The sequence below is a fragment of the Burkholderia sp. Ac-20344 genome, assembly GCF_017104975.1.
GTDB lineage: Bacteria > Pseudomonadota > Gammaproteobacteria > Burkholderiales > Burkholderiaceae > Burkholderia.
Window position 1 is genome coordinate 1 of record NZ_JAAGPP010000070.1, and the last position, 44750, is coordinate 44750.

General features: G+C 67.1%; 44 protein-coding genes and 1 pseudogene. 29 read left to right on the forward strand and 16 right to left on the reverse strand.

All coding sequences use genetic code 11. The features are described 5' to 3' along the window. Positions 1-21: 21 nt before the first annotated feature. The 4 genes from G3N64_RS21350 to G3N64_RS21365 form a co-directional block, all read right to left on the reverse strand. Complete coding sequence (locus tag G3N64_RS21350) at positions 22-2106, reverse strand: FUSC family protein (protein ID WP_205785696.1); 2085 nt, start codon at positions 2104-2106, stop codon at positions 22-24. After that, positions 2087-3136, reverse strand: coding sequence for a multidrug transporter subunit MdtN (gene mdtN, locus G3N64_RS21355; protein ID WP_205785697.1), 1050 nt, complete (start codon positions 3134-3136; stop codon positions 2087-2089). The genes G3N64_RS21350 and mdtN overlap by 20 nt, the downstream gene beginning before the upstream one ends. After that, positions 3133-3426 carry a hypothetical protein gene (locus G3N64_RS21360; RefSeq protein WP_205785698.1) on the reverse strand — a complete coding sequence of 98 codons (294 nt, stop codon included), beginning with the start codon at positions 3424-3426 and terminating at the stop codon, positions 3133-3135. Before G3N64_RS21360 ends, mdtN begins: the two co-directional genes overlap by 4 nt. Positions 3427-3692: 266 nt before the next feature. Further along, on the reverse strand, positions 3693-3995 hold the full coding sequence (locus tag G3N64_RS21365) for a hypothetical protein (protein ID WP_205785699.1): 303 nt from the start codon (positions 3993-3995) through the stop codon (positions 3693-3695). Positions 3996-4286: 291 nt separating this feature from the next. Between G3N64_RS21365 and G3N64_RS21370 the strand changes: the two genes are divergently transcribed. After that, on the forward strand, positions 4287-5435 hold the full coding sequence (locus G3N64_RS21370; protein WP_205785700.1) for a metallophosphoesterase: 1149 nt from the start codon (positions 4287-4289) through the stop codon (positions 5433-5435). Between the two features lie 84 nt (positions 5436-5519). Here G3N64_RS21370 and G3N64_RS21375 read toward each other — a convergent pair whose 3' ends face one another. Continuing rightward, positions 5520-6107: a malonic semialdehyde reductase gene (locus G3N64_RS21375; RefSeq protein WP_205785701.1), complete on the reverse strand. Its 588-nt coding sequence runs from the start codon at positions 6105-6107 to the stop codon at positions 5520-5522. 248 nt (positions 6108-6355) lie between these two features. Here G3N64_RS21375 and G3N64_RS21380 point away from each other — a divergent pair, with 248 nt between their 5' ends. The 4 genes from G3N64_RS21380 to G3N64_RS21400 all read left to right on the forward strand — a co-directional run bounded on the left by G3N64_RS21380 (position 6356) and on the right by G3N64_RS21400 (position 9560). Further along, positions 6356-6961, forward strand: a complete 606-nt coding sequence (locus G3N64_RS21380) for an alpha-ketoglutarate-dependent dioxygenase AlkB (RefSeq protein WP_205785702.1) — start codon at positions 6356-6358, stop codon at positions 6959-6961. 340 nt (positions 6962-7301) lie between these two features. Next, complete coding sequence (locus tag G3N64_RS21385) at positions 7302-7508, forward strand: hypothetical protein (RefSeq protein ID WP_174911594.1); 207 nt, start codon at positions 7302-7304, stop codon at positions 7506-7508. Between the two features lie 399 nt (positions 7509-7907). Further along, positions 7908-8387 (forward strand): type 6 secretion system effector deamidase TecA, encoded by a 480-nt coding sequence (gene tecA / locus G3N64_RS21395; protein WP_205785703.1) that lies wholly within the window; start codon positions 7908-7910, stop codon positions 8385-8387. 279 nt (positions 8388-8666) lie between these two features. Further along, positions 8667-9560, forward strand: coding sequence for an IclR family transcriptional regulator (locus G3N64_RS21400; RefSeq protein WP_205785704.1), 894 nt, complete (start codon positions 8667-8669; stop codon positions 9558-9560). 105 nt (positions 9561-9665) lie between these two features. Here G3N64_RS21400 and G3N64_RS21405 read toward each other — a convergent pair whose 3' ends face one another. Further along, positions 9666-10745, reverse strand: coding sequence for a porin (locus G3N64_RS21405; protein ID WP_205785705.1), 1080 nt, complete (start codon positions 10743-10745; stop codon positions 9666-9668). A 444-nt stretch (positions 10746-11189) separates the two neighbouring features. On the opposite strand from G3N64_RS21405, the gene G3N64_RS21410 reads away from it, so the two are divergent. From G3N64_RS21410 to G3N64_RS21485, 16 genes are all read left to right on the forward strand, one after another. Then, a complete protein-coding gene (locus G3N64_RS21410; RefSeq protein ID WP_021161517.1) occupies positions 11190-11507 on the forward strand; it encodes a non-heme iron oxygenase ferredoxin subunit in 318 nt (105 codons plus the stop codon). Position 11508: 1 nt separating this feature from the next. Then, the gene (locus tag G3N64_RS21415; RefSeq protein WP_047849728.1) at positions 11509-11820 is read left to right on the forward strand and encodes a recombinase-like helix-turn-helix domain-containing protein; all 312 of its coding nucleotides are present in this window, start codon (positions 11509-11511) and stop codon (positions 11818-11820) included. 52 nt (positions 11821-11872) lie between these two features. After that, positions 11873-12943 (forward strand): aromatic ring-hydroxylating dioxygenase subunit alpha, encoded by a 1071-nt coding sequence (locus tag G3N64_RS21420; protein WP_205785706.1) that lies wholly within the window; start codon positions 11873-11875, stop codon positions 12941-12943. Continuing rightward, complete coding sequence (locus G3N64_RS21425; protein WP_205785707.1) at positions 12936-13706, forward strand: SDR family oxidoreductase; 771 nt, start codon at positions 12936-12938, stop codon at positions 13704-13706. Before G3N64_RS21420 ends, G3N64_RS21425 begins: the two co-directional genes overlap by 8 nt. Positions 13707-13735: 29 nt before the next feature. After that, on the forward strand, positions 13736-14263 hold the full coding sequence (locus G3N64_RS21430) for a cupin domain-containing protein (protein WP_205785708.1): 528 nt from the start codon (positions 13736-13738) through the stop codon (positions 14261-14263). An 18-nt stretch (positions 14264-14281) separates the two neighbouring features. After that, positions 14282-15193, forward strand: a complete 912-nt coding sequence (locus G3N64_RS21435) for an alpha/beta fold hydrolase (protein WP_205785709.1) — start codon at positions 14282-14284, stop codon at positions 15191-15193. Further along, the gene (locus G3N64_RS21440) at positions 15190-16047 is read left to right on the forward strand and encodes an IclR family transcriptional regulator (protein WP_205785710.1); all 858 of its coding nucleotides are present in this window, start codon (positions 15190-15192) and stop codon (positions 16045-16047) included. Before G3N64_RS21435 ends, G3N64_RS21440 begins: the two co-directional genes overlap by 4 nt. Before the next feature lie 76 nt (positions 16048-16123). Continuing rightward, positions 16124-16921, forward strand: a complete 798-nt coding sequence (locus G3N64_RS21445; protein WP_205785711.1) for an SDR family oxidoreductase — start codon at positions 16124-16126, stop codon at positions 16919-16921. Beyond that, complete coding sequence (locus G3N64_RS21450) at positions 16914-18581, forward strand: thiamine pyrophosphate-binding protein (RefSeq protein ID WP_205785712.1); 1668 nt, start codon at positions 16914-16916, stop codon at positions 18579-18581. Before G3N64_RS21445 ends, G3N64_RS21450 begins: the two co-directional genes overlap by 8 nt. Then, complete coding sequence (locus G3N64_RS21455; RefSeq protein ID WP_205785713.1) at positions 18574-19401, forward strand: aspartate dehydrogenase; 828 nt, start codon at positions 18574-18576, stop codon at positions 19399-19401. The genes G3N64_RS21450 and G3N64_RS21455 overlap by 8 nt, the downstream gene beginning before the upstream one ends. A 72-nt stretch (positions 19402-19473) precedes the next feature. Further along, positions 19474-20964 carry an aldehyde dehydrogenase gene (locus G3N64_RS21460; protein WP_205785714.1) on the forward strand — a complete coding sequence of 497 codons (1491 nt, stop codon included), beginning with the start codon at positions 19474-19476 and terminating at the stop codon, positions 20962-20964. Between the two features lie 18 nt (positions 20965-20982). Then, positions 20983-21945: a VOC family protein gene (locus G3N64_RS21465; RefSeq protein ID WP_205785715.1), complete on the forward strand. Its 963-nt coding sequence runs from the start codon at positions 20983-20985 to the stop codon at positions 21943-21945. Beyond that, positions 21942-23186: an FAD-dependent oxidoreductase gene (locus G3N64_RS21470; RefSeq protein ID WP_205785716.1), complete on the forward strand. Its 1245-nt coding sequence runs from the start codon at positions 21942-21944 to the stop codon at positions 23184-23186. Before G3N64_RS21465 ends, G3N64_RS21470 begins: the two co-directional genes overlap by 4 nt. A 38-nt stretch (positions 23187-23224) precedes the next feature. Continuing rightward, on the forward strand, positions 23225-24625 hold the full coding sequence (locus G3N64_RS21475; RefSeq protein ID WP_205785717.1) for an MFS transporter: 1401 nt from the start codon (positions 23225-23227) through the stop codon (positions 24623-24625). A gap of 160 nt (positions 24626-24785) precedes the next feature. After that, positions 24786-25337 carry a GNAT family N-acetyltransferase gene (locus G3N64_RS21480; RefSeq protein WP_205785718.1) on the forward strand — a complete coding sequence of 184 codons (552 nt, stop codon included), beginning with the start codon at positions 24786-24788 and terminating at the stop codon, positions 25335-25337. 73 nt (positions 25338-25410) lie between these two features. Next, the gene (locus tag G3N64_RS21485) at positions 25411-25866 is read left to right on the forward strand and encodes a PPC domain-containing DNA-binding protein (protein ID WP_241021134.1); all 456 of its coding nucleotides are present in this window, start codon (positions 25411-25413) and stop codon (positions 25864-25866) included. Here G3N64_RS21485 and acnB read toward each other — a convergent pair. After that, complete coding sequence (gene acnB / locus G3N64_RS21490; RefSeq protein ID WP_205785719.1) at positions 25800-28385, reverse strand: bifunctional aconitate hydratase 2/2-methylisocitrate dehydratase; 2586 nt, start codon at positions 28383-28385, stop codon at positions 25800-25802. The genes G3N64_RS21485 and acnB overlap by 67 nt on opposite strands. Positions 28386-28900: 515 nt before the next feature. Here acnB and G3N64_RS21495 point away from each other — a divergent pair. Then, the gene (locus G3N64_RS21495) at positions 28901-29641 is read left to right on the forward strand and encodes a BPL-N domain-containing protein (protein WP_346778831.1); all 741 of its coding nucleotides are present in this window, start codon (positions 28901-28903) and stop codon (positions 29639-29641) included. A 10-nt stretch (positions 29642-29651) separates the two neighbouring features. On the opposite strand, the gene G3N64_RS21500 is transcribed toward G3N64_RS21495, so the two are convergent. The 3 genes from G3N64_RS21500 to G3N64_RS21510 form a co-directional block, all read right to left on the reverse strand. Further along, complete coding sequence (locus G3N64_RS21500) at positions 29652-30125, reverse strand: nuclear transport factor 2 family protein (protein WP_205785721.1); 474 nt, start codon at positions 30123-30125, stop codon at positions 29652-29654. A 277-nt stretch (positions 30126-30402) separates the two neighbouring features. Continuing rightward, entirely contained in the window at positions 30403-30651 is a 249-nt protein-coding gene (locus tag G3N64_RS21505; protein ID WP_205785722.1) for an adhesin, read from the reverse strand. 663 nt (positions 30652-31314) lie between these two features. Further along, a complete protein-coding gene (locus G3N64_RS21510; protein WP_205785723.1) occupies positions 31315-31749 on the reverse strand; it encodes a universal stress protein in 435 nt (144 codons plus the stop codon). A 370-nt stretch (positions 31750-32119) separates the two neighbouring features. Between G3N64_RS21510 and G3N64_RS21515 the strand changes: the two genes are divergently transcribed. The 7 genes from G3N64_RS21515 to G3N64_RS21545 all read left to right on the forward strand — a co-directional run bounded on the left by G3N64_RS21515 (position 32120) and on the right by G3N64_RS21545 (position 37174). Then, positions 32120-33604, forward strand: coding sequence for an amidase (locus G3N64_RS21515; protein WP_205785724.1), 1485 nt, complete (start codon positions 32120-32122; stop codon positions 33602-33604). A 76-nt stretch (positions 33605-33680) separates the two neighbouring features. Further along, positions 33681-33950 (forward strand): hypothetical protein, encoded by a 270-nt coding sequence (locus G3N64_RS21520; RefSeq protein ID WP_205785725.1) that lies wholly within the window; start codon positions 33681-33683, stop codon positions 33948-33950. 111 nt (positions 33951-34061) lie between these two features. Next, complete coding sequence (locus G3N64_RS21525; RefSeq protein WP_205785726.1) at positions 34062-34748, forward strand: hypothetical protein; 687 nt, start codon at positions 34062-34064, stop codon at positions 34746-34748. Positions 34749-34871: 123 nt separating this feature from the next. Continuing rightward, positions 34872-35702, forward strand: a complete 831-nt coding sequence (locus G3N64_RS21530; RefSeq protein ID WP_205785727.1) for an arylamine N-acetyltransferase — start codon at positions 34872-34874, stop codon at positions 35700-35702. A gap of 87 nt (positions 35703-35789) precedes the next feature. Further along, a complete protein-coding gene (locus tag G3N64_RS21535; RefSeq protein ID WP_205785728.1) occupies positions 35790-35966 on the forward strand; it encodes a ribbon-helix-helix domain-containing protein in 177 nt (58 codons plus the stop codon). Between the two features lies 1 nt (position 35967). Next, a complete protein-coding gene (locus tag G3N64_RS21540; RefSeq protein WP_205785729.1) occupies positions 35968-36306 on the forward strand; it encodes a VOC family protein in 339 nt (112 codons plus the stop codon). 7 nt (positions 36307-36313) lie between these two features. Continuing rightward, entirely contained in the window at positions 36314-37174 is an 861-nt protein-coding gene (locus G3N64_RS21545) for a class I SAM-dependent methyltransferase (RefSeq protein WP_205785730.1), read from the forward strand. Positions 37175-37187: 13 nt separating this feature from the next. Here G3N64_RS21545 and G3N64_RS21550 read toward each other — a convergent pair whose 3' ends face one another. From G3N64_RS21550 to G3N64_RS39840, 6 genes and pseudogenes are all read right to left on the reverse strand, one after another. Next, on the reverse strand, positions 37188-42029 hold the full coding sequence (locus G3N64_RS21550; RefSeq protein WP_205785731.1) for an NAD-glutamate dehydrogenase: 4842 nt from the start codon (positions 42027-42029) through the stop codon (positions 37188-37190). Between the two features lie 149 nt (positions 42030-42178). After that, positions 42179-42400, reverse strand: coding sequence for a hypothetical protein (locus G3N64_RS21555; protein ID WP_089496659.1), 222 nt, complete (start codon positions 42398-42400; stop codon positions 42179-42181). Positions 42401-42412: 12 nt separating this feature from the next. After that, positions 42413-43297: a hypothetical protein gene (locus G3N64_RS21560; protein WP_205785732.1), complete on the reverse strand. Its 885-nt coding sequence runs from the start codon at positions 43295-43297 to the stop codon at positions 42413-42415. 346 nt (positions 43298-43643) lie between these two features. Then, on the reverse strand, positions 43644-43832 hold the full coding sequence (locus tag G3N64_RS21565; RefSeq protein WP_039344138.1) for a 4-oxalocrotonate tautomerase: 189 nt from the start codon (positions 43830-43832) through the stop codon (positions 43644-43646). A 51-nt stretch (positions 43833-43883) separates the two neighbouring features. Further along, the gene (locus G3N64_RS21570; RefSeq protein WP_205785733.1) at positions 43884-44660 is read right to left on the reverse strand and encodes a class II aldolase/adducin family protein; all 777 of its coding nucleotides are present in this window, start codon (positions 44658-44660) and stop codon (positions 43884-43886) included. Beyond that, positions 44635-44750: pseudogene (locus G3N64_RS39840) on the reverse strand (urea transporter); the annotation flags it as partial. The pseudogene G3N64_RS39840 and the gene G3N64_RS21570, both read right to left, overlap by 26 nt.

A 44750-nucleotide genomic window follows, 5' to 3' on the forward strand; every position in this document is an offset into this window, starting at 1 on the left:
TGCCCGCCTCTCTTGCGATGTTCAGGTCGGCGCATGGGGGGCAGGCTCCTTCGGGTTGGCTTGCCGTGCGGCGTGGGCGATGTGCGCGAGCCGCGTGTCGATCAGGTTCAGCCGCGCGTCGCGCGCGGGGTCGGTGGGGGCGGCGCCCGGCGGGGTGGCTGGCGGTGCGGGAGTATTTGCCTGGCGCGCGGCTTCGTCGTCGCGCGGTTCGGTCACGCGAGCGAGCTGCGCGCCGATCGCCGCGTCGCCGGGCTTGCGTTCGGCGAGCAGGAACAGCGGGCCTTCGAGCGCGCCGAGTTCCGCGAGCGCGCGCCGCCGTGTGGCGAGCCATGTGGCGGCCGGGCGCACCCACGACGGTTCGTAGTGGACCAGCCCGAGTTCCTGCGCGATCGCGCCGTGGCGCGCGAACGCCTCGGCGGCCAGCGTGCGCCGCTCGGCCGGCTGCGCGACCTGGACGAGGCGCCGCCACTGGTCGATCAGCGCCGCGAGCCCGACGTCGATCTGCTTGCCGATGCTGACGGGCCAGATGCGCGTGAACACTAGATACACGACGACGTTGCCGAGCAGGATGCCGATCGTGCGATCGCGCGCGATCGTCAGGTCGAAGCCGGGGCCGGCGCCCTGGATCACGCACAGGAAAAACGCGAATGCGATCTGGAAGCCGGCATACGCGATACGCGGCGAGCCGAACGCGACCCATGCGGCGAGCCATCCGCCGGCGAACACCAGTGCCATCAGGTGGCCGACCGACGACAGCGATGGCACGACGAATACGAGTGCCGCAGTGCCGAGCAGCGCGCCGACGATGCAGCCGAGGATCCGCAGCGTGAGCTTCTCGACCGTCTCGGCCGTCGAGCCGAGCGACACGATGTAGCAGGTGACGACGCACGTATGGATGCCCGACCAGTCGAGCTGCGAATACAGCAGGTAGCAGAAGATCGCCGCGGCGGTCGTCTTCAGCGCGTAGCGGATGTGGTCGGGATTGGTGCGGGAGTCGGGCAGGAAGAAGCCGCCGCGCGGGGCGGGTGGCGGGGCGGTTTCGGGGGCAGCCGCCGAAGCCGCCGAAGCCGCCGAAGCCGCCGAAGCCGCCGAAGCCGCCGAAGCCGCCGAAGCCGACCCGACATTGGCCGTTGCGGCAGGTTCCGCGAAGTGCGTGATCGCCGCATGGAGATCCGTCGCGGCGACACGCGCGAGCGGCGGCAGCGTGTCGGTCGGCGGCAGCGCGAGTGTCACTTCGACCGGGTAGCCGCCCTGTTCGAGGATGTCGGCCATCTCGTCGAGCGTTGCGGCGATCGGGGTGGCGTACGCGTCGGGCAGCCGCGCGTCCGGTTCGCGATCGGCCAGCGCGACGCCAACGAGCAGCGCGGTGCTCGACGCCACGGCCTGCCGCAAGGCCGCGAAGTCGGCGGCGGACGACGAGCCTTCGAGTTTCGACAGCTTGAGCCACGTGAGCAGCTGCTTGTCGCCTTCGTGCAGGCAGGCATCGAATGCGTCGCGCGCCGCATCGTCGCCGCGCAGCCGCTGCGCGGCGAGCCGCAGGCGCTTCGCGAGCTGCGCGTGCGCGAGCTTGCGCGGCGACGGCGCGATCAGCAGGTTGACGACGATCGCGACGCCGACCGGAATCGCGATCGTCAGCCAGATGTACAGCAGCGCACGTGTCGCGGCTTCGCCGAACGGCGCGAGGCCGAGCTGGTCGAGCCCGAAGCCGACGATCATCGCGAGGATCGCGCCGACGGGGCGCAGCTTGCTGGCCGATGTCAGATACAGGAGGGCGACCGACAGCACGGCCATGCACGCGACCCGCAGGATCGAATAGTCGATGCTGAAGATCGCGATGCCGAGCACGAGCCCGATCACGATCGTGACGATCAGCAGCAGCGCGGCCGCGAGCACGACGCTCGTCACGCGGTCGGCACGGATCATGAAGAACACGACGTATGCGGACAGCGCGGCTTCGGGCGTGCCGTAGGCGGCCGTCACGAGCGCGGTCAGCGCGCAGATCAGCGCGACCCGCACGGCAATCGACGCGCGCCCCGGAAACGGCGCGAGCAGTCGCAGGACTTCGCGCGGGCCCGGCGAGCGAACCTCAGCGGCAGGCAGTGCCATGCCGGACCTCGACGATCGCGCTGGCGCCGACGCGCACGAGCTTGCCGTCGGGTTCGTCGAGCTTCACGCGGACGGGGAAGCGCTGCGCGACGTGCACCCAGTTCACCGAGTTCTGCACGATCGGCAGCGAGCGCGGCAGGTTGATGCGGGCACTGTCGGCGATGCCTGCGCCGATGCCGACGACCTTGCCCGTCAGCGGGCGGCTGCGGTCGATCATCGAATAGACGGTCGCGCAGTCGCCGACTGCGATGCGGCTCAGCGCCGTCTCGCGGAAGTTGCCGACGGCGAACCATTCGCTCGCGTCGATCAGCGTGAAGATCGACTGGTTCGGCGCAAGGGTTTCGCCGGTGAGCACGCTCAGGCCCGTGACGAGGCCGTCGTGCGGCGCACGTACGACGGTGTCGTCGAGCGCATGCTGCGCACGGGCCAGCGCGGCCTCGCGCGCATGCAGCGTCGCGATCGCGTCGGCCTCGTCGCCGATCGTCTGCGCGGACGCGCGCTGTTGTTCCTGTGCCTGCGTGAGCGACACGGCCGCGTCGCGCTGGCGGACCTTCGCCTGATCGAACTGCTGCGCGCTGACGTAGCCCTGTGCGGCGAGCGGTGCAAGCCGGTTCACGTCGCGCGTCGCAAGGTCGTGGTTCTGCGTCGCGCGCTTGACCTGCTCGGCGGCCACGGCCGCGTTCGAGTGCTCGCCGATCAGCGAGCGGCGGCGCGTGTCGAGCGATGCACGCGCGAGCTCGAGGTCGGCCTGCGCCTGCGCAACCGTCAGCCGGTACGGCACGGGATCGATGACATACAGCAGGTCGCCCTTCGCGACGCGCTGGTTTTCATGCACCGCGAGCTGCACGATGCGGCCGCCGACCGGTGACGCGACATGCACGACGTCCGCGTCGATCGACGCGTCGTCGGTGGACGGGTACGCGGTCGTGCGGTAGTACGCGTACACGAGTGCCGCGATGCCGAGCGCGACGATCGCCAGTGCGATCACGCGGCCTTTGACGGAGGGGCGGGCGGTGCCGGCGGCCTTCATGCGAACGGCCCCGTGCCGGTGAGCCACACGATCACGGCGACCACGAGCCCGATCGCCGTGCAGACGGCAAGCTGGTAGGGCACCGTGGCGGCCCAGCCGGTTGAGACGAATACGCGGTGCGCGACGATCGCGCCGACGACACCGACGATCGCGCTGACGAGCCAAAGCGGGAAATACGCGCCGAACAGGACGTACGACGGTGCGCCGCGCGATGCGCAGCCTGCAAGCGGCAGAGCTGGCGCCAGGACGGCGGCGACGCGCAAGGGCGCGCGCGGCGTTGTTTTTCTCATGGTGTGACGAGCTCGACGTTGGGGGTGGATGCCGGGCGCGGCGCAATGCGGATCGTCGCCGCGACGACGATTCCGGGATACGGAGCCGATAATAAATCAGTGCGATGCGGATCGCCAGCCACCCGCCTTGCGCACCGTGGGGGGGCGTTGCCGGTCGGGGGGGCACGTCCACACGTCCGGCAGCGTGTATCGGCAACCGGGGGCGGGCCGGCGCGATTCTGCCAGTGCAAGCTCGCGTAGGGTCGCTCACGGACTGTAAAGGATCGTCAGACGAACGAAGGGGGCTGAATTTGCCGCATCGACAGGGCGGAATCGGCGCGGAAACGGCTGATTGCCGCTCGAACGCACGGGAATTCGATGGAGCCGGCAGGCCGGGGGAGTTGCCGAGCCGGTCGACGCGGATTGCGTACGAAGCGCGCCAGCGCGTCGCAATCGGCGACGCAGATCCGCAGCGGGCGTTCGGCCCGGGTCGTCTGCTCGTCTGTGAGGGCAGCGACGCGCAGTGCCATCGGCTTTGCACGGCGGCGCGCGGTGCTTTCGGGCAACACGCGGACGTTCGCGTCGATCATCGCGCAGGCCGTTTCGACGTGGCTGACCTGAACGGGTAACCGCGGCGGGCGCGCATGTCGGTAACGGGGCGCTTCAGGACCGCATCGACCGCGCTCGCTTCGGGCCGGCGATGAGGCCACGGTCGGGCGTCGTGACGCGCGGCGTCGAAGCCAGGCCGGCGACCGGTCGTCGCAGCCGCGATCTGTGTACCATCGTGCGTATGGCGCGACGCGCCGCACGGAGCCTCACGGCCTCGTGCGACACGTGTCGCGGAAGCGGTAAAGCGGTATCGCAACGAGGGTGAGCGTTCCATGCGAAGTTTCTTTGTCCGGTTCATTGCAATCGGCGTGCTGTTCCATCTGTACGTCGGGATACGGATCATTCCCGATGCGTTCGCGTCGCCGGTCGCGCGCACGATCGCGGCGCTCGTGCTGGCGAGCTTCGTCGTGCTGATCCCGGTCGGCATGTTCTCGCGACGCTTCGACGAAGGCTGGGCCGCGACGCTGGCCGGCTGGGCCGGCTCGCTCGTCATGGGCTTCTTTTCGTCGCTGCTCCTGCTGACGTTCCTGCGCGAATTCGTGCTGCTTGGTGTAGTCGGATGGCGGCATCTCGGGCACGACGGCGCGTGGCTTGCCGCGGCGACCGACACGGCGATTGGTGTGGTGGCCGGTGCGGTGTTCGTCACCGTGATCGGGTTCGTCGGTGCGCGCCGCACGGCAGCGGTCAAGCGCGTGTCGATCCCGGTTGCAGGGCTGCCGGCCGGGCTCGACGGGCTGTCGATCGTGCAACTGTCCGACATCCACGTCGGGCCGACGATCAAGCGGCCCTATGTCGAACGGATCGTGCGCGCGGTCAACGCGCTCGATGCCGATCTCGTCGTCGTGACGGGCGACGTGGTCGACGGCTCGGTCAAGCGCCTGCGCGAGCACACGGCGCCGCTCGGCCGCATGCAGTCGCGGCACGGCAGCTTCCTGGTGACGGGCAACCACGAGTATTACGCCGGCGCGCATGCGTGGATCGACGAATTCCGGCGCATCGGGCTGACGGTGCTGCTCAACGAGCACGTGCTGATCGAACACGACGGCGCGCATGCGGTGCTCGCGGGCGTCACCGATTTCACGGCGGGCGGGTTCGATCCCGCCCATCGCAGCGACCCCGTGCAGGCGCTGGCGGGCGCGCCGCGCGACGTCGGCACGAAGATCCTGCTCGCGCACCAGCCGCGCAGCGCGGAAGCGGCGAATCGCGCCGGTTTTACCGTGCAGTTGTCGGGGCATACGCACGGCGGCCAGTTCCTGCCGTGGCCGCCGTTCGTGCGGCTGCAGCAGCCGGTGATCGGCGGGCTGAGCCGCTTCGGCGATCTGTGGCTCTATACGAGCCGCGGCACCGGATACTGGGGGCCGCCGAACCGCTTCGGCGTGCCGTCCGAGATCACGCTGATCCGGCTGACGCGCGGCGGGTAGGTCGCGTTCCCCCGTTTTGAAAAATGCATTCGTGGGGCCGGTGCAAGCCCGTCATCGGCGGGAGCCGGCCCTGGCCAGCGGCCGTCACTCGATGCGGGCGATGTCGTCGAAGTCGAAGCGCGGGCTGCGCGGGAACAGGCCGGCCGGATCGCCGTAGCCGAGATTCACGAGGAAGTTGCTCCTGACCGCGGTGCCCGCGAAGAACGCGGCATCGACCTTTGCGCCGTCGAAGCCGGACATCGGGCCCGCGTCGAGGCCGAGTGCGCGCGCGGCCAGGATCAGGTACGCGCCCTGCAGCGACGAATTGCGGAACGCGGTGGCCTCGATCAGCGCATCGTTGCCGGCGAACCAGCTGCGTGCGTCGGCGTGCGGGAACAGGCGCGGCAGGTGTTCGTGGAATGCCAGGTCCATGCCGACGATCACGGTGACGGGCGCGGCCATCGTCTTCGCACGATTGCCTTCGGACAGCGCGGGCTTCAGGCGCGCCTTCGCTTCGGGCGACTTGACGAACACGAAGCGCGCGGGGCTCGCGTTCGCCGACGTCGGGCCGAATTTCGTCAGGTCGATCAGCCGGTGCAGCAGCGCGTCGTCGACGGGTTTGTCCTGCCACGCGTTGTGCGTGCGCGCGGTGAGAAACAGTTGATCGAGGGCGGAGTCGGACAGCGTCGTCATGATGGGATCCGGAAGGAAAGCGGCCGCATCGCGCCGGCCGGCAGGGCGGAAGAGGGAAAGCGGCACCGCTCGGCAGGGCAGGCCGCGACACGCCGCGATGATAGCGTGATGCGCGAACGCGCATCGCGGGGCGTGGGGCACGGCGGTTTCCTTGCATCCGCGAATGACAGCGCATGGCGGTGCGCGACGCCGTTGGCTAGTATGCAGGCATGCACTGTTCGCACCGTTCATCGCCCGTTCCTTTCGACATGTCGACGCCCGATCTCTTTGCTGACACGCCCGCGCCCGACGTGGACTGGTACCCGGACTGGCTGGCGCCGCCCGATGCCGATCGCGCGCTGGCCGCGCTGATCGACGAGGTTGCGTGGCGGCAGGACACGATCCGCACGCCGCGCGGACGCATTCCGTTGCCGCGGCTCACCGCATGGCAGGGCGAGCCGGATGCCGTCTACGTGTATTCGGGGATCCGCAACGTGCCGGCGCCGTGGACGCCAGCCGTGCTCGACCTGAAGCGCGCGGTCGAGGCGACGTGCGGCGCGCGTTTCAACAGCGTGCTGCTCAATCGCTACCGCAACGGGCTGGACAGCCTCGGCTGGCACGCGGACAACGAGCCCGAGCTTGGCGATGCGCCGGTGATCGCGTCGGTGAGCCTCGGCGCGATGCGCGTGTTCGACCTTCGCCATCGTGCAACCGGCGTCACGCATGTGTATCGACTCTTGCATGGCAGCCTGCTCGTGATGCGCGGGCGCACACAGGCCGAATGGCAGCATCGCGTGCCGAAGGCGCCGGGCGTGCAGGGCGAGCGCGTGAACCTGACGTTCCGGCGCGTGATGCCGGACGGCATGGGCCGGTAACGACCCTCGTCATCGAGGTGCCCGGATCGCCGAGGGATTCGCGCCCCGTTTTTGCGATTCACGGGCGACCGATGCAGGCAAGCGATCGCGTATGCGGCACGTTGCCGCACGAGCGCTGAACCGTGCGGGCCGAAACGGCGCGGAGGCCCGTGCCATATGGGTTTCAGGAAAATTTGATCGACCGCCCGGTTCCGATAGATGAGTGAAACCTCTGATGGTGCGTCGCAACAATCCTTGACTAGACTGTCGAATGGCAGAAACGCGTCGCATCCCGGCGCGATCCTTTCGACATGCCCCAAGCGTTGCCGACGCGGTGCGCAAGGGGGCAGGAGCAAAACGCGTGACCGTATTCGACCCTTCCTTCGAACCCTCGCTGCACGTCTTTGAACAAGACGGTGGATGGCAATGGGCGCTGACGGTGAAGCGGGCGACCGGCGTCGGCGTGAAAGTCGTCGCGTTCAGCCGGGAAGGCTTTCGCGGCGAAGCCGAGGCTTACGCCGCCGGCCAGCTTGCCCGCGCCGAGTATGACGACGCCGTGACGGCCTGACGCCGTCGCGGCGATCCCGCCCGAGGATCGTCTTCACTGTTCACCCACCGTCCGCCGCTGGGTGGTTTTCCCGATCGTCTTCAATTTTTCCGTGTTCCGCCGGCGGCACCGCGCGCTTCGCGCAACAACGCATGCACCGGGCCGGCGTGGCTGTCCGTCAGCGCCAGCCACGCCCGACGTGCCGCAGGCATGGATCCGCTATGGGCAGCTCGCCGGGCAGCAGTTCCAGACGTGGCTCGAAACCGACGGCGACGCGGCCGACCGTCTGCCCCGCTATCTCGAGGCGCGCGTGCCGTGACGCTGGAGGCCGGATGCCGATGTGGCCGGATATCGTAATACCATATGAGGTTATTGCGTTGGCAGGACGATGATGTCCTGCTTCTTCACAAGGAGCCTCCCATGCAACTCTCCCAGTTAGGCGGGCATGTCGCCCAGTCCGGTTTCGCCGAACGGCAGAAGCACGCCCAGGCGCTGATGTTCGGCATGGCCGACATCAACGAATATGTATCCGGGGGCGTCTGCTACGACGCCGCGGCCTATGTCCGGTATCTGCTGCGCGGTGACGCGATGATCGCGCCCGGTGCGCTGCTCGACACGATCGGCCAGCACTGGCGGACGCGGTTCAACTTCGAGACCGGCGGTGAATGGGACGGGCGCGCGAGCATTCCGGCGGGAACCGCGGTCGGCTTCTCGCGCGGTGGTACGGTCTTTCATGCCGCGATCGCCGTCGGCGGCAGCCGGATCCGGGCGATCAACGGGGGCCGTCTGGGCAGCGGATGGATGTATGCGGTCGACCTGGCGCGGGTGCTCGAGCCGGACGCGGCCGGCGGCTTTACGTATGACCGCGCGAATATCCGGGTTTACTTGTCGCGCCTGTAGGCGGCCCGGCGCCGCCTGCCACGCCGGCCGCCATGCGTCGGCCACGCGTCGCGCACACGGCCGGCTTCCGGCCGTCCGGCGATTTCCGCATGGTGTCGCGCCGTCCATCGCTGCTATCCTCTCGACCGTGAATGACTATTCGTGGGGCCGTGGATGCGCATGCTGCGCTGCGGCGATGCACGCGGGTGCGAACCTGCGTGCGCGCTGAGGTAGCATGGCCACCCGTCCACGCCGATCCATGACCTGTTTCGTGATTGATTTCCTTCCGTCCGTGTCCACATGGCCAAGACAACGATGAGCGGCGCGCCTGAATCCGCGGCGCCCGGCGACGACGAATCGTCCGGCGGCGCGTCGTCCTATCTGGTGCCGGGGCTCGAACGCGGGCTGCGGATCCTCGCCGAATTCTCCGCGCGCGAGCCGGTGCTCGGCGCGCCCGAGTTGTCGAAGCGCATCGGCATTCCGCGCACGACCACGTTCCGCCTGCTGCAGACACTCGAAGCGCTCGGTTTCCTCGAGCGCGTGAACGGCGACCGTTATTTCCGGCTCGGCGTCGGCGTGCTGCGGCTCGGCTTCGAATACCTGAATTCGCTCGAATTGACCGATCTCGGCACCCCCGTGCTCGAACGGCTGCGCGATGCAACGGGCCTGTCGACGCATCTGCTGATCCGCGACCAGCGTGACGTCGTGTTCGTCGCGAAGGCGCAGAGCAACGCATCGATGTTCGGATCGGTGAAGGTGCACGTCGGCACGCGCCTGCCCGCGCATGCGACCGTGCACGGCCACGTATTGATGGGCGACCTGACGCGCGACGCGTTGCGCCAGCTCTATCCGGAAAAAAAGCTCGAGCAGTTCACCGAGCGCACGCCGGGCACCGTCGACGAGCTGTACGAACGCGTGCGCCATTACGCGCGGCTCGGCTATGCAGTCAGCGAGGCGGCATTCGAGAGCGGCATTTCGGCAGTGACTGCGCCCGTACGCGATCATTCGGGCTCGATCGTCGCGGCGATCACCGCGACGGTACCGCGCTCGGAGATCGGCGAGGCCGGCGAGAAGGAGCGGCTCGTCGAAGCCGTGTGCGGCGCGGCGGTCGACCTGTCGCAGCGGCTGAACTATCGTCCGCTCGAAAGCGACCCGACGTTCGCGCACGCGCGCCACAAGGTCGCGATGTTCTGAGTGTGCCGCTGCGCGGCCGGCGGCCGTGCAAATGCAATGCGCGAAAGAAAGAGAGCGGCCCGCGGGCCGCTCTCGTCGTTTCAGGCGGCGAACGCCTGACTCCGTTCAGAACGAGTGATGGATCCCGGTGAGCACGATCACCTGGTTCGCGGTGCTCGACACACCTGCCGTGAAGAGTGCAGCCTTTGCGCCACCCGAGCCGTGCTCGTACAACACGTTCGCATAAAGCTGCGTGCGCTTCGACAGCGAATAGATGTCGCCGAGCTCGACCTGCGTCCAGCGGCGGCCGGCCAGCGTGGTGGTCGCCGCGCCGCCCGCGATCGTGTTGAACGCGCTGCTGCGGTAGTTCACGCCCGCGTCGTAGCTCTGGAACGTGTCCGAAAAGCCGTTCGACTGCATCTTCGTGCGCGTGTACAGGCCATGCACGAGAAAGTCGCCGAACTGGTAGGACGCGCCCGCCCCGATGTTCTCCACCTTGCTCGCGGTGTAGCCGTTCGCGGTGTTCTGCCCCTGGAACGACGTGATGCCGGTCGTGCTGATCAGGATCGAGCGGTCATGCTCATTCGAGTACACGGCCGACGCCTTGAACGGCCCGTTCGCGTAGTTCAGTGCGATGCCGACCGACTTGCCGGTCGAGAAGTTCGTCGTGTTGCCGAGCGCCATCGTCGCCGCGGCCGAGAAGCCCGCGAAGGTCGGCGAGCGGTACTTGACCGAGTTGTTGTACGGCACGTTGCCGGTCGCGGCGAGCCCGTCGATGTTGCCCGGGTGGAACGCGTACCAGCTCATCGCGAGGTAGGCCGTGCTGAGCGGATCGAGATAGTCGAACGACAGCGGCGTCTGGCGGCCGAGCGTCAGCGTGCCGTAGCGTTCCGAGCCGAGGCCGACGAATGCCGCGCGGTTCCAGATCGTGTTCGCGGTCGCGAACTGGCCGTTGTTCGTATAGAAGCCGTTTTCGAGCTGGAAGATCGCCGACAGGCCATTGCCGAGGTCTTCCTTGCCCTTCAGGCCCCACCGATCGGGTTGCGTATTGCCCTGGATCATCGCCCACTTCGCATGGCCGCCGACGTTGTTCACGTACGCGACACCTGCATCCATGCTGCCGTACAGCACCACGCTGCTCTGCGCCCACGCGCCCGACGCGGCGCCCAATCCGATCACTGCTGCTGCTACCGCATGCTTGACCATTTGATCTCCTGAATCTGCAACCTGATGAAAACGTGTCGTGGCGGCGTGCGCGGGAACGGCCGGCCGTCGCGCGTTTTCGCCATCGGGTGGGCATTCTTATGTTCCATATAAGGAACATTGTGCCTCTGATGGAATGGAGTATAGAGGCGTCAGGCACCGGATCAAAAATAAATTTTTCGGGACGGATGGGTGCCGGAGCGATGCACGGCATCGGTGCGCGATGCGTCAAAAAAGCCCGTAAATCCCCGCAATAAAACAAAAAATTACATTCGATAAGGCAGGCGAAAGCGATCGGCGGTCCGCCGGTCGGTGTTTTCCCTAGGGCATGCAGCTTTTTATTTTACTCATGGAAAGTCGCTCCTATAATCACCATCCATAAACTGTTGTTCCGGGTATGGAACAAATCGGAACAAACCGAGAGTCGATCAGAAGGAAGGGTGTGAGATGTCTGAACAATGGGTTTGCGCCGGGCACGCCGGCGCGCTGTCGGAAGACACGCCGATCGAGTTCAAGCGGACCGACGGCGTCGAAATCGGGATCTACCGCGTCGGCGACGACGTGTATGCGCTCGAGAACGTGTGCCCGCATGCGTACGCGCTGCTCACGCAGGGGTTCGTCGACGAAGGCACGGTCGAATGCCCGTTGCACGAGGCCGTGTTCGACATCAGGACGGGCGAATGCCTGAAGGGTCCGGGCGGGCGTGCACTGAAGCAGTACGCGGTGCGTCTGGCGGGCGAGGAAATCCAGATCAAGGTGGAGTGACATGAAAGAAGCGACCGTGAATTTCAATCCCTTCCTGAAGCCGTGGGTGGCGCCGCAGCCGAACAACGTCGCGGGCAAGGGGCAGATCGAGATCCCCGGCCAGGTCGAGAACCAGGTCTGGCAGAACCGCAAGGCCGCACCGACCCAGTATGAAAACGACCTCGGCGATGCGCTCGAACGCGTGTTCGAAGCCGGCGCGGTCGAGCTGGACGATGTCGTAGCGGGCCTGAACCGCATCGGCTTCCGCGCGCCGGACGGCACGGTATGGACACCTGAGCGCTTCCGCGCCGAAATGGCCTCGCTCGCGGAATGACCGCGTAAGCGCCGACCGCCGACCCGACGACAACCGCATCCGGAGCACACTGATGACGTCCCCCGTACAACACGAAGCCCAACACGACCCGGTCCGTGACTATCTCGACCGCGGCATCAAGAACTACTGGTATCCCGTCGCGCCGAGCTGGCAGGTGTCGAATGCACCGGTCGGCCTTACGCGCTTGTCCGAGCAGATCGTGCTGTGGCGCGATCACGACGGCAAGGTTCACGCGCTCGAGGATCGCTGCCCGCACCGCGGCGCGCGCCTGTCGCTCGGCTGGAACCTCGGCGGCAGCATCGCCTGCTGGTATCACGGCATCGAAGTCGACGGCGGCGGCACGGTCAACCGCGTGCCGGCCGTATCGAACTGTCCGCTCGAAGGCACGAAGTGCGTGAAGTCGTATCCGGTCGAGGAGAAGGCCGGCGCGATCTTCCTGTGGTTCGGCGACGAAGCGCACGGCGAGCCGGCGCCGCTGAACCTGCCCGAGGAACTGGTCGACGACGCGTACGGCCACTTCCTGTGCGTGTCGAACTGGAAGTGCAATTACCAGTACGCGATCGACAACGTGATGGACCCGATGCACGGCGCGTACCTGCATGCCACCTCGCACTCGATGGCCGAAGGCGACAAGCAGGCCGACATGCGCGTGCGCAAGACGGAAACGGGCCTGATGTTCGAGAAGATCGGCCAGCGCGACGTGAACTTCGACTGGGTCGAGCTCGGCGAAACGGGCTGCCTGTGGATGCGTCTTGCGATTCCGTACAAGCAGAAGTTCGGCCCGGGCGGCAACTTCGGGATCATCGGCTTCGCGACGCCGGTCGACGGCGACAACTGCCAGGTCTACTTCTGGCGCACGCGCAAGGTCAGCGGCTGGCAGCGCGACGTGTGGCGCTTCATGTACCGCAACCGTCTCGAGGGCCTGCACTGGGACGTGCTCGAGCAGGACCGCTACGTCCTCGAAAGCCTCGCGCCGCATGCGCGCGATCACGAATACCTGTACCAGCACGACGTCGGCATCACGCGCGTGCGCCGGATGCTGCGCCAGCGTGCGCAGGAGCATCTTTCCGCGCTCGACGCGCATCGCGCGGCGCAGGTCGCAGCGGAGCCCGCGAATGGCTAAGCGCACTCCGGTCGTGTCGCTCGCGGGGCGCCGCGTGCTCGTCACGGGCGGCGCACGCGGGCTCGGCGCGGCGTTCGTGAAGGCACTCGTCGAGGCGGGCGCGCAGGTCGCGTTCGGCGACGTGCTGGCCGACGAAGGCCGTGCGCTTGCCGCGCAACTCTCCGAAGCCGGCCATGCCGCGCATTTCTTCGCGCTCGATCTCGCCGATCCGGCGAGCGTCGCTGCGTTCGTCGCGCAGGGCGCGGCGGCGCTCGGCGGCATCGACGCGCTGATCAACAACGCGGCGATCACGAACTCGGGCGGCAAGCTGTCGACGGAGCTCGACGTGTCGACGTGGGACGCCGTGATGAACGTGAACGTGCGCGGCGTGTGGCTCGTCAGCAATGCGGCGCTGCCGTACCTCGCGCAGTCGGGCCGCGGCGCGATCGTGAACCTCGCATCGGACACCGCGCTGTGGGGCGCGCCGAAGCTGCTCGCGTACGTCGCGAGCAAGGGCGCGGTGATCGCGATGACGCATGCGCAGGCACGCGAGTTCGGTGCGCACGGCGTGACGGTCAACGCGATCGCGCCGGGGCTGACCGAAGTCGAGGCGACGGCCTACGTGCCGGCCGAGCGCCACGCGTTCTACCTGCAGGGCCGCGCGTTGACGCGTGCGCAGGTGCCCGACGACGTGACGGGCCCCGTGTTGTTCCTGCTGTCGGACGGCGCGCGTTTCGTGACGGGTCAACTGCTGCCGGTCAACGGCGGCTTCGTAATGAATTGAAGTTTTCACACTGAATGAAGGAGAGGACGATGGCGGACGCCGATCTCGAACGCAAGTCGTGGGACCAGCCGGAAGGCGCAAGCTTCGACGACTGGATGGAAGGGCGCGTGGCGCGCTATGCGACGCGTCGCTACGACTGGGACGCACTGAAGTTCCAGGCCGACTACGACCCGAAGTACCGCCGTGCGCAGATGCGCTACGTCGGCACGGGCGGCACGGGCGTCGCGAAGGACGTCAACACGGTGCCGGCCGGCGGCTTCACGTTCTCGACGATGGTCATCCCGGCCGGCAACATCGGCCCGAGCCACATCCATATGGACGTCGAAGAAATCTTCTTCGTGCTGCGCGGGAAGATGAAGGTGATCTGCGAGCGTGACGGCGAGACGTGGGAAGCGATTCTCGGCGAGCGTGACCTGATCTCGGTACCGCCGGGCGTGTATCGCACGGAAATCAACATCGGCGAGGAAGACGCGCTGATGTGCGTGATGCTCGGTTCGCCGAAACCGATCACGCCGACGTATCCGCCCGATTCGCCGCTCGCGAAGATCAAGCGTTGAGATGGGGCAGGTGAAGCAATGAGTGTCATCGACAAACGTGAACGCGACCGCACCGCGGCGTTCGCCGCGCTGCTCGGGCAGTTTCCCGAGCAGCGTTGTGCGGCCGGCGCGGCGGGCATGATCGGCTACCGTGAGGCTGGCGCAGGCGAGGCCGGCGTGCAGCATGCGGGCCGTGCGCTGCCCGTCGTGCTGCTGCACGGCATCGGTTCGGGCGCCGCATCGTGGGTCCGCCAGCTCGACACGCTCGGCGCATCGCGGCGCGTGCTCGCGTGGGATGCGCCCGGTTACGGCGTGTCGACGCCCGTGCACGGCGCGTCGCCGGCCGCCGCCGATTACGCGGCATCGCTGAATGCGTGGCTCGAGGCACTCGGCATCGAACGCTGCGTGCTGGTCGGTCATTCGCTCGGCGCGATCATCGCGGGCGGTCTCGCCCGCATGATGCCCGCGCGGATCGCCGGGCTGCTGCTGGTGTCGCCTGCGGGCGGCTACGGCAGCGCACCGGCCGAAACACGCGAATCGCACCGCGATGCGCGGCTCGCGATGCTCGCGGAACTCGGCCCGGCCGGGCTCGCCGAGCAGCGCAGCGGCAACATGCTGTCCGGTTTCGCGAACGAGGATGCGCGTGCATGGGTGCGCTGGAACATGGCGCGCATCGTGCCGGCCGGTTACGCGCAGGCCACGCATCTGCTCGCGAACGCCGATCTCGCAGCCGATCTCGCCGGCTTTCGCGGCCGCACGGCCGTGGCGGTCGGTGCGAACGACGCGATCACGCCGCCTGCTGCATGCGAGCGGATCGCCGCGGCCGCGCACGTCGGGTTGCAGGTGATTCCGCAAGCCGGTCATGCCGGCTATGTCGAAGCACCGGCCGCTTATTCCGCACTGATCGACACGTTCTGCCGTCAGTGCGACCAACAGCGGGGAATGGCATGAACGAACCGCTGAAAAATCACGAATCCGAAAACGCGAAATCCGACGCCAACTACGTGGTGCCGGGCCTCGAACGCGGGCTGCGGATCCTCGCCGAATTCACGCCGCGCGAGCCCGTGCTCGGCGCGCCCGAGCTGTCGAAGCGGCTCGGCATTCCGCGCACGACGGTGTTCCGCCTGCTGCAGACGCTCGAATCGCTCGGCTTCCTCGAGCGCGCGGACAAGGACCGCAACTACAAGCTCGGCATCGCCGTGCTGCGGCTCGGCTTCGAATACCTGAGCTCGCTGGAGCTGACCGATCTCGGCCTGCCCGTGATCGAGAGCCTGCGCGATGCGACCGGCTTCACGACGCACATCGTGATCCGCGACGGCCGCGACGTGGTGTTCGTCGCGAAGGCGCAGAGCCAGGCGCCGGTGTTCAGCTCGATCCGCGTGAACGTCGGCACGCGCTTGCCCGCGCATGCGACGACGCACGGTCACGTGCTGATGGGCGACCTGTCGTTGAAGGCGCTGCATGCGCTGTATCCGGAGGGTTCGCTGAACCGGATGACGAACGCGACGCCGGAGACGGTCGACACGCTGTACGAAATGATCCGCGAGGATGCACTGCGCGGTTACGGCGTCAGCAATTCGTCGTTCGAGCGCGGCATCTCGGTGGTCACGGCGCCGGTGCGCAACGAGACGCAGAAGATCGTCGCATGCATCACGGTGACGGTGCCGCGCCCGGAAATCGATGCGGCACTGATCGCCGACGGGCTGATCGACAAGGTGCAGCGCGCGGCGGCGGAACTGTCGCGGCGGCTCAATTACCGCTCGGATGACGAGCACACGTTTCTCAAGGCTTTAGGAGTGAAATGAGACCCCCACGCATGCTTCGCACGCTGCCCCCCGAGGGGGCGGTCAATCCTCTTGGGGCGGCCCGGCGAGGATTGACATGATTCAGATCGATCTGACCGGGCAGGTGGCGGTGGTGACGGGCGGTTCGTCCGGCATCGGCCTCGCGACCGCCGAACGGTTCCTGCAGGCGGGCGCGTCGGTCGCGATTTGCGGCCGCGACAGCGAACGCCTCGCGCGTGCCGAAGCGATGCTCGTTGAAAAATACCCGGGCGCGCAACTGCTCGCCGAGCGTTGCAACGTGCTCGACGGGCAGGATGTGGCCGCTTTCGCGCAAGCGGTATCGACCCGCTTCGGCCGCGCCGACATGCTGGTCAACAACGCCGGCCAAGGCCGCGTGTCGACCTTCGCCGACACGACCGACGATGCATGGCGCGAAGAGCTCGAACTGAAGTACTTCAGCATCATCCGCCCGACGCGCGCGTTCCTGCCGCTGCTGCGCGACGCGCAGGCGCCGACGATCACCTGCGTGAACTCGCTGCTCGCGCTGCAGCCGGAGCCTCACATGGTTGCGACGTCGTCGGCGCGCGCGGGCGTGCTGAGCCTCGTGAAGTCGCTCGCGACCGAACTCGCGCCGCAGCGCATCCGCGTGAACTCGATCCTGATCGGCATCGTCGAGTCGGGCCAGTGGCGTCGCCGCTACGAAGCGCAGGCGCAGGCGGGCGAAAGCTGGGAGGACTGGACTGGCGCGCTCGCCCGCACGAAGAACATTCCGCTGAGCCGCTTCGGCAAGCCTGACGAGGCCGCCTGGGCGCTCTTTTATCTCGCAACGCATCTGTCGTCCTACACGACGGGCAGCCATATCGACGTTTCTGGAGGCTTTGCACGCCATGTCTGAAAAAACCACGGTTGGCGAGCTGATTGCCGCCTTTCTCGAGCAGTGCGGTGTGAAGACTGCATTCGGTGTCATCTCGATCCACAACATGCCGATCCTCGACGCGATCAACTCGCGCGGCAACATCCGGTATGTCGGCGCGCGCGGCGAAGCCGGCGCATTGAACATGGCCGACGGCCTGGCCCGCGTGTCGGGCGGCCTCGGGGTCGCGTTCACGAGTACTGGCACGGCGGCGGGCAACGCGGCGGGCGCAATGGTCGAGGCGCTGACGGCCGGCACCGCGCTGCTGCACGTCACGGGGCAGATCGAGACGCCGTATCTCGACCAGGATCTCGCGTATATCCACGAAGCACCCGATCAGTTGTCGATGCTGGACTCGATCTCGAAGGCCGCGTTTCGCGTGCGTACCGTCGAAACCGTGCTGCCGACGATCCGCGAAGCCGTGCGCATCGCGCAGACGGCGCCGACGGGCCCGGTGTCGGTCGAAATCCCGATCGACATCCAGGCCGCTGAAATCGAATGGCCGGAAGACCTCGCGCCGGCTCATGTCGCGGTACGCGAGCACGACGCCGCACGCGTCGCGAAGCTCGCCGACGCACTGGCGGCCAAGCGCCGCCCGCTGCTGTGGCTCGGCGGCGGCGCGCGCCACGCACGCGAGGAAGTCGAACGCCTCGTGAAGCTCGGCTTCGGCGTCGTGACGAGCGTGCAGGGCCGCGGCGTGCTGCCCGAGGATCATCCGGCGACGCTCGGCGCGTTCAACGTGCACGCGTCCGTCGAAGCGTTCTACAAGACCTGCGATGCGCTGGTCGTCGTCGGCTCGCGCCTGCGTGGCAACGAAACGCTGAAGTACAAGCTCGCGCTGCCGCAGCCGCTGTTCCGCGTCGATGCCGACGCGCTCGCCGACAACCGCGGCTATCGCAACGAGCTGTTCGTGCATGGCGATTCGAAGCGCGTGCTGGCCGAGCTGGCCGACCAGCTCGAAGGCCGCCTGTCGGTCGATCCGCAGTTCGCCGCCGATCTCGCCGCAGCCCGCGAGCAGGCGGTGGCCGACGTGTCGAAGGGCCTCGGGCCGTACAAGCAGCTCGTCGACACGCTGCAGGGCGCCGTCGGCCGCGACTACAACTGGGTGCGCGACGTGACGATCTCGAACAGCACGTGGGGCAACCGCCTGCTGAAGATCTTCGAGCCGCGCTCGGGCGTGCATGCGCTCGGCGGCGGCATCGGCCAGGGGATCCAGATGGGCATCGGCGCGGCGCTGGCGGATGCGGCGGCGAAGACGGTGTGCCTCGTCGGCGATGGCGGCCTGATGGTCAACGTCGGCGAGCTCGTGACGGCCGTGCAGGAAAACGCGAACGTGATGATCGTGCTGATGAACGACCAGTGCTACGGCGTGATCCGCAACATCCAGGATGCGCACTACGGCGGCCGTCGCTGCTTCGTGCAGCTGCACCAGCCCGATTTCGCGCAATTCTGCGCGAGCTTCGGCCTCACGCACTACCGGATCACGTCGCTCGACGATGCCGAAGCGATCGTGCGCGACGGGATGGCGAAGGAAGGCCCGGTGATGGTCGAAGTCGACATGCTGTCGGTCGGCTCGTTCGCATCGTCGTTCGCCGGCCCGCCGGTGAAGAAGGAAGAGCCGTCGGAGCGCCAGTATGCGTAACGGGCAAAAGCGGGCGCACGCACCCGTCGACGTCGCGATGATCGGCTTCGGTGCGATCGGCGCGGCCGTGTACCACGCGGTCGAGCACGATGCGTCGCTGCGCGTCGCGCACGTGATCGTGCCGGAACACCAGCGCGCGGCGGTGCAGGGCGTGCTGGGCGGCGCGGTGGAGGTCGTGTCGTCGGTCGACGCACTGGCCCGCCGCCCCGAGTTCGCGCTCGAATGCGCGGGCCACAGCGCGCTCGTCGATCACGTCGTGCCGCTGCTGAAGGCCGGCACCGATTGCGCGGTCGCATCGATCGGCGCGCTGTCCGACCTCGCGCTGCTCGACGTGCTCGCGCAGGCGGCCGACGAAGGCGACGCGACGGTGACGCTGCTGTCCGGCGCGATCGGCGGGATCGACGCGCTGGCGTCCGCGAAGCAGGGCGGCCTCGACGAAGTGCTGTACGTGGGCCGCAAGCCGCCGCTCGGCTGGCTCGGCACGCCCGCCGAGGCACTGTGCGACCTGCGCGCGATGACCGAGGAAAAGGTGATCTTCGAAGGCAGCGCGCGCGATGCCGCGCGCCTGTATCCGAAGAACGCGAACGTCGCGGCGACCGTCGCGCTCGCGGGCCTCGGCCTCGACGCGACGCACGTGCGCCTGATTGCCGATCCGGCCGTCGCGCGCAACGTGCACCGCATCACCGCGCGCGGCGCATTCGGCGAGATGTCGCTGGAAATGAGCGGCAAGCCGCTGCCCGACAACCCGAAGACGTCCGCGCTGACGGCGTACAGCGCGATCCGCGCGCTGCGCAACCGCGCGGCCCGCTGCGTGATCTGACCGGGCCATTGAATGTCCGCCCGCGCCACGGCGAGGGCGGACGTGCAGAGACAGATTTGTGGGACTTGTGACATGACTCCTTTCGATACGAGCCTCGTACCCGACGGCAACATCCTGGTCGGCGGCGAATGGCGCCGCGGCCGCGGCGCGCCTTACGCGAGCATCTATCCGGCCGACCAGTCGCTGAACATGGAAGTGTCGACCGCGAACGCGGAAGACGCGGCCGAAGCCGTCGAGGCTGCCGACGCCGCCTGGCGCCGCGCCGACTGGGCCGGGCTGAAGCCGCACCTGCGTGCGCAGGTGCTGTATCGCATCGCCGATCTGATCATGCAGCGCCACGAAGCGCTCGCGAACCTGCAGCGCCGCGACAACGGCAAGCCGATCGGCGAGACGCGCGTGCTGGTGGCGAGCGCCGCGAACACGTTCCGCTATTTCGCGGCGTGCCTCGAAACGCTCGACGAAGAGTTGACGCCGTCGCGCGGCGACTACCTGACGATGAGCGTGTACGAGCCGATCGGCGTGATCGCGGCGATCACGCCTTGGAATTCGCCGATCGCGTCCGATGCGCAGAAGCTTGCGCCGGCGCTGGCGGGCGGCAACGCGGTGGTGCTGAAGCCGGCCGAAGTCACGCCGCTCGTGTCGCTGGCGCTGGCTCGCATCTGCGAGGAAGCCGGCGTGCCGAAGGGCGTGCTGAGCGTGCTGCCGGGCAAGGGCTCGGTGATCGGCGACGTGCTCGTGCGTCATCCGCTGGTGAAGAAGGTGTCGTTCACCGGCGGCACCGAAGTGGGCCGCGGCATCGCGCGCATCGCGGCCGAGAAGCTGATGCCCGTGTCGCTCGAACTCGGCGGCAAGTCGCCGACGATCGTATGCGACGACGCCGATCTCGATCACGCGGTCAACGGCGTGCTGTACGGCATCTTCAGCTCGTCGGGCGAAGCGTGCATCGCGGGTTCGCGACTGTTCGTGCAGCGTTCGGTGTACGACGAATTCATGAAGCGCCTGGTCGCGGGCGCACGCAAGCTGCGTGTGGGCGACCCGACGCGGCCCGACACGCAGATGGGGCCGCTGATCACCGCAAAGCATCGCGAATCGGTGGAACGCTACGTGGCGCTCGGTCTCGAGGAAGGCGGCCGCCTGCTGTGCGGTGGCGAGCGGCCGTCGGGCGACGGGCGCGAGCACGGCTTCTTCTATCAGCCGACGATTCTCGAAGGCCTGCCGAACAGCGCGCGCATCTGCCAGGAAGAAATCTTCGGCCCCGTGCTCGTCGCGATGCCGTTCGACGACGAAGCGTCGCTGATCGCGCAGGCGAACGACAGCGTGTTCGGCCTGGCGGCCGGCATCTGGACGCGCGACTACAAGCGCGCCTGGCGTATCGCGCGTGCGCTGGAGACGGGCACCGTCTGGATCAATACGTACAAGCTGTTCTCGATCTCCACGCCGTTCTCGGGCTGGAAGGAGAGCGGAATGGGGCGCGAGAAGGGGCGCCTCGGCATCCGCGAGTACATGCAGCAGAAGAGCCTCTACTGGGGCTTGAACGACGCGCCGCTGCCGTGGGCGAACTGAGCGAAGGGGAATGACGCAATGAGCATTTTGGGAATCGAGCAGATCACGTACGGCGTCGACGATCTCGCGACCTGCCGGCGCTTTTTCGCCGACTGGGGGATGAAGGAAATCTCGCACGACGACTCGCGCGCACGCTTCGAGACGTTGAACGGCTGCACCGTGCTGGCCGTCAAGGCCGACGATCCGGCGCTGCCGCCCGCGTTCGAAGCGGGCCCGACGCTGCGGGAAGTCACGTGGGGCGTCGCGACGCAGCAGGAACTCGATGCACTGCGCACGAAGCTGGCCGGCCAGCCCGGCTATTACGCGCAGGACGATGCGGTCGGTTGCATCGACCCGAACGGGATGGCGATCCGTGTCGAAGTCACGCGCAAGCGTGAACTCGACATCACGGGCTCGCCGTCGAACGTGTGGGGCCAGGCGCTGCGTGTCGACCAGCCGAGCCCGATCTATGCGCGCGCGGAGCCGGTCGAGGTCGGCCATGTCGTGTTCTTCACGAACTGTCTCGATGCGCAGGAAAAGTTCTATCACGAGTTGCTGGGCTTCGAGACGTCGGACCGCTATCCGGGCCGCGGTGCATTCATGCGCTGCGCGCCGCACGGCGGTCACCACGACCTGTTCCTGCTCGCTTTGCCGAACGGTAAACGCGGCCTGAACCATGTCGCGTTCACCGTGCGCGACATCCACGAGGTGTTCGGCGGCGGCATGCACATCGACCGCTGCGGCTGGGAAACGCAACTAGGCCCGGGCCGTCACCCGGTGTCGTCGGCGTACTTCTGGTACTTCCAGAACCCGGCCGGCGGCCTGATCGAGTACTACGCGGACGAAGACGTGCTGACGCCCGAGTGGCAGCCGCGCGAATTCGAGCCGGGGCCGACCGTGTTCGCCGAATGGGCCGTCGACGGCGGCCTCGACGGCAATACACGCCGGCAGAAGAACGCGAAGGCGCCGGAAGGCAAGTTCATGACGGAGCGAAAATCGTGAGCGAAACGAACTCGCAGGAATCGGCCGCGCCGGGCACGGTCGTCGTGATCGGCGGCGGCCAGGCTGCCGGCTGGGTGCTGAAGACGCTGCGCGCGGAAGGCTTTGCGGGCCGCCTCGTGATGATCGCGGACGAGCCGCATCTGCCGTACGAGCGCCCGCCACTGTCGAAGGCCGTGCTGGCCGGCGACGCCGACATCGAAACCGTGCGTGTCGTGCGCCCGGACGAATTCGACGCGCTGAACGTCGAAGCGTGGCAGCCGGAACGCGCCGCGTCGATCGACCGTGCGCGCCGCGTCGTGACAACCGAAAGCGGCCGCGAGATCGAATACGACCGCCTCGTGATCGCGACCGGCGGCACGTCGCGCCGCCTGCCGGACGCGCTCGTGAAGACGCCGAACCTGCATTACCTGCGCACGCTCGACGAAGCGGCCGCGCTCGGCGAGAAGCTGCGCGCGAGCCAACGCGTGCTCGTGATCGGCGGCGGCTGGATCGGCCTCGAAGTCGCGGCGACCGCGCGCAAGCTTGGTGTCGAAGCGGTCGTCGTCGAAGGTGCGCCGCGGCTGTGCGGCCGCTCGGTGCCGCAGATCGTGTCGGATTTCCTGCTCGACCTGCATCGCGCGAACGGCGTCGACGTGCGGCTCGGCGCGGCGCTCGCATCGCTCGACGCGCTGCCGGACGACGCATCGAAGGTGCGCGCGACGCTCGCCGACGGCACGACGATCGACGCCGATTTCGCGGTGGCCGGCATCGGCCTCGCGCTGAACGCGTCGCTCGCGAGCGATGCGGGGCTGGCGATCGACGACGGCATCGTCGTCGACGAATTCGGCGCGACGAGCGACCCGGCGATCTTCGCATGCGGCGACGTCGCGAACCATCACAACGGCTGGCTGAAGCGGCGCGTGCGGCTCGAATCGTGGGCCAACGCGCAGAACCAGGCGATCGCGGCCGCGAAGGCCGTGCTGGGCGTGCGTGCGCCGTACGCGGAGATTCCGTGGTTCTGGTCCGATCAGTACGACGTGAACCTGCAGATCCTCGGCGATCTGCCGGCCGATGCGCAGCTCGTCGTGCGCGGCGAGCTTGCCGCACGACGCGCGACGCTGTTTTTCGTGGGCGAAGGACACGTGAGAGGTGTCATCGCCGTGAACAACGCACGTGAGTTGAAGCTCGCGCGCAAGTGGATGAACCAGGGCCGGGCAGTGGATACGGAAGCCCTGGCGGACACGACCAAAGCGCTTGCCTGACTGGCCGGAACGGCCAAAAGATCCAGGAGAAACCCCGCATGAGCACTTTCGACAACGTCGTGGCCGGCAGGGCCACGATGGAAGCTGCCGCCTCCACGCCCGGCGCGATCATCGCGCGGCTCGAGCGGCTTCCGGCCAACGCGATGCAGATCCGCGCGCGCGTGCTGATCGGCACCGCGACGTTCTTCGACGGCTTCGACGTGATCACGATCGCGGCGACGCTGCCGCTGCTGATCCACAAATGGGGGCTGTCGCCGACGCAGATCGGCCTGCTGATCGCATCCGGCGCGATCGGCCAGCTGATCGGCGCGTTCCTGTTTCCCGCGCTGGCGGAGAAGCACGGCCGCGTGAAGGCGATCGCGTGGAGCTCGGCCGTGATCGGCATCACGAGCATCGCGTGCGGCTTCGCGCCGACCTTCGAGATCTTCGTGCTGCTGCGGATCCTGCAGGGCCTGGGCCTGGGCGGCGAGCTGCCGGTCGCGGCGACGTACATCAACGAGATCACGCGCGCGCATGGCCGCGGCCGCTTCGTGCTGCTGTACGAGATCGTGTTCCCGATCGGCCTGCTCGTGTCGATGGCGCTCGGCGCGTGGCTCGTGCCGCGCTTCGGCTGGGAGATCATGTACTTCGTCGGCGGGCTGCCGCTGATCCTGTCGCTCGTGCTCACGCGCCTCGTGCCGGAATCGCCGCGCTGGCTCGCCTCGCGCGGGCGGCTCCCGGAAGCCGGGCGGGCGGTCGGCGTGTTCGAGGCGTCGGTGCGCGGCGAGCTGCCGCCGGTTACGCAGGCGGCCGCGTTCGACGAGATGGTGCGCCAGCACCCGAAGCGCAGGATGAGCGACCTGTTCAGCGCCGCGTATCGCAAGCGCACGCTCGCGGTGGCGACGTTGTGGGCGACCTGCGGGTTCATCCAGTATGGGCTGTCGACGTGGCTGCCCACGATCTACAAGAACTTCTATCACGCGCCGCTGCAGCTCGCGCTGAACCTCGCGGTGATCGGCTCGGTGATGGGTGTGCTCGGGTCGCTGGCGTCGGCGCTGCTCGTCGACAAGCTCGGCCGCAAGCCGGTGATCGTGTGGTCGTTCGTGCTGTGCGCGCTGTCGCTGGCGTTCGCGGGTGTCTATCACGCGTCGTCGGTGTATGTCGTCTCGGTCTTCTGCTCGCTGTCGCTCGGGTTGATGGCGTCGGGGTTCATTACCGCCTACGTCTATACGCCGGAACAGTATCCGACGAGCATCCGCGCGTCGGGCTGCGGGCTCGGCAGCGCATGGCTGAAGATCGCATCGTTCGTCGCGCCGATGGTGGTGCCGCACGCGATCATCGGCGGCAACCTCGCGCCGGCGTTCTACCTGATCGGCATCGTGCCGCTGATCGCGGCGGTGACCGTGCACTTCGTCGGGATCGAGACGAAGGGGAAGGTGCTGGAGGCGCTGGAGGCGTGAGTGTCTTCCGCTGCGGTGGTTGAAGTGAACCGAAAGGCCCGGGCGATGCTCCCCGGGCTTTTTTCGGGGTGCTCCCGCAGCGGCGCGCAGGGTGCGCGCGATTGTTGGGGCACGGCGGGCGTGTTCTAATTCACGGTCCCGATTTCGTCCGACCATTGCCATGCCCTTGTTCGAACCCGTCACGCTGCATACCTCCCGCCTCGTCCTGCGGCCGCTTCGCGACGCCGACGCGCAGGCTTTCTTCGAAATCTGGTCCGATGCGGAAGCGATGCGCTACTTCTCGTTCTCGCCGATGACGCAGATCGAGCAGGCCGAGGCGCGCGTCGCGCGCAACCTGCAGACGTCGGCGACCGGGCAGGACCTGATTTGCGTGCTCGAATTGCGGGAAACCGGCGAAGCGCTCGGCGAATGCGTGCTGTTCCACGCGAACGAGCCATGCCGGCGCGCGGAGATCGGCTTCAGCCTGCGACGCACGTTCTGGCGCGGCGGATACATGCGCGAAGCGGCGTCGGCCATGATCGATCATGCGTTCGGCACGCTGCGGCTGAACCGGATCGAGGCCGATATCGATCCGCGCAACGTCGCGTCGGCACTGCTGCTCGAACGGCTCGGCTTCGTCCGGGAAGGGCTGCTGCGCGAACGCTGGATCGTCGGCGACGAAGTGTCGGACAGCGCGCTGTACGGGTTGCTGGCGAGCGATTACGGCGTGTAAGCGGCCGACTTGCCGGATTCACCGGGCGAACGTACGCTGGTCGACACCACGGTCCACCCACAGGCTCTCGACCATGCAAGCCCATCCCCTGCGTCTTTCCCCCGGCGACGATCTGCGCGGCGCCATCGAGGCGGCACTCCGTCGACACGAATCGCATGCCGCCTTCGTGATCCAGGGCATCGGCAGCCTGAGCGTCGCGCAGTTGCGCTTCGCCGGCGTCGACCAGCCGACCGAACTGCGCGGCGACTTCGAAATCCTGACGCTGGCCGGCTCGGTGTCGCCGGACGGCGCGCACCTGCACATGTCCATCTCGGACGTAGACGGCCGAGTGACGGGCGGCCATGTGGCGAGCGGCTGCGTGGTGCGCACGACGGCCGAGATCCTGCTCGCGCTGCTGCCTGCGCATCGCTTTTCGCGGTGGCGCTGCGACGTCGACCACCCGCCGCAGCCCGATCCGCGTGCTTACAGCTGCACGGTGTCGGCCACTTCCTTGAAGTCTTCGATCTGGTCGAAGTTCATGTACTTGTAGATCTTGTCGCCGTTCGCGCTGAGCACGCCCATGTCGGCCATGTACTCTTCCTTGGTCGGGATCTTGCCCAGACGCGAGCAGATCGCCGCCAGTTCCGCCGAGCCGAGGTACACGTTCGTGTTCTTGCCCAGGCGGTTCGGGAAGTTGCGGGTCGACGTCGACATGACCGTCGCGCCTTCGCGCACCTGTGCCTGGTTACCCATGCACAGCGAGCAGCCCGGCATTTCGGTCCGTGCGCCGGCCGTGCCGAACACGCCGTAGTGGCCTTCTTCGGTCAGCTGCTTCTGGTCCATCTTGGTCGGCGGCGCGACCCACAGCTTAACCGGGATGTCGCGCTTGCCTTCGAGCAGCTTCGACGCGGCACGGAAGTGACCGATGTTGGTCATGCACGAGCCGATGAACACTTCGTCGATCTTCGCGCCTGCGACGTCCGACAGCGTCTTCACGTCGTCCGGGTCGTTCGGGCACGCGACGATCGGCTCGTGGATGTCGGCGAGGTCGATCTCGATGACGGCCGCGTACTCGGCGTCGGCATCCGGCGACAGCAGTTGCGGGTCGGCCAGCCACTGCTCCATCGCCTCGATACGGCGCTGCAGGCTGCGCGGATCCTGGTAGCCCTGCGCGATCATCCACTTCAGCAGCGTGATGTTGCTGTTCAGGTACTCGATGATCGGTTCCTTGTTCAGGTGGACCGAGCAACCGGCTGCCGAACGCTCGGCGGACGCATCCGACAGCTCGAACGCTTGCTCGACCTTCAGGTCGGGCAGGCCTTCGATTTCGAGGATGCGGCCCGAGAAGATGTTCTTCTTGCCTTGCTTGGCGACCGTCAGCATCCCTTGCTTGATCGCGACCAGCGGGATCGCGTTGACGAGGTCGCGCAGCGTGACGCCCGGCTGCATCTTGCCCTTGAAGCGGACCAGCACCGATTCCGGCATGTCCAGCGGCATCGTGCCGGTGGCGGCCGCGAACGCGACCAGGCCCGAACCTGCCGGGAAGCTGATGCCGATCGGGAAGCGCGTGTGCGAATCGCCGCCGGTGCCGACGGTGTCGGGCAGCAGCATGCGGTTCAGCCACGAGTGGATCACGCCGTCGCCCGGGCGCAGCGCGATGCCGCCGCGCGTGCTGATGAAGTTCGGCAGCGTCTGGTGCGTCTTCACGTCGACCGGCTTCGGATAAGCGGCCGTGTGGCAGAACGACTGCATCACGAGATCGGCCGAGAAGCCGAGGCACGCGAGATCCTTCAGTTCGTCGCGGGTCATCGGGCCGGTGGTGTCCTGCGAGCCGACCGAGGTCATCTTCGGTTCGCAATACGTGCCCGGGCGGACGCCCTGGCCTTCCGGCAGGCCGCATGCACGGCCGACCATCTTCTGCGCGAGCGAGAAGCCCTTGCCGCTGTCGGCCGGCTGGTGCGGCAGGCGGAACAGCGTCGACGGCGCGAGGCCGAGCGCTTCACGTGCCTTCGCGGTCAGGCCGCGGCCGATGATCAGCGGAATGCGGCCGCCGGCGCGCACTTCGTCGAACAGCACGTCGGACTTGACCTGGAATTCGGCGATCACGTTGCCGTCCTTCAGCGCCTTGCCTTCGTACGGACGCAGTTCGACTACGTCGCCCATTTCCATCTGCGACACGTCGAGCTCGATCGGCAGCGCGCCGGCGTCTTCCATCGTGTTGTAGAAGATCGGGGCGATCTTGCCGCCGAGGCACACGCCGCCGAAGCGCTTGTTCGGCACGAACGGGATGTCTTCGCCGGTGAACCACAGCACCGAGTTGGTGGCCGACTTGCGCGAGGAGCCGGTGCCGACCACGTCGCCCACGTAGGCGACCAGGTGCCCCTTTTCCTTCAGCGATTCGATGAACTTGACCGGGCCGCGCTTGCCGTCTTCTTCCGGCGTGATGCCCGGGCGTGCGTTCTTCAGCATCGCCAGCGCGTGCATCGGGATGTCCGGGCGGGTGGTGGCGTCCGGGGCCGGCGACAGGTCGTCGGTGTTGGTTTCGCCCGTCACCTTGAAGACGGTGATGGTCAGGCTTTGCGGCACTTCCGGACGGCTCGTGAACCATTCGGCATCGGCCCAGCTTTGCAGCACGGCCTTCGCGTGCACGTTGCCCTTGTCGGCGAGTTCCTTGACGTCGTGGAACTGGTCGAACATCAGCAGGGTTTTCTTCAGTGCGTCAGCGGCGACTGCAGCGACCGCTTCGTCGGACAGCAGCTCGATCAGCGGCTGGATGTTGTAGCCGCCGAGCATCGTGCCGAGCAGTTCGGTGGCGCGTTCACGCGAGATCAGCGGGCAGACGGTCTCGCCCTTGGCCACGGCGGCCAGGAAGCCGGCCTTCACGCGGGCGGCTTCGTCGACGCCGGCAGGCACACGATGGGTGATCAGGTCGAGCAGCGTCTGCTCTTCGCCGGCGGGCGGGTTCGTCAGCAGTTCCACCAGTTCGGCGGTCTGCTGAGCCGTCAGCGGCAGGGGAGGAATACCGAGCGCGGCGCGGGCGGCCACGTGAGCACGAAAGTTTTCAAGCATGGGGAGACCTGCTGATATTGCGTTTGAGGGGAAGGCCTTGCCGGCACTCCGGGGCTGTTCCAGGCACTGCTTTGCAGCGGGATTCTAATCTCAATGCTCTTTGACGTCAAATGTCTTATGTCTTATATAAGAGTTGGTGCGCGAGACACGCGAAAGCGCGGTGGCGCGGGGGAGTAGGGGGTCTCGGACGTGTTGAGGAGGCTTGCCTGAGCGGGTATGCGGGCAAGGGGTTCCGGTTGGTTTCGGCTGTCGTGTGGAGGTGCGGCGGGCGGCGCGGTGCGTGCCCAGGGACGAAGTCCTCGGAGCCAGGTCCTCACGGCGCACATATCTGCACAAGCACGCAGGAAACGGTACACACATGTCGCTTTTGCGCGCCTACGCTCTGTTTCACGCGATTTTCAATCAGGTTTCAGGGGGCGGGGCGAGCATCGGCGCGTGCCGGTCGCCCCGTCCTGAACGGCCGCGAGCCCTCAAATCCCTTCATCAAGAACATGCGATCCAGAGAATCGATTTTCGTGGTGGTGTCGCTCGTCGCGTCGTCGGTCGCTCATGCGGGCACGGCCAACGACGAAACACGCAGCTTCGCCAGCCGCCCCGTCGCACTGGTCTATCGTGGTCCGGCCGCGTGCGATGGCTGTCCCGAGACGATTGCCAATCGCCTGCGGGAATCGGACCACAAGTTCCGGGTGATCTACGTCGGGCCGGCGGAAAAACTCAAGATCACGCCCGCCGTCCTGGCCGGCGCTGCGCTCTATGTCCAGCCGGGCGGCGGGCAGGACATCCCCGGCGCGGCGGCCAGCATCGGGAAGCATTCGATCAAGGCCGTACGGCAATATGTGTCGAACGGCGGACGCTATCTGGGCATCTGCATGGGCGCCTACCTGGCGGGCGAGCCGGGTTTTGGGCTGGTCGCCGGCGAGTTCGACTCCGAGGTCGACCGGCCGGGTTCGACGCTTCACGGTATCGCGGACACGGTGACGCCGGTGGTCTGGCGCGGGACAAAGCGCTGGATCTATTTCCAGGATGGCGCGATGCTCCCGGCCGCGCCAGCCAGCTCCAGCGCGGTCGTGCTGGCGACCTATCCGAACCACGATATCGCGGCCGCGACCTATCGTTACGGCAAAGGGCGCGTCGGGCTCGTCGGCCCGCATCCCGAAGCCGACGAAAGCTGGTATCGCCAGTACGGTCTCAAGAATCCGGACGGCGTGCTGCCGGACATGGCCTACGACCTGATCAACGCGACGATGAAGCCATAACGGTGTTGGGCTACTTCCGCTTGGCGCGATACGCGTCGAGATTCTTCCGTGCCTGCGCGCGGATCGCGCGTTGCACGAAAGGCGTCCAGCCGAGCAGGGCGCCTTTCAGCCCGAGCGCCTGACGCGCCCAGCGCCACAGGTCGAAGCTGTCGCGATGCTCGACGATGCGCCCGTCGCGGAACCGGAATCGCGCGTCGATCCGGTTGACCACCATCCGGCCGGTCGCGGTGAACCGGTATTGGGCGATCCACTCGGCACGTCCGGCCTGTTGATCCGCGGCGACATCGCCGAACGTCAATGAGAAATCCTGCGCCCGCGCGACCAGCATGCGCCACATGTCGCGTGCGTGGTCGCCGTGCAGTTCGCCGAATGCGGGATCGCTGAACACGACGTCATCGGCATAGCAGGCGAGCATCGTATCGACGTCGCGCTGCTGGAACGCCGTGTAGAAGCGCTGGATCAACTCGGTGTGCGGATGGCTCATCGTTGGGTGGGTTGTCGTTGCAGGTGAAGCGGAGTGTCGACACGGCGGCTGGTTGATCGACGGGGGCGTGCCATACGGCAAGGATGCCCCGATCGAACTGAGGTCGACGCGTCTTCCCCGCGACGATCCAGGTCACGTGCAGACGTTCGGTGTGACCGCCGTCCGGATCGTGACATGCGTCGCGATATCGATCAAAAAAAGCGGGAATTGATGCGGGTGCGCGGCGCCGGTTCAGCCGTCGTGACCCGGTCGCGACCGGAACATCACCGGATACCCGTCAGCGGTTCGCCAGCGCGACGTCCTGGTTGCCGCGCCCCGTCACCAGGCAGCCCGACATGAATGCCTCGCTCTGGCTGCCGGCCGCGGCTTCGCCGAAGCCGCGGCCGAGCGCGTCGACCTTTACCTGCGCGGCGCCTTGCTCGCACGCGAGCGGGCTGGCGTCGCGGCCCTGCGCATGCAGGATCGCGCGATCGCCGATGAGATACGCCAGCAGCGCGAAAACAGCGATATGTACGGCTCGTCTCATGATTCGTCTCCTCGTCGCTCAAGCGTAACGCGGACCCGTTTGACGAAGCACTTGGGGGTTCCCCCGGTAAACGTCTGCTGAAACGAGGGCGGGGGGGCGGTGATCCAGTCCCGTTTTTCGTGTCTTGCGTGCGAAGGGAGCGGGCTTTCAGGCAGGCGGCCAGCGGCTTCAGCGCGGCCGGCGAGCGATGCCGGATGGACGGCGACGCAATCGCGCGACGGATTTTCGCGCGACAGGCACGCGATTCGCGCGAGTTTGACGAATGTCAGGATACGGGCGGGGCGGGGCGGTCGCGCGGCCGTTCAAAGCGATAGCATGAATGCATGATTTGACGGAACGCGATCGCGGACGCATGCATCGGTTCCGGCAAGCAGGTGCGTGTTGAATATCGCTATCGAAATAGTGAGGAATCCAAATGCTTAACGTCTCTTCCGTCCTGATCAGCCTCGCCCCGATGTGGGCCATCCTGCTCGTTGCGTCGTCGGCAGCCGCCTATTTCGTGTTCTGGCGCAAGGTCATCAAGTAAGCGCCGCGGGAAGGCCGGTGCGCGTGCAGGCGGCAACGCTCACACGTGTCGCGCCGTTCGTCGTCCGTCCGTCGCGGGGTTGACCTGCGGCCCGTCAGCGAACGGCCTCCGCCGCGCGCCGCCGCGCATCGTCCCCGTCATTGCACGGCCGTTACCGGCACATTCGAAATCCGCACCAGCCGGCTCATCACGCTGCGGCGGAACACCGACATCAGCGCATGCAACGGATCGTGCCGCGGCGCGACGACCACGATTTCGTCGCACCCCGTCTCCGCCGCCACGGCCGCGATCGTATCGGCCACCGGGCCTACCTTCATCACGACGCTGTACTTGACGTCGGCTTCCTGCAGAATCCGCTCGGCCATGGCCAGATCGTCGGACGCGAACTTCTCCTCGATCGAGCGCAGCCGCGACAGCGGATGATAGGCCTCGAGCCGCGTCGATTCGAGCGGTGCCTGAACATTGATCAGCACGATCTCCGACGCGCACCGTTCGCGATACAGGAAGGTCGCGTGGCGAACCGCCTGAAGCGAGCGGGGAGAGTGGCCGACCGGCACCAGCAGCTTGAGCATGAACGTTGTCCAGGGAACGAGATGATTCCAGCGTAGCGCGCCGTCGGGCCGGGCCATCTAAAGAGATCGGGCGGCCGCGTAAAAATGTCGTTAACGCGCACCGCGTTGTACCGCGCCTAATAGAAATATAAGAAATTTAAGTTTATGCGCATAAACGATTTCATCGGCCGGGGGGCGGTGCGCGCGACCCGTGGTCGTCACCCGATTTAGTCGGATCCGCAATGAATCGCGGCGGAAAATATCGGAGGTTGCCGATCCGGCGTCGCGTAGAGTAGTAGTGCATCGGCCGCGGCGCGGCCCCTCCCGGCCGGTATGGGAGCGGCTGCCGCCACGCGGCCCGCCATTCCATTCCGATTCCAGGAGACTCCGCATGCCGCACGGCGCCCCGCAGCTTCTCGCTCCCGCTTCCGTCCCAGTCGACCCGATCGTGCGCCTGTCGGCGGGCGAACTCGCGTCGGCGATCCGCAGCAAGGCGGTGTCGTGCGTCGAGACGATGCGCGCGTATCTCGATCACGTCGAGCGCGTGAACGGCGCGGTCAACGCGATCGTCGCGCTGCGCGACCGCGACGCACTGCTCGCCGAAGCTGCGGAAAAGGATGCGGCGCTGGCGCGCGGCGAGTACCACGGCTGGATGCACGGGATGCCGCAGGCGCCGAAGGACCTGGCGATGACGAAGGGGCTGCGGACGACCTACGGCTCGCCGATCTTCCGCGAAAACGTGCCGCAGGCCGATTCCGTGGGCGTCGCGCGGATGCGTGCGGCCGGCGCGATCTTCATCGGCAAGACCAACACGCCCGAATTCGGGCTCGGCTCGCACACGTTCAACGAAGTTTACGGCGCGACGCGCAACCCGTACGACCTGACGAAGAGCGCGGGCGGCAGCAGCGGCGGCACGGCGGCGGCGCTCGCGTCGCGGATGCTGCCGGTGGCGGACGGCAGCGATTTCGGCGGTTCGCTGCGCAATCCGGCCGCGTTCTGCAACATCTACGGCTTTCGCCCGTCGCAGGGCCGCGTGCCGCGCTGGCCGGGCGTCGACGTGTTCGTGCAGCAGCTCGGCATCGAAGGGCCGATGGGCCGCACGGTCGGCGACGTCGCGCAGCTGCTCGCGATCCAGGCCGGCTACGACCGCAACGATCCGCTGTCGCTGGCGGAAGATCCGGCCGTGTTCGCGCAGCCGCTCGACGCGGACCTGCGCGGCAAGCGCATCGCGTGGGTCGGCGACTGGAACGGCTATCTCGCGACCGAGGCCGGCGTGCTCGCGCTGTGCGAACAGGGGCTGGCGACGCTGCGCGAGATCGGCTGCGACGTCGATGCCGCGCTGCCGGCGTTCGCGCCCGACCGGATCTGGCGCCTGTGGCTCGCGCACCGGCACCTGCTGTCCGGCGGCGGGCTGCTGGCGCACTATCGCGACCCGGCACGCCGTGCGCTGCTGAAGCCCGAGGCGATCTACGAGGTCGAAGGGCTGCTCGCGATGCAGGGCGCGGCCGTGTTCGACGCGAGCGTCGAGCGCACCGCGTGGCATCAGGCCGTGCTGAGCTTCTTCGACCGCTACGACTTCATCGCGGCACCGACCGCGCAGGTGTTCCCGTTCGACGTCGACCAGCGCTGGCCGAAGGAGATCGCGGGCCGCGCGATGGATACCTACCACCGCTGGATGGAAACGGTCGTGCCGTGGACGCTGGCCGGCTGCCCGGTGATCAACGTGCCGGTCGGCTTCAACGATGCGGGGCTGCCGATGGGGATGCAATTGATCGGGCGTCCGCGCGCCGATCTCGCCGTGCTGCAGCTCGCGCGCGGTTACGAGCAGGCGGCGGACCACATCGGTGGGCGGTTGCCCGCGTGGATGGCCGCATAACACGACGCTGGCCGAAAGCCGAAAGCCGAAAGCCGAAAGCCGCCCGTTTTGCTTTGATTCCCGAACGTGTTGTTCGTTGGGGCGCATCACGTTGGTCACCGGCACGTTTCGTGAAGGCGTGGCGTCATGTCATCGACGTGGCGCGGTACGTTCCGCGTCGCCGGTCGATGGTGAATCCCGCGCGCCGTTCAAGACGCGCGACGATCGGCAGACCATCGACCGCATCACCTTGCCAACACCAGCCACCACCGCCATTGATGCGGCTCGCGAACGAATTCCAGCCTCCAACCCGTATCGCACGGCAAACGCGGCCGAATCCGCCCGAACGCGTACGCCGGTCGCGTAATTGCAAGCGGCCGCGCCGCGTGATTTCGTTTCGATGTGTTTCAGTCGTTGCGGCCGCGCGCGGCGCGCTTCGACAATATCGGCCTCAATCATTTGGGCACGAGGAAAACACATGAATAAGATTCGCGCGACGGGCCGGCACCTGGCCTCGGCAGGCATCGCACTCGGCATCCTGGCAAGCGGCGCGGCGCACGCGCAGCTCGACCTGCAGTCGCTCGGCGCATCGCTGCTCGGCGGCGGGCAGCAGCAGGCGGCGCCCGCGCAGGGCGGCGTCGCGCAACTGCTGCAGGCCTATGTCGGCGCGAACCAGCAGGTGCTGACCGGCCAGTCGTCGCTCGCGTCGGCGATGGGGCTTACCGGCGCGGCCGGGCAGGCGCAGCAGGCCGCGAGCCAACTGGCCGGCGGCGGTGCGTTGACGCCGGCCGCGCTGTCGCAGATGGGCGGCGCGCAGCAATCGGTGTCGCAGGCGCTTGGCCAGGCATTCGCGAGCGGTGGCGCGACGCATGGGCCGATCGACAAGCAGGCGTTCAGCAACGGCCTCGCGTCGCTCGGGCAGGGGCTCACGCAGTATTCGCAGCTGCAGTCGGGGCTCGGCAATCTCGGCTCGACGAGCGCGGCGTCGCTGTTGCAGTCGGGCCTGAATCCGCAGAACATGCAGGCTGCGTCGTATATTGCGCAAAGCGCGCCGGGCCAGTTGCAGTCGCTCGCGACGACGCTCAGCCAGGCCGTGCAGTTCGCGACGAGCCAGGGCATTTCGGTGCCGTCGGTCGCATCGTCCGCGCTGAAGCTGCTGCCGTAACGTTGTGCGGGGCTGCGCGCGATGCGGTGCCGGCATCGCGCACGACGACGACGAATCACCCCGCCCAACATGGGGATTGCCCGCGATGCTATCGTGGCGTGTCCCTTTTTTCGGTGCAGGTTCATGACAGACTCGTTCGACCTCTCGCGCTATTTCTCCCGCATCGGCTACGACGGCCCGGTCGAGCCGACGCTCGACGTGCTGCGCCGGCTGCATCTGCTGCACCCGCAGGCGATTCCGTTCGAAAACCTCACTCCGCTGACCGGCGCGCGCGTTCCGCTCGACCTGCCCGCGATCGTCGACAAGGTGCTCGCGCATCGCCGCGGCGGCTACTGCTTCGAACTCAACAAGCTGTTCTACACCGCGCTTACGACGATCGGCTTTCGCGTGACGCCGATGATCGCGCGCGTGCGCTGGATGCTGCCGCCGGAAGTCGCCACCGCGCATACGCACATGCTGCTGCGCATCGATCTCGACGGCGCGGCCTGGCTCGCGGATATCGGCTTCGGCAGCGCGACGCTGACCGCGCCGCTGCGTTTCGTGCCGGACGAGCGGCAACTGACGCCGCACGGTGCGTTCCGCGTCGTCGCCGCGCCGGTCGACGGTGAATTCGAGATGCAGATCGAGACGCCCGACGGCTGGCAGACTACCTACCGTTTTCAGCCGAAGCGGGTCGAGTGGATCGATTACGACGCCGCGAACTGGTTCACGTCGACGTATCCCGAATCGATCTTCCTGCATAACCTGATCGCTTGCCGCGTGCTGCCGGACGGCCGCGCCGCGCTGCGCAACACCACGCTGACGATCCGCGACGCGGCGGGCGCCGGGCGCACCGTCGAGTTCGACGATGCGAACGCATGGGGCGCGTGCCTGAGCGACACGATCGGCATCGACACGACGGGCTTCGATCTCGACGCGCTGTTCGCGCGGCTGTCGGCGCGCGCCGCGACGTAACCCGGACTCACGACAGCCAATGGTGGCCCGCACGGGCGGGCCGCACCCGCGGCTAACATTTGCTAGATTGCCAGCATACTAGCCGGCATGACCGACGACGAAGTGAAGCAATTCAACGTGTACCTGCCGCTCAGCCTGATTCGGCAGGTCAAGCATCGCGCCATCGAAACGGAGCAATCGCTGTCCGCGCTGGTGGCCGACGCATTGCGCGCGTACCTGGCCGCGCCGCTGCCGGGTGCCGGGCCGTCCACCAGGGAGGAGTGACATGTCATCCGAGCGAATCGACGCCGTGTACCTGACGACGCACAACTGGGGCAAGTCGGCGAAGTTCTTCCGGGCGCCGGGCTTCACGCTGGCGTTCGAAACCGATCACCACTCGGGCCAGCTGCGCAGCGGTGACGGCCCCTTTCTGTTCATCGCCGAAGTGCCGCCGGGCATGCAGGTCGTGCTCAAGGTGCCGAATGATCAGGTGGTGCAGCCGCAGCCGATCGTCGACGTCGTCACGCCGTTCGAGGACACGCACTGGGGCACGCGCGACATGACCGTGCGCGATCCGGACGGCCGCGTGTGGCGCCTGCAGGCGCCGGGCCAGCAGGGCGCGTGAGGCGGTCATGGCCGATACCCGCGAAGGTGCCCCCGACAGCACGGCCGCGCGCGTCGCACTGTGGCGCGCACTGCACGTCGAACTCGACGCGCCGCCGCATGTGCTCGCCGACGAAGTCGGGCTGCAATTGCTCGCACCGGAACCCGGCTGGCAGCAGCGCGGCGACATGGATCCGCAGTTCACGCGGCCGTTCCGTGCGTCGATCGTCGCGCGGGCGCGCTTCATCGAGGATCGGGTGGTCGAGCAGGCCGCGCGCGGCGTGAGCCAGTACGTGATCCTCGGCGCGGGCCTCGACAGCTTCGTGCAGCGCCGGCCCGACATGGCGTCACGCGTGACCGTGTTCGAAGTCGACCCGCCCGCGCCGCAGGCCTGGAAGCGGCGCCGCCTGGTCGAGCTTGGCTTTGGCGTGCCCGACTGGCTGCGTTTCGTGCCGGTCGATTTCGAAGCGAAACAGTCGTGGCGCGCTGCGCTCGTCGGCGCGGGCTTCGATGCCGGCAAGCCGGCGGTGGTCGTGTCCACCGGCGTCAGCATGTATCTGACGCACGAAGCGAATGCGGCCGCATTGCGCGAAGTCGCGTCGCTCGCGCCGGGCTCGACGCTGGCGATGACGTTCCTGCTGCCGCTGGAAAATGCGGATCCGGACGTGCGCCCGGGGCTGGAAATGGCCGCGAAGGGCGCCCGCGCAAGCGGCACGCCGTTCATCAGCTTCTTCATGCCGGCGCAGATCCAGGCGCTCGCGCGGGAGGCCGGTTTCACGCAAGCCGCGCACGTATCGGCGGCCGAACTGGCGCGCCGCTATTTCGCCGATCGCGCCGACGGCCTGCGGCCGCCGAACAACGCGGAAGAACTGCTGGTCGCGACGGTCTGAGCCGTCGCGTCCGTCACGCGCGTTCCAGCACGGCCATTTCCCGCACGACCACGAGCAACACCGCGAGGCTCGCGCCGCCGGACGCGCGCAGGTCCGCGAGCAGGTGCTCGTAGCGCGCGAGCGCGGCTTCGCGGCGCACGCGCCACGCGCCGACGATCGTTTCCGGCGTGGTCGAATCCGGTGATTCCGCGAGTGCGCTCGTCGCGAGCGTGCGCTTCAGGCGCGCGACTTCCGCGAGCGCGGCCGCGCGCGCCAACATGTCCCAGTGCGTCGGCGTCGGCAGTGTCGCCGCGCGCTCGCCGATCCAGCTGTAATTGAGCAGCGTACCGAGCGAGAAATAGACGCCCGCGACGAGTTCGAGGCTGCGGTTGCCGGTCGCGGCCACTTCGGCGATGTCGAGCAGCGCGGCCGAGATGTCGCCGCTCGCGACGCGCACCGCGAGCGCGCTGTCGACGCCGGCTTCGACCAGCACGCGCTGCCGCTCGGACAGCGCGTCGAGATCGTCGGCCGGCAGCAGCGACGGCAGTTGCGGCGCGAGCCGCTCGGCCGCGTCGCGGCAGCGCGCGATCAGCTCGGCGACGCCGCCGTCGGCCACCGCGCCGGATTGCAGATGCCGCAGGAACCACAGCGCCGCGCGCTCCAGCAATCGCGCGACGTCGACGAACATGCGCGCCTGCACGTCGTCGGCGACGCGGTTGTCGAGCGCGTCGATGTCGCGCCACACCGCATCGAGGTCGAACACGTCGCGCGCCATGATGCACGCTCGCACGATGTCGCCGGGCTTCGCGTCGGTTTCCTCCATCAGCCGGTGCACGAACGCGCAGCCGACGCGGTTCACGAGCGCGTTGGTCAGGTGCGTCGCGAGGATTTCGCGGCGCAGCGGATGGCGGCGCATCGGTTCGCTGAAGCGCTGCTGCAGCGGCTTCGGGAAGTAGTCGACGAGCATCGCGGCGACCAGCGGATCCTCGGGCACGTCGGATTCGAGCAGCGCGTCGTACAGCCACATCTTGCTGTACGCGAGCAGCACCGCGCGTTCCGGCGACGTGAGGCCGAGCTTCGCGGCTTGCCGTTCGGCGACTTCGTCGTCGGTCGGCAGGAATTCGATCACGCGGTTCAATCGGCCCGCGCGTTCGAGCCAGCGCATCAGGCGCGCCTCGGCGTCGAGCAGCTCGACCGCATAGCGGCCGGCGATCGACAGCGCCTGCGTTTGGTAGTAGTTGTCGCGCAGCACGAGCAGCCCGACTTCGTCGGTCATTTCCGCGAGCAGCGCATTGCGCTGCTTCTCGGTCATTTCGCCGTCGGACACGACGAGCCCGAGCAGGATCTTGATGTTGACTTCGTGATCCGAACAATCGACGCCGGCCGAGTTGTCGATCGCATCGGTGTTGATGCGGCCGCCGCGCTGCGCGAACTCGATCCGGCCGAACTGCGTGCAGCCGAGATTGCCGCCTTCGCCGACGACCTTGCAGCGCAGGTCCGTGCCGTTCACGCGCACCGCGTCGTTCGCGCGGTCGCCGACCTGCAGGTGGGTTTCGCGCGCGGCCTTCACGTAGGTGCCGATGCCGCCGTTGTACAGCAGGTCGACCGGCGCCTGCAGGATCGCGCGGATCAGCTCGGCCGGCGGCAGCGCGTGCGCGTCGATGCCGAGCGCGGCCTGCACGGCCGGCGACAGCGGGATCGTCTTCGCGGTGCGCGGATAGACGCCGCCGCCCGACGAGATCGAGGCCGGATCGTAGTCGGCCCAGCTCGAACGTTCGAGCGCGAACATGCGCGCGCGCTCCGCGAAGCTCGTCGCGGGATCGGGATTCGGGTCGAGGAACACGTGCCGGTGATCGAACGCGGCGACGAGCCGGATATGCGGCGATAGCAGCATCCCGTTGCCGAACACGTCGCCCGACATGTCGCCGACGCCGACCACCGTGAAATCGGTCGTCTGCGTATCGATGCCCATCTCGCGGAAGTGCCGCTTCACCGATTCCCATGCGCCGCGCGCGGTGATCGCCATCTTCTTGTGGTCGTAGCCGACCGAGCCGCCGGACGCGAACGCGTCGTCGAGCCAGAAGCCGTATTCGTGCGAGATCGCGTTCGCGTAATCGGAGAAGGTGGCCGTGCCCTTGTCGGCGGCGACGACCAGGTACGGATCGTCGGGATCGTGACGCACGACGTCGGGCGGCGGCACGATTGCATTGCCGGCGAGGTTGTCGGTCAGGTCGAGCAGGCCGCGCAGGAAGGTCTGGTAGCACGCGATGCCTTCGCGCATCCACGCTTCGCGATCGCTCGGCGGCGGCGGGTTCTTCACGACGAAGCCGCCTTTCGAGCCGACCGGCACGATCACGACGTTCTTCACCATCTGCGCCTTCATCAGCCCGAGCACTTCGGTGCGGAAATCCTCGCGGCGATCCGACCAGCGCAGGCCGCCGCGCGCGACACGTCCGCCGCGCAGGTGCACGCCCTCGACCCGCGGCGAATACACCCAGATCTCGAACATCGGCTTCGGTTCGGGCAGGCCCGGCACTTTCGCCGGATTGAACTTGAACGACAGGTACGGTTTCGATGCGCCGTTCGCGTCGAGCAGGAAGTAGTTCGTGCGCTCGGTCGCGTTGATCACGCCGAGGAACTGGCGCAGGATGCGGTCCTCGTCGAGATTCGGCACCTGGTCGAGCGCGCCTTCGATCGCCAACAGCCGCCGCTCGGCCTGCACGTCGCGCGTGTCGCCGGTGGCCGGGTCGAAGCGCAGCAGGAACAGCTCGACGAGCTGCCGCGCGATCGCCGGATTGCCGGTCAGCGCGCGCTCGATATACGCGTCGCTGAAGGTCGAGCCGACTTGCCGCAGGTACTTCGCATACGCGCGCAGGATCGTTACTTCGCGTGCGCTCAGGTGAGCGCGCAGCACGAGGCGGTTGAAATCGTCGTTCTCGATCCGGCCGCTCCAGATCTGGTCGAACGCATCCTCGAACAGGTCTTTCACACGCTCGATGTCGAACTCGGTATCGTCGGCGAGCTCGAGGCCGAAGTCGTGTACCCACGCATGCGCGGCGTCCTGCGTCTGGATCCGGTACGGCCGCTCCTCGTCGACGCGCACGCCCAGATGCTCGAGCATCGGCAGGCTGCGCGACAGCGCGATCGGGTCGCCCGCGCGAAACACCTTGAAGCGGAACGCGCGCGCGTCGGCCTCGATCGGCCGGTACAGGTTCATCGCGAGCTGCCCCGAATCCTTTACGCGCTCGATCAGCTCGATGTCGCGCACGGCCGTGCGCGCCGGATAGTCGTCGCGATAGCCGGCGGGGAACGAGTCGGCATAGCGCTGCAGCAGGCGGTTGCCTTGCTCTTCGCCGAATGCGTCGAGCAGCGCGTCGGCGAGATCGTCCTGCCAGCGGCGCGTGACCTGCACGAGCCGCGTTTCGAGCTCGCGCGTGTCGACATCGGGCATCGTGCCTGGCTCCGCGTGCACGACGAAATGAATGCGCGCGATCGCCGATTCCGACAGCAGCGGCGTGAATTCGACGTTGACGCCGTTGTACGCATCGACGAGCAGCTTCGCGATGCGCCGGCGCAGATCGGTGTTGTACTTGTCGCGCGGCACGAACACGAGGCACGACACGAAGCGGTCGAAGCGGTCGCGGCGCACGAACAGGCGCGTGCGCTGATGTTCCTGCAGCCGCAGGATGCCGAGCGCGATGTCGTAGAGCTGGTCTTCGTCGGCCTGGAACAGTTCGTCGCGCGGATAGGTTTCGAGCACCGTCACGAGCGACTTGCCGAGATGCCCCTTCGGCAAGAAGCCCGCACGCCGCACGATGTTCGCGCACTTGCGGCGCACGATCGGGATCTCGGCGCTCGACACCATGTAGGCGGTCGACGTGTAGAGCCCGATGAAGCGGCGTTCGCCGGTGACCTTGCCATCGGGGCCGACGAGTTTCACGCCGACGTAGTCGAGATAGCCGGGCCGGTGCACGGTTGCGCGCGAATTCGCCTTGGTCAGGAAGATCGGCCAGGAGCCGGTGATGATGTCGGCGGCGGCCGGCGGCAGTGGCGTGACGTCGGAGGCGCCCGACGTGCGCAGCGATTCGCGCAGGATGCCGAAGCCGGTGCCCTCGATGCCGCGCAGCCCGAAGCCCGTGCCGTCCGACACCAGCGCGTAGTCGCGCTGGCCGAGGAACGTGAAGTGATCGGTGGCCATCCATTCGAGGAACGCGCGTGCCTCGATGTCTTCCGCGGTCGATTCGCGCGCCTTCATTTCCTTGATCGTCGCGCGCGCGATGTCGACGATCTTCGGCCAGTCTTCCACCGACGCGCGCACGTCGCCGAGCACGTGCGCGATGTCGTTGCGCAACGTGTTGAGCAGCGCGGCATCGCCGCAGCGGTCGACTTCGAAATGGATGAACGACGCGAGCTGCGACTGGCCGTCGCCGGGCGTCGCGCCGCCGGCATCGACGCGCTCGATGGCGCCATCGCGACCGCGCCAGATGCGGAATACCGGGTGCAGTGCCGAGTGCAGCGCGAGCCCGAGGCGGTTGACGGCCATCGTCACCGAGTCGACGAGGAACGGCATGTCGTCGTTGACGATCTCGATGACCGTGTGGTCGGAATGCCAGCCGTGCTGTTCGAGGATCGGGTTGTACACGCGCAGCCGTTCGCTGCCGGACACGAATTTCTGGGCGGTCTGCCAGTGCGCCATCGCGGCGCCGTAGAGATCGGCGATGCTGCGACTCTGCAGATCGTCGGCATCGGCGAAATCGTAGTAATGACGCAGGAAGGGTTCGACGATCCGGAACGTGGCATCGGGCAGGCGAGCGCGCGCGAATTCGACGACGTCCGAGAGCAGGTGTGCGACGACTTCCTCGTTCTTCGCTTCCATGGCGGTCTCCTCGTCGGGTGGCCATCGGCTGCTGCGTCTGTCCGGCATTATGCCGCCGATTGCGTGGCAAAGCGATGTGCGGGCGCACAACAGGAGGCGGCCTGGGGAGGCCACGTGCAGCGCCCGTCGCGGGTGCTGCAGCGTGTGGGTCAGGTCAGTTCTGGCGGCTTCAGGTCAGGATGCCGTTTGTAGAGCGGGTTCATGAAATCAAGCAGCATCGTGTTCAACAGAGAAGAAACGAATTCGCGATAGGCAACGAATTCGGCATCCGGGCAAGATGCCTTGACTGCCAGTAGAGAGCGATCGAGATCAGCCCCCATTTGTAAGACCATATCGTTCAGGGCAGTTGCGACTTGCTTGTCTGTAATCATGTGCTCACCTTGTTAGCATCCTGCCAACGCGTTGCAACTGTTGACGCAATTCCAGAATTTGAAGCCGAAGTTCCCGGTTGGCAAAGTCATTGCGGAACACTTGGCTCGACACATTGCTCTCCATTGCGCACAGGACGTGTTTCTGGGTTGCGGTGTCATACCTGGAGCGTTGTCGACTGCGGGAGGTGCAACGAAAATGAAGTTCGTCGATTCTCGCTTCGTTGTATAGATGACGGCGAGATCCTCCGAAAAAAGCAAGGTTGCGTCAAATTCGTGGTTGAACCTACCCGCGCAGGCTTTCGTTGCTGGAGAGAGCGTCAGGCGCAACCCGTCGTCCGAGCGAAGCGGTTGTATCTTCCCCGTCAGTTTGCACGTGCCGATATCGACTGATGCATCAACGAGGTTTTTGTCGATGCGAAGCTGGACAAGGCTATCGGAGATGGTTGCCTGCCACATTCCCGCACGGATGGCACCTCGCCCCTGATTGGTGGAGCGATAAGGTTGTGCAACGAAGCTGGTTGTTTCGCCATCGCTGCCCAGCATGACACCGATAGATCCTCGGCTCGTCTCTTGGACGCCGATCGTGATGCTGGACGACGCCGAAGTCCATGGAACATAGTCGGCGCCGGTTGAGCCGGCTAGTTGATCGTAGATGACGTATCCGGAAATGTTCTCCTTGCTTCCATAGACAACCAGGAAGCGATTCGCAGCAATCTTGACGATCTTGTACGTCGTCCCGTTCTCGTCAGCCTTCCATGCCTCATGAAGTGTGACGGAGTGTGGATTCGATGTGGTGTCGGGCTGTGTGGAAACTGAGCTGCCAACGCTCGGATTCGCGAATGAAATCAACGAAAACAGCAGGGCGGCGGAGTAGCGTTTGATGGTCCTGATTTTCATGGTGTCTTCCTGCAATGATGAATGGAGTATCGGCGTAGAAGTACTTGCCGGATTCATTGCTGGCGGTAACACCAATGAACGGTGATTGGCTGGCTAGTTTGTCGAATGTGGATTTGCGATTTTTGTTTCGTTATGCGGTTCCGTTTTGAGAAAGAAACAAATCGAATTCAGAGGCTTGTATCGACAATGAAAGTTAATTGCAATTTTTCTTGGCGTCAATGTGAATATATTTGGATAACTAAGTGCTTCAAGGGGGCGAGATGAGGATGACGGCGAACCTGCGGCAGAGAAACGAAGGCTGCGCGCTATCGTGGTCCGGCGGCGCGCAGTCTGAATGCGGAGACGCTCAGCGCTCGTCGCTCCACAGCTTCCCGGCCGTCGCCCAGTTCTCCTTCTTCACGTCGGTCAGGATGATGTCGACGGAGCCCGGCTCGCAGCCGAGCGTCTCGCACGTGACGCGCGTGATGGCTTCGACGAATGCGCGCTTCTGGTCGACGGTTCGGCCTTCGAAGAGCTGGATATTGAAAGTCGGCATGACTGAATGCTCCGATGGTTGGGGTGAACGATTCGTTGGGCGCCGGCGGCGTCAGTCGCGATACGTCGGATCGATCCGTTCGAGCCGGCGCAGCAGCGCCGGCCATTCCAGTTCGCCCTCGATCGCGCCGCCGTCGCGCAGGTGTTCGGCGGTGCGATCGGCGATGGCCGGGTCGGGCAGCACGAGCGGCCCGCCGCCGGCTTGCGCGCGCACCTGGATATCGCACGCCTTGATCAGCGTATCCATCAGCACATAGGCTTCGGCCACGGTGCGGCCGACCGTCAGCGTGCCGTGGTTGCGCAGCAGCATCGCGGATTTCGCGCCGAGGCTCGCGGTCAGCCGCGCGCCTTCGGCCGGCGAGAACGCGAGCGCCTCGTAGTCGTGGTACCCGAGGTCGCCATGAAACCGCAGCGCATGCTGCGACGCGGGAAGCAGCCCGTCGCGCTGGATCGACACGGCGATGCCGGCCGTGTTGTGCAGGTGCATCACGCACACGGCGTCGGTGCGTGCGGCGTGCACGGCCGCGTGCAGCGCGAAGCCCGTCACGTTGACCGCATGCTCGCTGTCGCCGATCCGGTTGCCGGCCAGGTCGATCTTCACGAGATTCGATGCGCGAACTTCGTCGAATGTGAGGCCGAACGGGTTGATCAGGAAGTGGCCGGGCTCGCCGGGCACGGTCGCGGACAGGTGCGTATAGATCAGATCGTCCCAGCCGTTCAGCGCGACGAGCCGGTATGCGGCGGCGAGGTCGACGCGCATCCGGCGTTCGGCGTCCGAGATCGGGCCGCCGGGTTTCACGGCATCAGGACGGTGTGCGAATGACGACATCGGGTTCTCCGAGGGTGAAGCGCCGCGCGACGGCCACCGTGACCCACGAAGCGAGCGCGAACGGGGCGGTGAACGCGGGCATGCCGGCGT

What these genes read in the sequence shown, in the direction of transcription:
- G3N64_RS21375 (WP_205785701.1), bottom strand. Translation starts at nt 6,107, where the DNA reads ATGACGACGCTGTCCGACTCCGCCCTCGATCAACTGTTTCTCACCGCG.
- G3N64_RS21435 (WP_205785709.1), top strand. Translation starts at nt 14,282, where the DNA reads ATGAGTGTCATCGACAAACGTGAACGCGACCGCACCGCGGCGTTCGCC.
- G3N64_RS21515 (WP_205785724.1), top strand. Translation starts at nt 32,120, where the DNA reads ATGCCGCACGGCGCCCCGCAGCTTCTCGCTCCCGCTTCCGTCCCAGTC.
- G3N64_RS21445 (WP_205785711.1), top strand. Translation starts at nt 16,124, where the DNA reads ATGATTCAGATCGATCTGACCGGGCAGGTGGCGGTGGTGACGGGCGGT.
- G3N64_RS21480 (WP_205785718.1), top strand. Translation starts at nt 24,786, where the DNA reads ATGCCCTTGTTCGAACCCGTCACGCTGCATACCTCCCGCCTCGTCCTG.
- G3N64_RS21570 (WP_205785733.1), bottom strand. Translation starts at nt 44,660, where the DNA reads ATGTCGTCATTCGCACACCGTCCTGATGCCGTGAAACCCGGCGGCCCG.
- G3N64_RS21530 (WP_205785727.1), top strand. Translation starts at nt 34,872, where the DNA reads ATGACAGACTCGTTCGACCTCTCGCGCTATTTCTCCCGCATCGGCTAC.
- tecA (WP_205785703.1), top strand. Translation starts at nt 7,908, where the DNA reads ATGCAACTCTCCCAGTTAGGCGGGCATGTCGCCCAGTCCGGTTTCGCC.
- G3N64_RS21450 (WP_205785712.1), top strand. Translation starts at nt 16,914, where the DNA reads ATGTCTGAAAAAACCACGGTTGGCGAGCTGATTGCCGCCTTTCTCGAG.
- G3N64_RS21485 (WP_241021134.1), top strand. Translation starts at nt 25,411, where the DNA reads ATGCAAGCCCATCCCCTGCGTCTTTCCCCCGGCGACGATCTGCGCGGC.
- G3N64_RS21475 (WP_205785717.1), top strand. Translation starts at nt 23,225, where the DNA reads ATGAGCACTTTCGACAACGTCGTGGCCGGCAGGGCCACGATGGAAGCT.
- G3N64_RS21550 (WP_205785731.1), bottom strand. Translation starts at nt 42,029, where the DNA reads ATGGAAGCGAAGAACGAGGAAGTCGTCGCACACCTGCTCTCGGACGTC.
- G3N64_RS21440 (WP_205785710.1), top strand. Translation starts at nt 15,190, where the DNA reads ATGAACGAACCGCTGAAAAATCACGAATCCGAAAACGCGAAATCCGAC.
- G3N64_RS21505 (WP_205785722.1), bottom strand. Translation starts at nt 30,651, where the DNA reads ATGAGACGAGCCGTACATATCGCTGTTTTCGCGCTGCTGGCGTATCTC.
- acnB (WP_205785719.1), bottom strand. Translation starts at nt 28,385, where the DNA reads ATGCTTGAAAACTTTCGTGCTCACGTGGCCGCCCGCGCCGCGCTCGGT.
- G3N64_RS21410 (WP_021161517.1), top strand. Translation starts at nt 11,190, where the DNA reads ATGTCTGAACAATGGGTTTGCGCCGGGCACGCCGGCGCGCTGTCGGAA.
- G3N64_RS21525 (WP_205785726.1), top strand. Translation starts at nt 34,062, where the DNA reads ATGAATAAGATTCGCGCGACGGGCCGGCACCTGGCCTCGGCAGGCATC.
- G3N64_RS21555 (WP_089496659.1), bottom strand. Translation starts at nt 42,400, where the DNA reads ATGATTACAGACAAGCAAGTCGCAACTGCCCTGAACGATATGGTCTTA.
- G3N64_RS21370 (WP_205785700.1), top strand. Translation starts at nt 4,287, where the DNA reads ATGCGAAGTTTCTTTGTCCGGTTCATTGCAATCGGCGTGCTGTTCCAT.
- G3N64_RS21350 (WP_205785696.1), bottom strand. Translation starts at nt 2,106, where the DNA reads ATGGCACTGCCTGCCGCTGAGGTTCGCTCGCCGGGCCCGCGCGAAGTC.
- G3N64_RS21425 (WP_205785707.1), top strand. Translation starts at nt 12,936, where the DNA reads ATGGCTAAGCGCACTCCGGTCGTGTCGCTCGCGGGGCGCCGCGTGCTC.
- G3N64_RS21500 (WP_205785721.1), bottom strand. Translation starts at nt 30,125, where the DNA reads ATGAGCCATCCGCACACCGAGTTGATCCAGCGCTTCTACACGGCGTTC.
- G3N64_RS21535 (WP_205785728.1), top strand. Translation starts at nt 35,790, where the DNA reads ATGACCGACGACGAAGTGAAGCAATTCAACGTGTACCTGCCGCTCAGC.
- G3N64_RS21360 (WP_205785698.1), bottom strand. Translation starts at nt 3,426, where the DNA reads ATGAGAAAAACAACGCCGCGCGCGCCCTTGCGCGTCGCCGCCGTCCTG.
- mdtN (WP_205785697.1), bottom strand. Translation starts at nt 3,136, where the DNA reads ATGAAGGCCGCCGGCACCGCCCGCCCCTCCGTCAAAGGCCGCGTGATC.
- G3N64_RS21420 (WP_205785706.1), top strand. Translation starts at nt 11,873, where the DNA reads ATGACGTCCCCCGTACAACACGAAGCCCAACACGACCCGGTCCGTGAC.
- G3N64_RS21460 (WP_205785714.1), top strand. Translation starts at nt 19,474, where the DNA reads ATGACTCCTTTCGATACGAGCCTCGTACCCGACGGCAACATCCTGGTC.
- G3N64_RS21405 (WP_205785705.1), bottom strand. Translation starts at nt 10,745, where the DNA reads ATGGTCAAGCATGCGGTAGCAGCAGCAGTGATCGGATTGGGCGCCGCG.
- G3N64_RS21415 (WP_047849728.1), top strand. Translation starts at nt 11,509, where the DNA reads ATGAAAGAAGCGACCGTGAATTTCAATCCCTTCCTGAAGCCGTGGGTG.
- G3N64_RS21400 (WP_205785704.1), top strand. Translation starts at nt 8,667, where the DNA reads ATGGCCAAGACAACGATGAGCGGCGCGCCTGAATCCGCGGCGCCCGGC.
- G3N64_RS21455 (WP_205785713.1), top strand. Translation starts at nt 18,574, where the DNA reads ATGCGTAACGGGCAAAAGCGGGCGCACGCACCCGTCGACGTCGCGATG.
- G3N64_RS21365 (WP_205785699.1), bottom strand. Translation starts at nt 3,995, where the DNA reads ATGATCGACGCGAACGTCCGCGTGTTGCCCGAAAGCACCGCGCGCCGC.
- G3N64_RS21565 (WP_039344138.1), bottom strand. Translation starts at nt 43,832, where the DNA reads ATGCCGACTTTCAATATCCAGCTCTTCGAAGGCCGAACCGTCGACCAG.
- G3N64_RS21430 (WP_205785708.1), top strand. Translation starts at nt 13,736, where the DNA reads ATGGCGGACGCCGATCTCGAACGCAAGTCGTGGGACCAGCCGGAAGGC.
- G3N64_RS21380 (WP_205785702.1), top strand. Translation starts at nt 6,356, where the DNA reads ATGTCGACGCCCGATCTCTTTGCTGACACGCCCGCGCCCGACGTGGAC.
- G3N64_RS21560 (WP_205785732.1), bottom strand. Translation starts at nt 43,297, where the DNA reads ATGAAAATCAGGACCATCAAACGCTACTCCGCCGCCCTGCTGTTTTCG.
- G3N64_RS21545 (WP_205785730.1), top strand. Translation starts at nt 36,314, where the DNA reads ATGGCCGATACCCGCGAAGGTGCCCCCGACAGCACGGCCGCGCGCGTC.
- G3N64_RS21540 (WP_205785729.1), top strand. Translation starts at nt 35,968, where the DNA reads ATGTCATCCGAGCGAATCGACGCCGTGTACCTGACGACGCACAACTGG.
- G3N64_RS21465 (WP_205785715.1), top strand. Translation starts at nt 20,983, where the DNA reads ATGAGCATTTTGGGAATCGAGCAGATCACGTACGGCGTCGACGATCTC.
- G3N64_RS21510 (WP_205785723.1), bottom strand. Translation starts at nt 31,749, where the DNA reads ATGCTCAAGCTGCTGGTGCCGGTCGGCCACTCTCCCCGCTCGCTTCAG.